54 protein-coding genes (1 of these 54 only partly in view) are annotated in these 55,551 nt (G+C 67.0%); 31 read left to right on the forward strand and 23 right to left on the reverse strand.

Going from position 1 to position 55,551, the window contains the following annotated elements:
* Window positions 1–156 precede the first annotated feature (156 nt).
* The 4 genes from ABH900_RS12210 to ABH900_RS12225 all read right to left on the reverse strand — a co-directional run bounded on the left by ABH900_RS12210 (window position 157) and on the right by ABH900_RS12225 (window position 7,001).
* Window positions 157–2,121 (reverse strand): M2 family metallopeptidase, encoded by a 1,965-nt coding sequence (locus ABH900_RS12210; protein ID WP_429623136.1) that lies wholly within the window; start codon window positions 2,119–2,121, stop codon window positions 157–159.
* 666 nt (window positions 2,122–2,787) lie between these two features.
* Complete coding sequence (locus ABH900_RS12215; protein ID WP_429623138.1) at window positions 2,788–4,437, reverse strand: phosphoethanolamine transferase; 1,650 nt, start codon at window positions 4,435–4,437, stop codon at window positions 2,788–2,790.
* The gene (locus tag ABH900_RS12220) at window positions 4,434–5,186 is read right to left on the reverse strand and encodes a phosphatase PAP2 family protein (protein WP_429623140.1); all 753 of its coding nucleotides are present in this window, start codon (window positions 5,184–5,186) and stop codon (window positions 4,434–4,436) included. The genes ABH900_RS12215 and ABH900_RS12220 overlap by 4 nt, the downstream gene beginning before the upstream one ends.
* Before the next feature lie 111 nt (window positions 5,187–5,297).
* A complete protein-coding gene (locus ABH900_RS12225) occupies window positions 5,298–7,001 on the reverse strand; it encodes an ArnT family glycosyltransferase (protein ID WP_429623141.1) in 1,704 nt (567 codons plus the stop codon).
* 131 nt (window positions 7,002–7,132) lie between these two features.
* Here ABH900_RS12225 and ABH900_RS12230 point away from each other — a divergent pair, with 131 nt between their 5' ends.
* The 3 genes from ABH900_RS12230 (at window position 7,133) to ABH900_RS12240 (ending at window position 10,490) form a co-directional block, all read left to right on the forward strand.
* Window positions 7,133–7,846: a response regulator transcription factor gene (locus ABH900_RS12230; RefSeq protein WP_429623142.1), complete on the forward strand. Its 714-nt coding sequence runs from the start codon at window positions 7,133–7,135 to the stop codon at window positions 7,844–7,846.
* Window positions 7,833–9,119 carry a sensor histidine kinase gene (locus tag ABH900_RS12235; RefSeq protein ID WP_429623143.1) on the forward strand — a complete coding sequence of 429 codons (1,287 nt, stop codon included), beginning with the start codon at window positions 7,833–7,835 and terminating at the stop codon, window positions 9,117–9,119. Before ABH900_RS12230 ends, ABH900_RS12235 begins: the two co-directional genes overlap by 14 nt.
* A gap of 120 nt (window positions 9,120–9,239) precedes the next feature.
* Window positions 9,240–10,490, forward strand: a complete 1,251-nt coding sequence (locus ABH900_RS12240) for a DUF819 domain-containing protein (protein ID WP_429623145.1) — start codon at window positions 9,240–9,242, stop codon at window positions 10,488–10,490.
* 236 nt (window positions 10,491–10,726) lie between these two features.
* Here the strand turns inward: ABH900_RS12240 and ABH900_RS12245 are convergent, their stop codons facing one another.
* Both ABH900_RS12245 and ABH900_RS12250 read right to left on the reverse strand, forming a co-directional pair.
* The gene (locus ABH900_RS12245; RefSeq protein ID WP_005410613.1) at window positions 10,727–10,951 is read right to left on the reverse strand and encodes a YbdD/YjiX family protein; all 225 of its coding nucleotides are present in this window, start codon (window positions 10,949–10,951) and stop codon (window positions 10,727–10,729) included.
* Window positions 10,951–13,032: a carbon starvation CstA family protein gene (locus ABH900_RS12250; protein ID WP_429623147.1), complete on the reverse strand. Its 2,082-nt coding sequence runs from the start codon at window positions 13,030–13,032 to the stop codon at window positions 10,951–10,953. Before ABH900_RS12250 ends, ABH900_RS12245 begins: the two co-directional genes overlap by 1 nt.
* A gap of 215 nt (window positions 13,033–13,247) precedes the next feature.
* Between ABH900_RS12250 and ABH900_RS12255 the strand changes: the two genes are divergently transcribed.
* Window positions 13,248–14,099 (forward strand): pirin family protein, encoded by an 852-nt coding sequence (locus ABH900_RS12255; protein WP_429623148.1) that lies wholly within the window; start codon window positions 13,248–13,250, stop codon window positions 14,097–14,099.
* A 119-nt stretch (window positions 14,100–14,218) separates the two neighbouring features.
* Here the strand turns inward: ABH900_RS12255 and ABH900_RS12260 are convergent, their stop codons facing one another.
* The 4 genes from ABH900_RS12260 to ABH900_RS12275 all read right to left on the reverse strand — a co-directional run bounded on the left by ABH900_RS12260 (window position 14,219) and on the right by ABH900_RS12275 (window position 19,006).
* Complete coding sequence (locus ABH900_RS12260) at window positions 14,219–14,677, reverse strand: hypothetical protein (RefSeq protein WP_429623149.1); 459 nt, start codon at window positions 14,675–14,677, stop codon at window positions 14,219–14,221.
* A 196-nt stretch (window positions 14,678–14,873) separates the two neighbouring features.
* A complete protein-coding gene (aqpZ, locus tag ABH900_RS12265) occupies window positions 14,874–15,593 on the reverse strand; it encodes an aquaporin Z (protein WP_049443042.1) in 720 nt (239 codons plus the stop codon).
* A 121-nt stretch (window positions 15,594–15,714) separates the two neighbouring features.
* Entirely contained in the window at window positions 15,715–16,578 is an 864-nt protein-coding gene (locus tag ABH900_RS12270) for a pirin family protein (RefSeq protein ID WP_429623150.1), read from the reverse strand.
* Between the two features lie 364 nt (window positions 16,579–16,942).
* Complete coding sequence (locus ABH900_RS12275) at window positions 16,943–19,006, reverse strand: 3-hydroxyacyl-CoA dehydrogenase NAD-binding domain-containing protein (protein WP_429623151.1); 2,064 nt, start codon at window positions 19,004–19,006, stop codon at window positions 16,943–16,945.
* A gap of 235 nt (window positions 19,007–19,241) precedes the next feature.
* Between ABH900_RS12275 and rpoE the strand changes: the two genes are divergently transcribed.
* The 9 genes from rpoE (at window position 19,242) to recO (ending at window position 27,908) form a co-directional block, all read left to right on the forward strand.
* Entirely contained in the window at window positions 19,242–19,862 is a 621-nt protein-coding gene (gene rpoE / locus ABH900_RS12280) for an RNA polymerase sigma factor RpoE (protein WP_429623152.1), read from the forward strand.
* Window positions 19,859–20,737 carry an RseA family anti-sigma factor gene (locus tag ABH900_RS12285; RefSeq protein WP_429623153.1) on the forward strand — a complete coding sequence of 293 codons (879 nt, stop codon included), beginning with the start codon at window positions 19,859–19,861 and terminating at the stop codon, window positions 20,735–20,737. The genes rpoE and ABH900_RS12285 overlap by 4 nt, the downstream gene beginning before the upstream one ends.
* A gap of 74 nt (window positions 20,738–20,811) precedes the next feature.
* Entirely contained in the window at window positions 20,812–22,347 is a 1,536-nt protein-coding gene (locus ABH900_RS12290; RefSeq protein ID WP_429623154.1) for a DegQ family serine endoprotease, read from the forward strand.
* A gap of 181 nt (window positions 22,348–22,528) precedes the next feature.
* Window positions 22,529–24,322 carry a translation elongation factor 4 gene (gene lepA, locus ABH900_RS12295; RefSeq protein WP_429623405.1) on the forward strand — a complete coding sequence of 598 codons (1,794 nt, stop codon included), beginning with the start codon at window positions 22,529–22,531 and terminating at the stop codon, window positions 24,320–24,322.
* Window positions 24,323–24,376: 54 nt separating this feature from the next.
* The gene (gene lepB / locus ABH900_RS12300) at window positions 24,377–25,171 is read left to right on the forward strand and encodes a signal peptidase I (protein ID WP_429623156.1); all 795 of its coding nucleotides are present in this window, start codon (window positions 24,377–24,379) and stop codon (window positions 25,169–25,171) included.
* A 52-nt stretch (window positions 25,172–25,223) separates the two neighbouring features.
* Window positions 25,224–25,607, forward strand: a complete 384-nt coding sequence (locus tag ABH900_RS12305; protein WP_014038086.1) for a DUF4845 domain-containing protein — start codon at window positions 25,224–25,226, stop codon at window positions 25,605–25,607.
* Window positions 25,597–26,277 (forward strand): ribonuclease III, encoded by a 681-nt coding sequence (rnc, locus tag ABH900_RS12310; RefSeq protein ID WP_429623158.1) that lies wholly within the window; start codon window positions 25,597–25,599, stop codon window positions 26,275–26,277. The genes ABH900_RS12305 and rnc overlap by 11 nt, the downstream gene beginning before the upstream one ends.
* Window positions 26,274–27,170 carry a GTPase Era gene (gene era / locus ABH900_RS12315; RefSeq protein ID WP_429623160.1) on the forward strand — a complete coding sequence of 299 codons (897 nt, stop codon included), beginning with the start codon at window positions 26,274–26,276 and terminating at the stop codon, window positions 27,168–27,170. Before rnc ends, era begins: the two co-directional genes overlap by 4 nt.
* Before the next feature lie 18 nt (window positions 27,171–27,188).
* Entirely contained in the window at window positions 27,189–27,908 is a 720-nt protein-coding gene (gene recO, locus ABH900_RS12320) for a DNA repair protein RecO (RefSeq protein ID WP_429623162.1), read from the forward strand.
* A 19-nt stretch (window positions 27,909–27,927) separates the two neighbouring features.
* Here the strand turns inward: recO and ABH900_RS12325 are convergent, their stop codons facing one another.
* Entirely contained in the window at window positions 27,928–28,656 is a 729-nt protein-coding gene (locus ABH900_RS12325) for an Hpt domain-containing response regulator (RefSeq protein WP_429623164.1), read from the reverse strand.
* 127 nt (window positions 28,657–28,783) lie between these two features.
* Between ABH900_RS12325 and rlmD the strand changes: the two genes are divergently transcribed.
* From rlmD to ABH900_RS12375, 10 genes are all read left to right on the forward strand, one after another.
* The gene (gene rlmD / locus ABH900_RS12330; protein ID WP_429623166.1) at window positions 28,784–30,118 is read left to right on the forward strand and encodes a 23S rRNA (uracil(1939)-C(5))-methyltransferase RlmD; all 1,335 of its coding nucleotides are present in this window, start codon (window positions 28,784–28,786) and stop codon (window positions 30,116–30,118) included.
* A 34-nt stretch (window positions 30,119–30,152) separates the two neighbouring features.
* Window positions 30,153–30,638 carry a CYTH domain-containing protein gene (locus ABH900_RS12335; RefSeq protein ID WP_429623167.1) on the forward strand — a complete coding sequence of 162 codons (486 nt, stop codon included), beginning with the start codon at window positions 30,153–30,155 and terminating at the stop codon, window positions 30,636–30,638.
* A gap of 113 nt (window positions 30,639–30,751) precedes the next feature.
* Window positions 30,752–31,447, forward strand: coding sequence for a DsbA family oxidoreductase (locus ABH900_RS12340; protein WP_429623168.1), 696 nt, complete (start codon window positions 30,752–30,754; stop codon window positions 31,445–31,447).
* 162 nt (window positions 31,448–31,609) lie between these two features.
* Complete coding sequence (gene nagZ, locus ABH900_RS12345; RefSeq protein ID WP_049447084.1) at window positions 31,610–32,617, forward strand: beta-N-acetylhexosaminidase; 1,008 nt, start codon at window positions 31,610–31,612, stop codon at window positions 32,615–32,617.
* Window positions 32,617–33,171: a hypoxanthine-guanine phosphoribosyltransferase gene (locus ABH900_RS12350; RefSeq protein WP_005410592.1), complete on the forward strand. Its 555-nt coding sequence runs from the start codon at window positions 32,617–32,619 to the stop codon at window positions 33,169–33,171. Before nagZ ends, ABH900_RS12350 begins: the two co-directional genes overlap by 1 nt.
* Window positions 33,172–33,252: 81 nt before the next feature.
* Window positions 33,253–33,999 carry an S-methyl-5'-thioinosine phosphorylase gene (locus tag ABH900_RS12355; protein ID WP_429623170.1) on the forward strand — a complete coding sequence of 249 codons (747 nt, stop codon included), beginning with the start codon at window positions 33,253–33,255 and terminating at the stop codon, window positions 33,997–33,999.
* Between the two features lie 88 nt (window positions 34,000–34,087).
* The gene (locus tag ABH900_RS12360) at window positions 34,088–34,294 is read left to right on the forward strand and encodes a cold-shock protein (protein ID WP_005410590.1); all 207 of its coding nucleotides are present in this window, start codon (window positions 34,088–34,090) and stop codon (window positions 34,292–34,294) included.
* 96 nt (window positions 34,295–34,390) lie between these two features.
* Window positions 34,391–35,659 (forward strand): FAD-dependent oxidoreductase, encoded by a 1,269-nt coding sequence (locus ABH900_RS12365; protein WP_429623172.1) that lies wholly within the window; start codon window positions 34,391–34,393, stop codon window positions 35,657–35,659.
* 181 nt (window positions 35,660–35,840) lie between these two features.
* On the forward strand, window positions 35,841–36,104 hold the full coding sequence (locus tag ABH900_RS12370; RefSeq protein ID WP_429623174.1) for a hypothetical protein: 264 nt from the start codon (window positions 35,841–35,843) through the stop codon (window positions 36,102–36,104).
* Window positions 36,105–36,164: 60 nt separating this feature from the next.
* Window positions 36,165–37,802, forward strand: coding sequence for an acyl-CoA dehydrogenase family protein (locus ABH900_RS12375; RefSeq protein ID WP_429623175.1), 1,638 nt, complete (start codon window positions 36,165–36,167; stop codon window positions 37,800–37,802).
* A gap of 309 nt (window positions 37,803–38,111) precedes the next feature.
* On the opposite strand, the gene ABH900_RS12380 is transcribed toward ABH900_RS12375, so the two are convergent.
* The 3 genes from ABH900_RS12380 to ABH900_RS12390 form a co-directional block, all read right to left on the reverse strand.
* Entirely contained in the window at window positions 38,112–38,522 is a 411-nt protein-coding gene (locus ABH900_RS12380; RefSeq protein ID WP_429623177.1) for a hypothetical protein, read from the reverse strand.
* A gap of 156 nt (window positions 38,523–38,678) precedes the next feature.
* Window positions 38,679–39,020, reverse strand: coding sequence for a hypothetical protein (locus ABH900_RS12385; protein ID WP_004153024.1), 342 nt, complete (start codon window positions 39,018–39,020; stop codon window positions 38,679–38,681).
* A gap of 124 nt (window positions 39,021–39,144) precedes the next feature.
* Window positions 39,145–40,320, reverse strand: a complete 1,176-nt coding sequence (locus ABH900_RS12390; RefSeq protein WP_429623178.1) for a thiolase family protein — start codon at window positions 40,318–40,320, stop codon at window positions 39,145–39,147.
* Between the two features lie 182 nt (window positions 40,321–40,502).
* On the opposite strand from ABH900_RS12390, the gene ABH900_RS12395 reads away from it, so the two are divergent.
* On the forward strand, window positions 40,503–43,346 hold the full coding sequence (locus ABH900_RS12395; protein ID WP_429623179.1) for a S8 family serine peptidase: 2,844 nt from the start codon (window positions 40,503–40,505) through the stop codon (window positions 43,344–43,346).
* Between the two features lie 44 nt (window positions 43,347–43,390).
* On the opposite strand, the gene ABH900_RS12400 is transcribed toward ABH900_RS12395, so the two are convergent.
* A complete protein-coding gene (locus ABH900_RS12400; RefSeq protein WP_429623180.1) occupies window positions 43,391–44,488 on the reverse strand; it encodes a Glu/Leu/Phe/Val dehydrogenase dimerization domain-containing protein in 1,098 nt (365 codons plus the stop codon).
* Window positions 44,489–44,766: 278 nt separating this feature from the next.
* On the opposite strand from ABH900_RS12400, the gene ABH900_RS12405 reads away from it, so the two are divergent.
* On the forward strand, window positions 44,767–45,843 hold the full coding sequence (locus ABH900_RS12405) for an HDOD domain-containing protein (protein WP_429623182.1): 1,077 nt from the start codon (window positions 44,767–44,769) through the stop codon (window positions 45,841–45,843).
* Window positions 45,844–45,846: 3 nt separating this feature from the next.
* On the opposite strand, the gene ABH900_RS12410 is transcribed toward ABH900_RS12405, so the two are convergent.
* The 3 genes from ABH900_RS12410 to ABH900_RS12420 all read right to left on the reverse strand — a co-directional run bounded on the left by ABH900_RS12410 (window position 45,847) and on the right by ABH900_RS12420 (window position 48,756).
* On the reverse strand, window positions 45,847–47,400 hold the full coding sequence (locus ABH900_RS12410) for a phospholipase D family protein (RefSeq protein ID WP_429623183.1): 1,554 nt from the start codon (window positions 47,398–47,400) through the stop codon (window positions 45,847–45,849).
* Window positions 47,401–47,510: 110 nt separating this feature from the next.
* On the reverse strand, window positions 47,511–48,209 hold the full coding sequence (locus tag ABH900_RS12415) for an RNA pseudouridine synthase (RefSeq protein WP_429623184.1): 699 nt from the start codon (window positions 48,207–48,209) through the stop codon (window positions 47,511–47,513).
* A gap of 46 nt (window positions 48,210–48,255) precedes the next feature.
* Window positions 48,256–48,756, reverse strand: a complete 501-nt coding sequence (locus ABH900_RS12420) for a M48 metallopeptidase family protein (RefSeq protein WP_429623186.1) — start codon at window positions 48,754–48,756, stop codon at window positions 48,256–48,258.
* Between the two features lie 62 nt (window positions 48,757–48,818).
* Here ABH900_RS12420 and ABH900_RS12425 point away from each other — a divergent pair, with 62 nt between their 5' ends.
* Window positions 48,819–49,376 (forward strand): DUF2058 domain-containing protein, encoded by a 558-nt coding sequence (locus tag ABH900_RS12425; RefSeq protein ID WP_429623187.1) that lies wholly within the window; start codon window positions 48,819–48,821, stop codon window positions 49,374–49,376.
* A 171-nt stretch (window positions 49,377–49,547) separates the two neighbouring features.
* Entirely contained in the window at window positions 49,548–49,814 is a 267-nt protein-coding gene (locus ABH900_RS12430; RefSeq protein WP_014038062.1) for a DksA/TraR family C4-type zinc finger protein, read from the forward strand.
* A 239-nt stretch (window positions 49,815–50,053) separates the two neighbouring features.
* Here the strand turns inward: ABH900_RS12430 and ABH900_RS12435 are convergent, their stop codons facing one another.
* Both ABH900_RS12435 and ABH900_RS12440 read right to left on the reverse strand, forming a co-directional pair.
* Window positions 50,054–50,647: a mechanosensitive ion channel domain-containing protein gene (locus ABH900_RS12435; RefSeq protein WP_429623189.1), complete on the reverse strand. Its 594-nt coding sequence runs from the start codon at window positions 50,645–50,647 to the stop codon at window positions 50,054–50,056.
* Window positions 50,648–50,682: 35 nt separating this feature from the next.
* Complete coding sequence (locus ABH900_RS12440) at window positions 50,683–50,862, reverse strand: hypothetical protein (RefSeq protein ID WP_429623191.1); 180 nt, start codon at window positions 50,860–50,862, stop codon at window positions 50,683–50,685.
* A gap of 126 nt (window positions 50,863–50,988) precedes the next feature.
* Here ABH900_RS12440 and ABH900_RS12445 point away from each other — a divergent pair, with 126 nt between their 5' ends.
* The 3 genes from ABH900_RS12445 to ABH900_RS12455 are packed head-to-tail and all read left to right on the forward strand — an operon-like array spanning window position 50,989 to window position 52,990.
* Window positions 50,989–51,567 (forward strand): RNA polymerase sigma factor, encoded by a 579-nt coding sequence (locus ABH900_RS12445; RefSeq protein WP_429623192.1) that lies wholly within the window; start codon window positions 50,989–50,991, stop codon window positions 51,565–51,567.
* Entirely contained in the window at window positions 51,564–52,097 is a 534-nt protein-coding gene (locus tag ABH900_RS12450; protein ID WP_429623194.1) for a hypothetical protein, read from the forward strand. The genes ABH900_RS12445 and ABH900_RS12450 overlap by 4 nt, the downstream gene beginning before the upstream one ends.
* An 11-nt stretch (window positions 52,098–52,108) precedes the next feature.
* A complete protein-coding gene (locus ABH900_RS12455) occupies window positions 52,109–52,990 on the forward strand; it encodes a DUF4097 family beta strand repeat-containing protein (RefSeq protein WP_429623195.1) in 882 nt (293 codons plus the stop codon).
* Between the two features lie 49 nt (window positions 52,991–53,039).
* Here ABH900_RS12455 and ABH900_RS12460 read toward each other — a convergent pair whose 3' ends face one another.
* The 3 genes from ABH900_RS12460 to ABH900_RS12470 all read right to left on the reverse strand — a co-directional run bounded on the left by ABH900_RS12460 (window position 53,040) and on the right by ABH900_RS12470 (window position 55,118).
* Window positions 53,040–53,222 carry a hypothetical protein gene (locus tag ABH900_RS12460; protein ID WP_005410566.1) on the reverse strand — a complete coding sequence of 61 codons (183 nt, stop codon included), beginning with the start codon at window positions 53,220–53,222 and terminating at the stop codon, window positions 53,040–53,042.
* Between the two features lie 11 nt (window positions 53,223–53,233).
* Complete coding sequence (locus ABH900_RS12465; protein ID WP_429623407.1) at window positions 53,234–53,527, reverse strand: YkgJ family cysteine cluster protein; 294 nt, start codon at window positions 53,525–53,527, stop codon at window positions 53,234–53,236.
* Between the two features lie 229 nt (window positions 53,528–53,756).
* The gene (locus ABH900_RS12470) at window positions 53,757–55,118 is read right to left on the reverse strand and encodes an Hsp70 family protein (RefSeq protein ID WP_429623196.1); all 1,362 of its coding nucleotides are present in this window, start codon (window positions 55,116–55,118) and stop codon (window positions 53,757–53,759) included.
* 181 nt (window positions 55,119–55,299) lie between these two features.
* Between ABH900_RS12470 and ABH900_RS12475 the strand changes: the two genes are divergently transcribed.
* Window positions 55,300–55,551, forward strand: the 5' portion of a protein-coding gene (locus tag ABH900_RS12475) for a zinc ribbon domain-containing protein YjdM (protein WP_429623197.1). Its footprint extends 84 nt past the window's final position; the window shows 252 of its 336 coding nt (coding positions 1–252); its start codon is at window positions 55,300–55,302; its stop codon lies beyond the right edge, outside the window.

Raw genomic sequence — 55,551 nt, forward strand, 5'->3', positions numbered from 1 at the left:
ATCCTATAAACACTCCGTTTTTTCGCTCCGCCGCGCCCCCCCCCCCCCCCCCCCCCCCCCCCCCCCGCCCCCCGCGCCCCCCCCCCCCCCCCCCCGCCCCCCCCCCCCCCCGGCTCTACCGGAAAGGGGCGGACCCTCGCGGATCCGCCCCTTTTTTCATTTCGCCGTCGGGGCCGCGTTGGCCTGCCAGCCGCACATCTGGCCTTCGTTCTGCTGCTTCAGCCATTCGTTGACCGGAGTGAAGTACTCGATCATCGGGCCGGCATCGAGCTTGTCGGTACCGGTCAGCTCCTTCAGCGTGGCCTGCCACGGCTGGCTGGCACCCTTGCTCAGCATCGCCCAGTACTTCTGGCCGGCTTCCTTGTTGCCATAGAAGGTGCACTCGTGCAGCGGGCCCTTGTAGCCGGCTGCATCGCACAGGCCCTTGTAGAACTGGAACTGCAGGATGCGCGCCAGGAAGTAGCGGGTGTACGGGGTGTTGCCCGGCACGTGGTACTTGGCGCCCGGATCGAAGAACTCTTCGCCACGGGTGCTGGCCGGGGCCACGCCCTGGTACTTGGCCTTCAGGTCCCACCACGCCTTGTTGTAGTTGTCGGCGGTGATCGAACCGTCGAACACACCCCAGCGCCAGCGGTCGATCATCAGCCCGAACGGCAGGAACGACACGCCCGACAGCGCCATGCGCATCTGGTTGTTGATCACCGCTTCGCGGCTTTCGGACGGGGCGTCGACCAGGCCGATCGAGCTGAGGTACTTGGGCGTCATCGCCAGCACGATGGTGTCGCCGATCGCTTCGTGGAAGCCATCGTTGGCACCGCCCTGGAACAGCGGCGGCAGCGGGTTGTAGGCCAGGTCGTAATAGATGTGGCCCAGCTCGTGGTAGATGGTGGTGAAGTTCTCTTCGTTCGGCTTGATGCACATCTTGGTGCGCACATCGCCTTCCATGTTCATGTCCCAGGCGCTGGCGTGGCAGACCACGTCACGGTCATCGGGCTTGATGAACTGGGTCTTGTCCCAGTACGACTGCGGCAGCGACGGCATGCCCAGCGACACGTAGAAGTCCTGTGCACGCTCGGTCATCTGCTTGGCGGTACGCAGTTCGGCCTCGCGCTGCGCCTTGTACTGCGCGGCGACGTTGGCGTCCTTGCCGGCCTTGGCCAGCGCGGCGCTCAGGTTGGTCTGGTACTGCTTTTCAAGCGCGGCGGTGATGTCCAGGCTGCCGGCACCCGGGTACGGTTCCAGCTGGTCCCACAGGTTCGACCAGTCCTGTTGCCACATGTTGCCCAGCAGGTGCGCGGCGATCAGGCCGTTGCCCACTTCGGCCTTGTCCTTGCCGTAGGTCTTGTCCAGCTTGCCGCGTGCGTAGCAGTGCAGCTGCTCGTACATCGGCTTGACCTGCTCCCACAGGCGGTCGGTCTCCGGGCCGATCTGCTCCGGCGGCATGTCGTAGCCACTGCGCCACATCTGCCCGGCATCGGTGAAGCCCATGCCCTTGGCGCCTTCGTTCACCAGCCCGACGAACGTCTGGTAGTCGCCGCGCATGCTCTTGGTGGTGCTGTGCCAGCCCTGCCAGGCATCAAGCTGCTTGTCGTAGTCGCGGCTGCGCGCCAGTACCTGTTCCAGTTCGCCCAGCTGGCGGCAGGAGTTCGGATCGTTGGCATCGGTGCAGTACTTGCCGGCACCGTAGCTGCCTTCCATGCGGGTGGCGATCTGGGTCAGCTGGGCCAGCTTGGCCGGGTCGCGCGGTGCCGGCATCGAGGACATCAGCTTCAGCAGGTGGATCGCGCGCTTGCTGTCCTCGCTCATCGGCTTGCCATCGAACTTGGCGGCCTGCTCGATCCAGCTGTTGAGCTGGGTCAGCGAGCGCTCGTTGGCCTTGGCCGCGATGCGTTCCGAATCACTGTTGATGTAGGTGGAGGACAGCCACTGTGCCGAGGTCATCTCCGGGTAGGCGGCCTTGAATTCGGCATTGATGCGGGCCACGAACTGGTCGGCGGTTTCGCCGGCCGGCGCGCTGCTGCTGGCGGTATCGGTGCCTGGGGCAGCTTCCTTCTTGCAGGCGGCCAGGGCCAGCGTGGCGACGGCGATTGCCGAGGCCAGCAGGAGATGACGATGTTTCACGGGCGGTCCTTGGGTGGTGAACGACGGCCGAAGGCTAGTGGGCAGTCGCTGTCACCGCAAGTGGCGGAAGTCGGCCGGGCGGCGCCCGGCACCCGCAGAAGCCGGAGCACAAGCAACAGCAACAGCGGGCTATCCGTGGGATGGCGGGGCGGTGCCGGAGTGCGGGGACGCCGCAAGTACGTCCCTGTAGGCTTGGCAGCCGCATCCATGCGGCTGACACCCCGCACTCCGACACCGCCCCACCTCTGACAGTTTCCCGCGATCTGCGGTAGATCCACGCCATGCGTGGATGAAATCTGCCAGGTATCGACAATCAAAATGGGGTCGGATCCGTTTTCCTGCGGAAAACGGATCCGACCCCAAGTTCGTTCCAACAGATCGCGGAGAACTATCGAAGGCGGGGTGGGTCCGGTGGCGGGAGTGTCCGCGGCATGGATGCCGCGGCCAAGCCCCCATGGGTGAGGGCGCTTTGCTTGCGAAGCACTGCTTCGCAAGCGCCCGAACGCACAGCCGCCAGCGGCTGGGCCGGACCGCGGAGCGGGGTTTACGGCGTCTCCCGCCACCGGACCCACCCCGCCTACCCACAGGAAACCCGCTTTTGCTGTTGCTTCGGCTGTTGCTGTTGCCTGCAGCAGGTGCAGGGCTGCAAGCCCTGCTGAACAACCCTCAACCCTCGCAGTTGGCGAACACGTCGCGGTCGCGCTCGTACAGCGCCGTCTTCACCTGCATCAGGCCCAGCACCGACGGGAACAGGTTGTCGTGGTCGGCATAAGCCGCCGAACGCTTGCGCACGCACTGCAGGTCCAGCCCACGATTGCTGGCGAAGCCCTGCGAGAACCACATCGTCATCGGCACCCGGGTCTGTTCGGCCGGGGCGATGGCGTAGGGCACGCCATGCAGGAACAGGCCCTTCTCGCCCAGCGACTCGCCGTGGTCGGACAGGTAGATCATCGCGGTGTCGTAATCCTGCATCCCCTGCAGCGCGCCGATGGTCTTGGTCAGGAAGTGATCGGTGTACAGCACGGCGTTGTCGTAGCTGTTGGTGATCTCCTCGCGCGTGCAGCGGCCGATGTCACGGGTGTCGCAGGTCGGGGTGAAGCGGCGGAAGGCGGGCGGATAGCGCTCGAAATAGGCGGGGCCATGGTTGCCCAGCTGGTGCAGCACCACCACCCGGTCGCCAGGCTTCGCACGCACCTGGGTGGCCAGGTCTTGCAGCAGGATCTCGTCCATGCAGCGGCCATCGGCACACAGCCCCGGCGTGGTCGCATCGGACAGCGACTGGAAGTCCAGGCCTTCGCACACGCCTTTGCAGCCGGACTGGTTGTCACGCCACAGCGGCGCGATGCCGGCGCGGTTCAGTACATGCAGCAACGACTGGTGCGCGCGGATCTTCTTCTCGTCGTAGTCGTGACGGCCCCACGGCGAGAACAGGCACGGCAGCGAAACCTCGGTGCTGGTGCCGCACGAATGCATGTCCGGGAAATTGATCACACTGGCCTGGGCCAGTTCCGGGGTGGTATTGCGGCCGCCGTTGAGACCCCAGTTCTGCGCACGCACGGTTTCACCCATGACGATCACCAGCAGGCGTGGCTTGCTGGTCGGCGCGCGCGGGGTGGCCTTGGCATCGGTACCGATCGGCAGCTTCGGCGCGCGCTGTACCGGGTTGTCACCACGCAGTGCACGAGGCAGGCCCAGCAGCACATTGGCCGGGGTGGCCAGGTAGCGCACTTCGCGCTGGTTGCGCATCAGTGCCGACACATCCTGGAACGAGATCAGCGCACCGCCGACCGCGGTCACCGCCGCCACCACCAGGAAACCCAAGCGCCACAGCAGGCTGCGGCCCCAGCTGCGGCGGCGCAGCTGCACGCGCCACAGCACCACCATCGGCAGCACCGCCAGCAGCAGTACCGGCCACAGCAGCGACACGGTCATCAGCTCGCGGCTTTCCTTGGGGTCGGTCGCCAGCACGTTGCGCAGCATGTCCGCATCCAGATAGATGTGGTAGCGGCTCATGTAATGCGCGGCGAACGCGGTCACCAGCAACAGCAGGCTGATCACCACCTTGGCGTTCCAGCGCCAGACCAGGATGCCCAGCAGTACGCCATGCGCACCCAGCAGCAACAGCAGCAGCGAAAGCGCGTAGCGCAGGCTGCCCGGATGGCTGGCCATCGCGTTGTGCCAGAACAGGCCATTGCCGGCCACCGCGAAGAACAGGCTGGTCAGCGCGATCAGTGCTTCGGTGGACAGCTGCGGCCGCCAGCGGCGAAGGCTCGCCAACGCGGGAAGGCGGGCGGGGCGTTGGACCGATGCACTCATGCGTTTGCCTCCTGGCGGTTGGGACGGTCCAGCTGACGGCGGATCAGGACATACAGGCCGAGCGAAAGCAACCAACATATCAACGCGGTCGCAATGTCATGCGAAACGAAGTGCGCGCCCCGCAGCTGTTGGCCGATGCCGAACACCAGGCCCGTGCCGAGGCCGATCCACAACCCGGCCCAGCGCCAGGACGGGCGCCACAGCAGGGCGAAGAAGTACAGGCACAGCCATGCATAACCTGCACTGGCATGGCCAGCCGGGAAGCAGGCCTGCGCGCGCATGCCGACAGGTCGCAGGGTGAACAGCCCGATGAAGGGTTGGTCGCCACCGTAGCGCAACAGGTCCCAGGGGCATTCCATCGGCACCAGCGCCTTCAGCAGTGAGATCACGCCGGTGCCCAGTGCCATGGCAATCACGACATACAGCAGCGCCCAGCGCAGTGTGCGGTCACGCCCTTTGCGCCAGTGATGGAAGCACAGCAGGATCACCATCAACGCCGCGGCCGTGCTCAGCCATTTGCCCGCCTTGTGCACCACGGTGCGGGTGATCCAGGCGTCCTGCAACGCCCAATGACCGCCTTCCAGGCGGAACAGATGGTCGGCAACCCATTGATCGCCGCCGAAACCCATCAGCAGCGTAAACAGGGGCAGACCGATTGCGACAGGCAGCCAGAGGTGAGTTACGGCAAATCTTGACGCCAATGGCGATGTCGCGAGCGGCGCTACCGAATCAATGGGACGGACGGGCATGCTGGAAGAGGGCGGTTCGGGAATCCGCAGTCATGCTCGTCACCTGTATGTCGGAGAAGGGTCGGACGCTCGTTCGCGTCCGGTTAATGATTGCCCGGAACGTGTCAACGTTCAGTCTTCTTCGGCGGTCGAGCCAGTCCGTTCGGCATGGCACTGCGGGTCCCAGGCAGTACCGGGAAGCAGTTGCCAACGATTGCGATTCGCAACACCGATGTCGATCACCTTGGCCGGATCCACGCACGGGCTCATCGCATCGTCCAGCACCAGCAGCCAGCGCTTTTCCGGCGCCTCTGCCAGCCACGGGCCGGCGTCATGCCATTGCTCGGCCCAGGGCCGCTTGAAGCCGAACTCGCGCACCGGGCGGTCGGCCTGCAGCAGGTTCTGTTCGCGCCAGGCGACCAACGCCAGCTCCGCATCCGGGCCGATCCGTGCCCCCACCCGGCGCATCAGCGCCGACGCCGACGCATAGGGGTCCAGTGCCGGGATCAGCACCAGGCCGTAGAGCATCCACAGCATGCCGTGGGTCAGCAGCACCAGCGTTGCGGCACGGCGTACCCGCAGCCACACGATCAGCGTGGCCAGGGCGATGGCAAAGGTCAACAGGCCATCGCCGAGCACCGGCAGCAGCGTATCGGGCATCGCCCGACGTTCCAGTTGTGCCACGGCCCACGGGTGCTCGGTCATCAGCATCACGCCGAGCACGCCGGTGGCCAGCATCAGCACCACGCTGTAGCCGAACAGGTAGCGGCGCACGCACAGGCGGCGCAGCAGGCCCGGCAACAGGGGGGCTACCGCCAGCGCCATCGCCGGCAGCATCGGCAGCACGTAGACCTCGCGCTTGCCCGGGCTGGCGCTGAAGAACACCAGCACCAGCACGGCCCAGCCCAGCAGCAGCCACTGGCGGCGGTCGCCACGGCGCAGGCGGCGCCACCACGGCTTGAACAGCATCGGCAGCAGCAGGCTGCCCGGCAGCCAGAGGGTCAGGATCACCTGCAGGTAGTACCAGACCGGTTGGCGGTGGTGCCAGGCATTGGCATAGCGGGTGCCGGTCTGCTTGAACAGCAGTTCGTGGGCGTAGGACTGCAGGGCGGCGCTGGGCTCGTGCAGCAGCGCCCAGCACAGCGGCGCCAGCCACACGGCCACGCCCAGCAGGAAGGCCGGGATCAGCCACAGCAGCGTAGCCGGGTGCGGACCGTCCACGGTGTACCCACGACGGCGCTGATAGAGCCACCAGCCGAACCACGGCACCACCATCAGCAGCGGCAGGAAGCCCACGCCCTTGGTCACCGTGCCGACGCCGGCGGCGAAGCCGGCCAGCCACAGGGCGGGCAGGTTGCGGCGCTCGCACAGATGGCGCATCAGCCCCCACAGGGCCACGGTGGTCATGCCCACCAGCACCATGTCGATCTGCGCGCGCTTGGCCATCAGGCCGAACTGCAGGGTGCAGAACAGCGCGGCCAGGGCGTACAGGGAATGCCGGGGCGACCACAGCCGCCGGGCCAGGTCCGAGATCAGCCACAGACTGAGCAGGGCGCCCAGCAGCGAGGGCAGCAGGAACGACCACTGCCAGCTGCCCACCACTTCATAGGCGGCAGCCTGCAGCCACATGAAGACCGGCGGCTTTTCCGCGTAGAGCTCGACGCCGCGGTGTGGCAGCAGCCATTCCCCGCTTTCGACCATGGTGCGTGCGGCCAGCACGAAGCGCGGCTCATCGGGCGGTTGCGGCTGGCGCAGGCCGATACCGGCCGCCAGCGCAGCGATGATCAACAGCCACAACAGGGGCAGGCGCCAGCGGTGGGGCAGGGCTACGGGCACGGCAGGCTCCGGGAGCAAAACGGCCACTCTGAGGCGGCAACGGTAGGAAAGGCGTCGGAGCGGCCGCAGGGCGACCGCATTCCGACATGGTCGGCGCTACCATGGTACGAACTTCCGTGGATCTTTCGTGCATGCGTCTGTTGGTGATCGAGGACAACCGCCAGCTGGTGGCCAACCTGTTCGACTATTTCGAGTCGCGTGGGCACGTGCTCGACGTGGCCCCGGATGGCATCACCGGCCTGCACCTGGCCGGCAGCCACCCCTACGATGCGGTGATCCTGGACTGGATGCTGCCGCGCATGGAGGGGCCGGAGGTACTGCGCCGCCTGCGTGCCGAGCACGCCTCCGAAGTGCCGGTGATCATGCTGACCGCGCGTGACGAGCTGCCGGACAAGATTGCAGGCTTCCGCGCCGGTGCCGACGACTACCTGACCAAGCCATTTGCCCTGCCCGAGCTGGAAGTGCGACTGGAGGCGCTGCTGCTGCGTGCGCAGGGGCGTAATCCGCGCAAGCGCCTGCAGGTCGGTGACCTGGTGCTGGACCTGGCGACCCTGGAGGCCCAGCGCGGCAGCCAGGTGCTGCATCTGTACCCGGCCTGCCGCAAGCTGCTGGAAGTACTGATGCGCGCCAGCCCCGGCGCGGTCACCCGCCAGCAGCTGGAATTCGCCCTGTGGGGCGACGAGCCGCCGGATGGCGACCTGCTGCGCTCGCATGTCTACGAGCTGCGGCGCAGCGTCGATGGCCCGTTCGCCGACAAATTGATCCACACGCTGCCACGGGTGGGCTACCGTCTGGCGGTGACCACGGCCAGCGACGCGGGCAAGCATGATGATGAAGGCGCGTAAGCCGGGGCCGCTGTACCGGCGCGTGGTGTGGTGGTTGCTGGGCTACCTGGCCCTGCTGTCGATAGCGGTGTTCAGCGTCGGCAACTACGTGCACGAGCACGCCGAGCATGCGGCCTGGCGTGCGCTGCTCAATTCCGAACTGGACAGCATCGTCGAACATACCGAGCACGAGCCGCACTACCGCTGGCAGGACTCGGACACGCTCAGCCTGTTCCGTTTCGACGAAGGAAACATGCCCGAGAGCGTGCGCGCGCTGCATCCGGGGCTGCACGACGGGATACCGATCAAAGATCGGCAGACGGCGGTGATGGTGCGCGATACCGGCTCGATGGGGCGGGTGGCGCTGGCGCTGGACATCTCCGATTTCCATGACCTGGAACAGTTCGCCACACGCTGGGTGATGCTGGCCGGGGTGATCATGATCTTCGTCACCGTGCTGATGGCCTCCTTCGGCATGGAGCGCATGGTGCGCCCGTTGAGTCTGCTGGCCCAGCATATCGGTGCCCTGCGGCCAGGCGTTCAGGGCCAGCGGATCGATGTCGACCCGCGTGGCAGTTCCGAGCTGCACACCATCGCCAATGCACTGAACGACTATCTGGACCGCAACGAGCAGTTCGTCGAGCGTGAGCGGGTGTTCATCAGCACCGCCAGCCACGAACTGCGCACGCCGATCGCGGTGATGACCGGTGCCGCCGAGCTGGCGCTGGAGCAGCCGGGTCTGCCCGATCGCGCGCGCCAGCAGATGCAGCGGGTGCTGCGCACGGCACAGAGCGTGGAACAGTTGATCGAACTGCTCCTGGTGCTGGCCCGTGATCCGGCGCGGCTGGCCGCCCGTGCCGAGCGCATCGCGCTGGATCAGCTGCTGCCCGAGATCGTCGACGACCATCGCCACCTGCTGGGCGACAAGGACCTGAGCATCGGTATCCAGGCCGCACCGGTGGACATAGTCGCGCCGTTGGCGGTGGTGCAGGCGGCGATCGGCAACCTGCTGCGCAACGCCATCGAGAACAGTGGGCGTGGCCATATCGAGCTGCAGCTGAGCGCGTCGGCGGTGTTGACCCTGCAGGATCCGGGGCACGGCATGAGTCCGGAGGAAATCGCGGCGATCCATGCGCGCATGGCTCGCGGCGAGCGCGCCGATCGCGGTGGCGGCATCGGCCTGGACCTGATCGCGCGGCTGTGCGAACACCTGGGCTGGACCCTGCAGCTGCAGCCCTGCGAACCCCGCGGAACGCGTGCCACCCTGGACTTCGGCGCCTCGCGGCCCGCTTGACCGGTATTCCGACCGGCTCCGCGCTGCGGCATGACCCGGCGTGAAGACAATGTTAATCTCGAACTGCGCCGCTTTATGCGGCGCTTTTTTTTCCCGTTCATTCGATCGACAGAGGATCCCATGCCGACCGAACCCGCTACTGCCCTGATCAGCAACGACATCGTTGGACTGGGCCTGATCGCCGCCACCCTGGCCCTGATTTTCTGGGCTGCCAGTGGTCCGACCCCGCTGCTGAAGAAGATCTTCGCCTGGGTACCGGCCCTGCTGCTGTGCTACTTCATCCCTGCCATCTACAACACCGCCGGCGTCATCGATGGCCACAACACCTCGCTGTACAACCCGGTCGCGCGCGATGTGCTGCTGCCGGCCGCGCTGGTCCTGCTGACCCTGTCGATCGACCTGAAAGGCATCGCCAAGCTCGGCCCAAAACTGTTGATCGTGTTCTGCGCCGGCACCGCCGGCATCATGCTCGGGGCCATCGTCTCGTTCCAGCTGATGAAGCTGATCCACCCGGAAACCGTGGCTGGTGATACCTGGGCCGGCATGGCCGCATTGGCCGGCAGCTGGATCGGCGGCGGCGCCAACATGGTCGCCATGCGCGAGGTGTTCGGCACCGATGCCACCACCTTCGGCCAGTTCGCGGTGGTCGACGTGGCCTGCGCCAGCCTGTGGATGGCGATCCTGCTGTTCCTGGCCAACCGCGCGCAGCAGATCGACACCCGCAACGGTGCCGATACCCGCGCCATCGACGAGATGAAGGCGCGCATCAGTGCCTACGAGGCACAGAACGCCCGTATCCCCAGCATGACCGACCTGATGGTGATTGTCGGCGTGGCACTGGGGGGCGTCGGCCTGGCCCACGCCATCGCCGCGCCGCTGTCGGGCTGGTTCAAGGCCAACGTCAGCTGGGCCAGCCAGTTCAGCCTCGACAGCCAGTTCGTGTGGGTGATCCTGCTGTCCACCGCAATGGGCCTGGGCCTGAGCTTCACCCGTGCACGCCGGCTGGAAGCGGCCGGCGCATCGCGGCTCGGTACGGTGTTCCTGTACTTCCTGATTGCCTGCATTGGCATGCAGATGAACCTGCTGTCGCTGCTGGATCGGCCGTGGCTGTTCCTGCTGGGGGCGATCTGGATGGCCACGCACGTGCTGGTGCTGTGGATCGTCGCCAAGCTGGTACGAGCGCCGCTGTTCTTCTTCGCGATCGGTTCGCAGGGCAACATCGGTGCAGCCGCTTCAGCACCGGTGGTGGCGGCGGCATTCCACCCGACGCTGGCGCCGGTGGGCGTGCTGCTGGGCACGGTGGGCTATGCCACCGGTACCGGGTTGGCCTATGTCACTGGCCTGATCCTGAAGTGGATGGCCACCGGGTAGATCCACGCCATGCGTGGATGAATTTCATCGGTGCCTGACAGATTTCATCCACGCATGGCGTGGATCTACTGAACGCCACCAGAAATCTGTCAAAGGTCGGATCGCGGCGTCCCCGCATTCCGACACCACCCCGCCAAGCAGACAGAAGGCCAGGGCCTAGGCTCTGGCCGTTGCGGTTGCGGTTGCGGTTGCTTCTGCGGGCGCCGGGCCGCAAGCCCGGCACCCGCACCATCGCCTCAACAGCAGCGACCGCCGTTGCGACCGCCATAGCGCGCTTCCTGCCGTTCGCGGAAGAACGTCTTGTAGTCCATCGGCTCCTGGTCCGGATGCTTCTCCAGCATGTGCCGGACGTAATTGTCGTAATCAGGAATGCCACAGCACAGCCGTGCGGTCTGCACCAGGCGCCGCCAGATGCGGCGATGTGCCTGGTACTGGCCGGCCGGAACGAGTTGCGTGCTCATCACAGGTCCACCATTTCATGCGGCTTCAGCGCCACGTAGGGGGTCTCGCGGTCGCTGCGCTGCGGATTGCGGCGTGCCGCCAGGATGGTCTTGATCGAATACACCAGTACCGCACCCACCACCAGCAGGAACAGCGTGGTCAGGCCGGTGTTGACGTAGGCATTGACCACGATCTGCTTCATCTGCGCCACCGACTTGGCCGGCGCGGTGATCGTGTCGCTGGCAAGGGCGGCCTGGAACTTGTGCGCCTGTGCCAGGAAGCCCTGAGCCGGATTGCTGTCGAAGATCTTGATGAAGCCGGCATAGGTGGTGCAGATCAGCAGCCACACGGCCGGTACGGCGGTCACCCATGCGTAGCGGTCACGCTTCATCTTGAACAGCACCACCGTGCCCAGCATCAGCGCGATGCCAGCCAGCATCTGGTTGGAGATGCCGAACAGCGGCCACAACGTCTGGATGCCGCCGAACGGATCGACCACGCCGGTGTACAGCAGGTAGCCCCACAACGCCACGCAGCCGGCGGTTGCGATGATGTTGGCGGTCCACGATTCGGTCTTCTTCAGCGCCGGCACGAAGTTGCCGAGCAGGTCCTGCAGCATGAAGCGGCCCGCGCGGGTGCCGGCGTCCACCGCGGTCAGGATGAACAGCGCTTCGAACAGGATTGCGAAGTGGTACCAGAACGCCATCATCGCGTCGCTGCCACTGGGAATCGCTTCATGCAGGATCTGTGCGATGCCCACCGCCAGCGTCGGCGCGCCACCTGCACGATGCAGGATGGTCGGTTCACCGATCGCCGCCGCAGTCGCAGTCAGCTGCTCGGGGGTGATGGTGAAGCCCCAGGTGTTGGTGATGTAGTGCGCTGCCGATGCGGCATCGGCACCGATCACGGCGGCCGGGCTGTTCATCGCGAAGTAGATGCCCGGATCGATGATCGAGGCCGCCACCAGCGCCATGACCGCCACGAACGATTCCATCAGCATGCCGCCGTAGCCGATGTAGCGCATGTGCGCTTCATTGGCCAGCAGCTTCGGCGTGGTGCCGGAGGAAATCAGCGCGTGGAAGCCGGATACCGCGCCGCAGGCGATGGTGATGAACAGGAACGGGAACATCCCGCCCTTCCACACCGGGCCATCACCGCTGGCGGCAAACTGGGTCAGCGCCGGCATCTTCAGTTCCGGCATCACCACCAGGATGCCGATCGCCAGCGCGATGATGGTGCCGATCTTGAGGAAGGTCGACAGGTAGTCACGGGGTGCCAGCAGCAGCCACACCGGCAGCACCGAAGCGACGAAGCCGTAGCCGATCAGCATCCAGGTGATCTGGGTGCCGGTGAAGGTGAATGCCGGGCCCCACACCGGATCGGCGGCGACCCTGCCGCCGTACCAGATCGCGGCCAGCAGCAGGATCAGGCCGACCACCGAGATCTCGCCGATCTTGCCGGGCCGGATGTAGCGCATGTACACGCCCATCAGGATCGCGATGGGCATCGTCGCGATCACCGTGAACATGCCCCACGGGCTTTCCGCCAGCGCCTTGACCACCACCATCGCCAGCACCGCCAGGATGATGATCATGATCAGGAACGCACCGAACAACGCGATGGTGCCGGGCACCTGGCCCATTTCCTCGCGCACCAGGTCACCCAGCGAACGGCCGTTGCGGCGGCTGGACAGGAACAGGACCACGAAGTCCTGTACCGCGCCGGCCAGCACCACGCCCACCACCAGCCACAGCAGGCCGGGCAGGTAACCCATCTGCGCGGCCAGCACCGGGCCGACCAGCGGGCCGGCGCCGGCGATGGCGGCGAAGTGGTGGCCGAACAGCACGTGCTTGTTGGTCGGCACGTAATCCAGACCATCGTTGTTGATCACCGCGGGGGTGGCCCGGGTCGGATCCAGCTGCATCACCTTGTTGGCGATGAACAGGCTGTAGAAACGGTAAGCGACCAGGTACAGCGAAACCGCAGCGACGACGATCCACAGCGCGTTGATGTGCTCGCCGCGGCGCAACGCCACGGTACCCAGACAGAACGCGCCGAGCAGGGCGAGTGCTGCCCAGCCTATTTTGGAAAACCCTTTCATGAGGTGCTCTCTCCCGGAAAGACAGTCAAAGAGTCCCGCGTGCCCTCGACAGGGTCAATTGGCACAGGACGAATCGGCGGTAGTACTTTGGTCGTACAGCCGTTGTGCTGACGTGCAGCGAACATCAGGGATGGAACAATCGGTTGCGACGCCGTCCATTGGCGTGCGGCCGTGTGGCGTCCATCTTCAGTGGCATCCATCCAACAGGAGTCGCCATGAGCTTTCCCGAACCGGTCCGCGTACTGCGGACCATCCGTGGCATGCCCACCTCCGACGGTGCCGGCGTGCGCCTGACCCGGGTCATCGGCGGCCCGACATTGCCCGACCTGGACCCGTTCCTGCTGCTCGATGAATTCGGTACCGACCGCGCCGAGGACTACATCGCCGGCTTCCCGGAGCATCCGCATCGCGGTTTCGAGACCGTCACCTACATGCTCGACGGCCGCATGAGGCATCGCGACAACCACGGCAACGAGGGCCTGCTGACCCCGGGCAGCGTGCAGTGGATGACCGCTGGCCGTGGCCTGGTGCATTCGGAGATGCCCGAGCAGGAAAGCGGGCAGATGCGTGGTTTCCAGCTGTGGGTGAACCTGCCGGCGAAGGAGAAGATGACCGACCCGAAATACCAGGAATTCGCGCCAGAGCGGATTCCGGTGGTGCAGCCCGAAGACGGTGTGCAGGTGAAGGTGATCGCCGGCACGGTGGACGGCACCCGCGGGCCGATCGTGCAACCAGCCACTGAGCCGCTCTACCTGGACATCACGCTGGCACCGGACCGCGCCTGGACCTACGCGTTGCCGGAAGGCCACAACGCCTTTGCCTACGTGTTCGAGGGAGCGCTGACGGTGGGCGAGCAGGATGCCGCGCGCGATGTGGCCCGCCAGGAACTGGCGGTGCTGGGAGGGGGCGGGCAGCTGCACGTCTCGGCCGGCAGCGAAGGCGCGCGGCTGATCCTGGTCGCGGGTCGCCCGTTGAACGAACCGGTGATGCGGCACGGCCCGTTCGTGATGAACACCCGCCAGGAACTGATGCAGGCCTTCGTCGATTTCCAGGAAGGCAGGTTCTGAGGGGGAGCGCCGGGCCATGCCCGGCGAAAGAAACCGGCAACGCCGCCGGGCCATGCCCGGCGTACGTCCCGCGCCTCGGATCCTGCGGGGATGCTGCCAGGCAGTCATCCCCATCATCGTCAGCGCCCGGCGGCCACGGCCGACGGCGTCAGGCTCATGCCCTGCGCCAGCTGCTGCAGCGAGCCCAGCTCCTGCGCGCTGTCCGGATACAGCGAAATCTGCGCGTAACGCCCTTTGTCGATCTTGACCACGCTGATGCGCCGTTCGGCGTAACCGGGCGGTTGCTGGCCGCCCAGGTCGGGCTGGTACCAGTACAGGGACTCACCACCGAAGCTGCCTTTTTCCTGGCGCAGCGACCGGCTCAACGGAATCGCCGGATCACGTGAACTGAGCAGCAGGCTCAGTACTTCGCGACCCTCTGCGGTGGCCGCGCGGCAGATCAGGAAGTCCGCCTGCACCTGTTGCTGCCACTGCAGGCCACTGCTGGCCGGCAACGAGGGGCATTCGGAAGGGGCCTGCGCGGCGGCCTGGGCCGCAGCAAACAGCAGGCTCGACAACAAAACAGGCGCGAACTTCATGCATCCCCCAAGGTGATGAGTGGTTTGGCTCCGCCAGCAGACCTGGCGACCACGGCATCCCATCCCCGGATGCCACCCCGTCAGGCATGTGCACGGACGGTCAACTCAACCTTAACGGAACGTGAGCAATCGCACAATTCGCGGTTACAGGCGTAACCATTGCGGCCGAGGGTCGACCGCAATGGTCACCGAGGGATCAGCGGTCGCTGCCGATCCACTTGTAGATGATGCCGCCGATCGCGCCGCCCAGCAGCGGGGCAACCCAGAACAACCACAGCTGGCTGACCGCACCACTGCCGGCGAAGAAGGCCACGGCGGTGGAGCGCGCCGGGTTCACCGAGGTGTTGGTGACCGGAATGCTGATCAGGTGGATCAGGGTCAGCGACAGGCCGATCGCCAGCGGAGCGAAGCCGGCCGGTGCCTTGCCGTGGGTGGAACCCATGATCACGATCAGGAACACCGCCGTCAGCACGACTTCGCACAGGAAGGCTGCCGCCACACTGTAGCCACCGGGCGACAGCGCGCCATAACCATTGCTGGCGAACGCACCGGCCTGGCTGCCATCGATGGCGAAGCCACTGGCACCTGAAGCGATCTGCAGCAGGATGAAGCCGGCTAGCAGGCCGCCAGCGACCTGCGCGATGATGTAAGGCACCAGATCCTTGGTCGGGAAACGGCCACCGGCCCACAGCCCAACGCTGACCGCCGGGTTGAAGTGCGCGCCGGAGATATGGCCGAACGCATAGGCGCCGGTCACCACGGTCAGGCCGAAGGCCAGGGCTACGCCAAGGAAACCGATACCCAGCGGATTGCCGTCGCCGCCGAACTTGGCGGCCAGCACCGCACTGCCACAGCCACCTAGAACCAGCCAGAACGTGCCGAGGAATTCGGCGGACAAGCGTTTACCCATGCTCATGTGTTGCACTCCTTTGACGGTCGAAAGTGTGATTTATGTCACATTTCAATGATCAGCGGGTGACAGTAGCGTCAACGCCGGGTGCAGGGATACACCTTCGGATGTGTGCAACACGCGATGTTCAGTACTGCGGCAGCGGGATGAATTCCTTGTCGTCGCCGGGAATGGTGCCGAAACGGCCGGCCTCCCAGTCATGCTTGGCCTGCTCAATGCGTTCCTTGGAGCTGGACACGAAGTTCCACCACAGGTGGCGCGGACCATCCAGCGGCTCACCGCCGAACAGCATCGCCTTTACCGGCGTCTTGGCCCGCAGGCGGCCCACTGCGCCGGCTTCGGGAATGATCAGATGCTGGGCGGGCACATCCACGCCATCCAGCTGTGCCTGGCCTTCGAGGATGTACAGCGCACGCTCGCGATGGCCGTCGTCGATATCGATCTCCGCATCCGGGTCCAGATCGATGGCCACGTTGAGCGTGTCGGCGAACACCTTCACCGGCGATTCCTCACCGTAGGCGCGGCCGGCGATCACCCGCAGCCACGCGCCGTTGCGGCGCTGTTCGGGCAGGGTAGCGGCGGCATGGTGGTAGAACGCCGGCTCGATTTCCTCATGCGACTTCGGCAGCGCCACCCAGGTCTGCATGCCGTGGATCGGGTTGTCATGATCGCGGTCCGGCTGCGGCGTCCGCTCGGAATGGGCAATGCCGCGGCCGGCGGTCATCCAGTTGACGTCACCGGGACGGATCACCTGGTCAGAACCCAGCGTGTCGCGGTGGCCGATGGCGCCCGACCACAGATAGGTGACCGTGGCCAGGCCGATATGCGGATGCGGTCGCACGTCGATGGCCGTGCCGGGGTGCATGAGTGCCGGGCCCATCTGGTCGACGAACACGAACGAACCGATGCTGCGCGCCTGCAGCGTAGGGACGGCGCGACGGACTTCGAGGCCGCCGATGTCGTGCACGCGCGGGGCGATGATGGTGGTCATGCGGGCGTTCTCGCTGGCAGGGATCAGGTGATCAGCATCGCATGCAGCTGTGACGGGGACATGCCCCGTATGGGTAACAGGTTGTTCCAGCCAACGGCGCAGCCCCTCGTGGCTGTGGGGTTGGTCGCTGAAGGCAGAAGCAAGATCAAAAGCCGCGCTTGGCCGGGCGGGTGGGTTGCGCAGGACACGCCGTAAACCCATCCATGGGGGCTCGTTGGCGCCATCCATGGCGCCAACGGTCCTGCGCAACCCGACACCGCCCCGCCCAACAAACAGAAAAGCCAGAGCCGCTTTGGCTCTGGCTTCTGCTGTGGAACTTGACGTTGCCTCTGCGCGTGCCGGGCCGCAGGCCCGGCCGATCAACTCACACCACCGGTTCGCGCAGAGCAGGGTTGTCCCAGCCCGGGCGCGGAGCGAAACGGTCGCCGTGGCGCTGCTGCAACGCCTTCAGCCGCTCGACGATTGCATCGGCGCCTACCGCACGGATGTGCTGGATCGGGCCACCGCGGAACGGCGCAAAACCGGTGCCGAAGATCACGCCCGCATCCAGCAGGTCGGCATCGGCCACTACGCCTTCGTGCAGGCAGGCCACCGCCTCGTTCAACAGCGGCAGGATCAGGCGGTCTTCCAGATCGGCCGGTGCCTGGTAGTTGCTGGCCACGTCCGGCTTCTTCGGCTTGCCGTTTTCCCAGGTGTAGATGCCCTGGCCATCCTTCTTGCCGCGCTTGTCCGGCTCCACCGTCTGCAGCGCGGCCGGAATCTGCAGGCCCAGGAACGGCGCCAGTTCACGTCCGACGCCGGCAGCCACGTCCAGACCGACCGTGTCGATCAGCTCGATCGGCCCCATCGGCATGCCGAACTTCACCGCCGCCTTGTCGATCACCGGGCCCGGGATGCCCTCGGCATACGCCGTGGCTGCTTCCAGCATGTATGGGAACAGCACGCGGTTGACCAGGAAGCCCGGGCTGCCGGCCACCGGCACCGGGAATTTGCCCAGCGCCTTGCAGAAGGCGGCGAGGCGACGCTCGGTCTCCGGCGCCATGCCGTCGTGATGGATGATCTCCACCAACGGCATCTGTGCCACCGGGTTGAAGTAATGCAGGCCCGCGAACTGCGCCGGGCGCTGGATATGGTCGCGCAGTTCCACCAGGGGAATCGACGAGGTGTTGGTGGTCAGCAACGCGTCGTGCTTCATCGTCGGCTCCAGCGTCTGGTACAGCGCACGCTTGGCTTCCGGGTTCTCGATGATGGCCTCGATCACCAGATCGGCCTGCGCCACGCCGTTGCCGTCCAGGTCGGCACGCAGGCGTGCGGCCACCGCAGGGCGTTTGCTCTCGTCGCGCACCTTCTTGGCGAACAGGGCCTGCGCACGTTCCATGGCCGGGTCGATGAAGCGCTGCTCGCGGTCCTGCAGGGTCACCTCGAAGCCCTTGTAGGCGGCCCATGCGGCGATGTCGCCGCCCATCACGCCGGCGCCGACCACGTGCACGTGGCGGATGCCGGAATCGCCGCCGCCCAGCCCCTTCAGGCGCTCGGTCAGGAAGAAGATGCGGATCAGGTTGCGCGCGGTCGGCGTGCTGGCCAGCTTGACCACTGCACGGCGTTCGGCGTCCAGGCGCGCCTGCACCGGCTTGCCGCCGCTGCGCTGCCAAGTGCTGATCAGCGCGTAGGGCGCCGGGTACTGGTCTTTCTTCGCCTTGCGTGCGACCTGCTTGACCATCTGCGGTGCCAGCAGCTGGCGCGCCGGCCAGGTGTTGGTGGCCCAGGCCAGCGCACGCTGCTTGAAGGGACGGGTGGTGCCGGACAGCGCCAGCGCCACGGCGGTGTCGAGCACCACCGCCGGTGCAACCACCTTGTCGACCAGGCCGATGCCACGCGCGGCCGAGGCCGACAGGGTGCGCCCGGTCAGCATCATGTCCATTGCCGCCGGCGCGCCCACCAGCTGTGGCAGGCGGGCGCTGCCACCCCAGCCCGGGAAGATGCCGAGCTGGGTTTCCGGCAGGCCGATGCGGGTGGAGCTGTCATTGGAGGCCACGCGATAGCGGCAGGCCAGCGCCAGCTCGGTGCCGCCGCCCAGGCAGTGGCCGTGGATCGCCGCCACGGTGGGGCAGGGCAGCTCGGCAAGCTTCTGATAGGTGGCCTGGCCACGGCGGATGGCATCGTTGACGGTGCCGCGACGGTCGAATTCCTGGAATTCCTTCAGATCGGCACCGGCGATGAAGCCGGCCTTCTTCACCGACTGGATCACCACGCCCTTGGGCGGATCCATGGCGATGCGTTCGAGCAGGTCGCCCAGTTCCAGCAGCACGTCCTGCGACATGGCATTGACGCTGCTGTCCTGGCGGTCCAGGGAGAGAACCACCACGCCGTCGTCGCGGATCTCGGGGTGCCAGTGGCGGAAGCGCAGACCATCGAAGCCTGAAAGCATGGACGTTCCATCCGGTTGTGTATGGAGAAGCGGCTATGATCCAGAGGTTGTTTCCCCCGCGTCAAATCCCAATAGCAGGGGAGTGGCGCACCTGGATCCATGGCCGTGGACCAGGACGCTAACGGAACGGTGGTTAAAAGCTGGTGCGGCGCCGGATGATCGGCGACTGAACTTTTCCCGGGATTGGCAGTCTCATTGCCCGACGTCGGTTGGGCTGACAGGAGTGCGGCCCCTCATGGCCGAGGTTGATACACCACAGGAGCTGGACCTGGAGCTGGTCCGGCGCGTGCAGCGCGGCGAGAGCGCGGCTTTCGATGTACTGGTGCGCAAGTACCAGCATCGGGTCGTGGCCCTGGTCGGTCGCTACATCGCCGACTGGAGCGAATGTCAGGACGTCGCCCAGGACACTTTCATCCGCGCCTATCGCGCGATCGGAAGTTTCCGTGGCGATGCCCAGTTCTCAACCTGGTTGCATCGAATCGCCGTGAATACCGCTAAAAACTACCTGGCTTCACACAATCGACGGCCACCGACCGATGACATCGACATCGGTGACGCCGAACAGTTCGACAGCGGTACGCGCCTGCGTGATACCGATACGCCCGAACGCGAGTTGATGCGCCAGGAACTGGAACAGACGGTGATGAAGGCCGTCAACGCGCTGCCGGAAGAGCTTCGGTCAGCGATCACCCTGCGCGAGGTGGAAGGCCTGAGTTACGAGGATATCGCGCAGAAAATGGGGTGCCCGATCGGCACCGTGCGTTCACGGATCTTCCGGGCGCGCGAGGCGATCGACACTGAACTCCGGCCGCTGTTGGACATCGGCAGTGCCACCCGTGAGAAGAGCCGCGTATGACCAGTAATCCGTTCAACGAATCGCAGAACCATCAATCACCGGCCGGGCAGCGCCTTGACCTGCGCCACCGTGAGCAGCTGTCGGCCCTGGTCGATGGTGAGCTCAGTGCCGATGAGGCGCGCTTCCTGTTGCGCCGCATGGAGCACGACCCCGAACTGGCCGGGTGCCAGGAGCGCTGGCAGCTGCTGGGCGACGTCATGCGCGGGCAGGCCCCGGCGCTGGCGCCGGCCGGTTTCAGTGCCGCCGTCGCTGCGGCCATCGCCGCTGAACCTGCGCCGCAGGCCGAACCGCGCCGGCAGGTGCGCCGCGGTGGCTGGCGGGCCTGGGGCGGCGGCGCCGCGCTGGCGGCCTCGGTCGCTGCGGTGGCCCTGTTCATGGGCGGCGAGAAGCTCAACGAGGCCACCCCGGGTGAGCCGTTGGCACCGCAGGTCATTGCCAGCCAGGCCGAACTGCCACCAGCACCCACCCAGCCGGCCCCTGTGACCGAAGCGTCGGTGGACACCGCCGCGATGGCCGTGGCCGGTGTACCGGCGGTGGCGATGGCTGCCGCCAGCCGGCGCCAGGACAGCCGGCGTGCCAGTGCCACCCGCAGCCAGCAGGCCGCGCGTGCGGCCCAGCGGGATGATGCGCCGCAGCGGGCGATCGCCGCCGCACAGGCGCCGCTGACCCCGACCGTTCCAGCCAATGCCAACCGCAACCTGCCGTTCGGCGAGGTAGGCAGCCTGCAGGCCCGGCCGTGGCCGCGCTCCAGCCTGGCACCCGCCGCCGGCGCGCTCAACGCCAGTTTCCCGGCCCAGGCGGGAGGCGCTGCGTTCTATCCGTTCGAGCCGCGCCTGCAGGATGACCTGCCGGTGCCGCCGCGCCCGCGCAACTGAGCCGGACGCTTTCACGCCCCGCCGTCGGCGGGGCCCGTATTCCTCTTTCCATCCGATCCGGAGGTTGCCGTCCGATGACTCCCCGATTCCGCATGCATGCCGTCGGCCTGCTGGCCCTGACCCTTCCGCTGATGGCCTGCGCCCAGGCCCCGGCTCCCACCGCCCAGACGTCTGCGGCGCCTGCCGCCGCGCCGCGGGTGCCGGCGCAGCCGCTGGTCAGTGGGCTGCCCGACTTCACCAACCTTGTCGAACAGGTCGGGCCGGGCGTGGTCAACGTCGATACCACCATCGTCCGCAGCAACCGCCAGGCCTCGCGCGGCCCGATGGGTGGCGACGATGACATGCCTGAATTCTTCCGCCGCTTCTTCGGTCCCGACTTCCCGATGCCGGGGCAGGGGCCGGGCGGGCAGGATGGCGGCCCCAGCATCAAGGGCCGTGGCATGGGCTCGGGCTTCATCATCTCGCCCGACGGCTATGTGCTGACCAATTACCACGTGGTGGCCGATGCCAGCGAAGTGAAGGTCAAGCTGGGTGACAGCCGTGAATTCAAGGCCAAGGTCGTGGGCAGTGACCAGCAGTACGACGTGGCCCTGCTGAAGATCGACGGCAAGAACCTGCCGACCGTCCGCGTGGGCGATTCCAACACCCTCAAGCCGGGCCAGTGGGTGGTGGCGATCGGTTCGCCGTTCGGTCTCGACCACTCGGTCACCGCCGGCATCGTCAGCGCGTTGGGCCGCAGCACCGGTGGCGCCGATCAGCGCTACGTACCGTTCATCCAGACCGACGTGGCGATCAACCAGGGCAACTCCGGCGGCCCGCTGCTGAACACCCGTGGCGAAGTGGTCGGCATCAACTCGCAGATCTTCTCCGCCTCCGGCGGCTACATGGGCATCAGCTTCGCGATCCCGATCGATCTGGCGATGAGCGCGGTCGAGCAGATCAAGAAGAGCGGCAAGGTCACCCGTGGCCAGTTGGGCGCGGTGGTCGAGCCGATCGATTCGCTGAAGGCTCAGGGCCTGGGCCTGCCGGACAGCCGTGGCGCACTGGTCAACCAGATCGTGGCCGGCAGCGCCGCCGCCAAGGCCGGCGTGCAGATCGGCGATGTCATCCGTTCGGTCAACGGCAGCCCGGTCAACAGCTGGTCCGACCTGCCGCCGCTTATCGGTGCGATGGCACCGGGCAGCAAGGTAAACCTGGGGGTGTACCGCGACGGCAAGCCGCATGACCTCAGTGCCACGCTGACCGCGTTGAGCGAAGACGGCCAGGGCTCGACCCGCGGGCCGGCGGCCGGCGCCACCGACGCGGCGCCGCAGACCGGTGCCAATGCCCTGCTGGGGCTGGACGTCAGCGATCTGAATGCAGCCCAGCGCAAGCAGTTCGGGCTCACTGGCAACGAGGGCGTGCGCATCACTGGAGTCAAGGGCGAGGCGGCGCGTGATGCCGGCCTGTCGCCGGGCATGGTGATCCTGCAGGTCGGCCGCACCGCGGTCGGCAGCGTGGAGGCCCTGAACCGGGCGCTGTCCGGCTACAAGAAGGACGATGTGGTGATGCTGCTGGTCCGCACCGCCAACGGCAACAGCGCCTTCGTGGCGGTCAAGGCCGGCCAGTAAGGCCGGCCGGGGTCGCTTCGGCGGCCCTCGCTTCTCCCCCCGAAGCCCCGCCCCGGCGGGGCTTCGGCCGTTCCGGGCCGGCCCGATGAGGCCGCTTTCGCGGCGAGGCGCCGGGCATGCGATAATCCACCGTTACCCTGACGACGCCGCGCCGCCGCCGCCACCTATGTCTTCTGATTCGATGCGGAACATCCGCAACTTCTCCATCATCGCCCATGTCGACCACGGCAAGTCCACGCTGGCCGACCGCATCATCCAGCTTTGTGGTGGCCTGCAGGCCCGCGAGATGGAAGCGCAGGTGCTCGACTCCAACCCCATCGAACGCGAGCGTGGCATCACGATCAAGGCGCAGTCGGTGTCGCTGCCGTATGTAGCCAAGGACGGGCAGACCTACCATCTGAATTTCATCGATACCCCCGGCCACGTCGACTTCTCCTATGAAGTCAGCCGCTCGCTGGCCGCCTGCGAAGGCGCGCTGCTGGTGGTCGATGCGGCCCAGGGCGTAGAAGCCCAGTCGGTGGCCAACTGCTACACCGCCGTGGAGCAGGGCCTGGAAGTGGTGCCGGTGATCAACAAGATCGACCTGCCCACCGCCGACATCGAGCGTGCCAAGGCCGAGATCGAGGCCGTGATCGGCATCGATGCGACCGACGCCGTTCCGGTCAGCGCCAAGACCGGCCTGAACGTGCAGGATGTGCTGGAAGCAATCGTGCATCGCATCCCGGCGCCGGTGCCGCGTGATACCGACAAGCTGCAGGCGCTGATCATCGACTCCTGGTTCGACAACTACCTGGGCGTGGTCTCGCTGGTGCGCGTGATGCAGGGCGAGATCAAGGCCGGTGACAAGCTGCAGGTGATGTCCACCGGCCGCAACCACCAGGTCGACAACGTCGGCGTGTTCACGCCCAAGCGCAAGGTGCTGCCGGTGCTGCGTGCCGGTGAAGTGGGCTGGGTCACTGCCAGCATCAAGGACGTGCACGGCGCGCCGGTCGGCGACACCCTGACCCTGGCGGGTGATCCTGCCCCGAAGCCGCTGCCGGGCTTCCAGGAAATGCAGCCGCGCGTGTTCGCGGGCCTGTTCCCGGTCGATGCCGAGGACTACCCGGACCTGCGCGAGGCGCTGGACAAGCTTCGCCTGAACGATGCCGCGCTGCGCTTCGAGCCGGAAAGCTCCGAGGCGATGGGCTTCGGCTTCCGCTGTGGCTTCCTCGGCATGCTGCACATGGAAATCGTGCAGGAGCGCCTGGAGCGCGAATACAACCTGGACCTGATCAGCACCGCGCCGACGGTGGTGTACGAGGTCCTGAAGACCGACGGCACCATCATCAACATGGACAACCCGGCCAAGCTGCCGCCGGTGAACCATGTCGAAGAGATCCGTGAGCCGATCATCCGTGCCAACGTGCTCACCCCCGAGGAGTACATCGGCAACATCATCAAGCTGTGCGAAGAGAAGCGCGGCAGCCAGATCGGCATCAACTACCTGGGCAGCCAGGTACAGATCAGCTACGAGCTGCCGATGGCCGAAGTGGTGCTGGACTTCTTCGACAAGCTGAAGTCGGTCAGCCGCGGCTATGCCTCGCTGGACTACCACTTCGTGCGCTTCGATGCCGGCCCGTTCGTACGCGTGGACGTGCTGATCAACGGCGACAAGGTCGACGCGCTGTCGCTGATCGTGCACCGCAGCCACGCCGATCGCCGTGGCCGCGAGCTGTGCGAGAAGATGAAGGACCTGATCCCGCGCCAGCAGTTCGACGTCGCCATCCAGGCCGCGGTCGGCTCGCAGATCATCTCGCGTACCACGGTCAAGGCCATGCGCAAGAACGTGCTGGCCAAGTGCTATGGTGGCGACGTTTCGCGCAAGAAGAAGCTTCTGGAAAAGCAGAAGGAAGGCAAGAAGCGCATGAAGCAGGTCGGACGCGTGGAGATTCCGCAGGAAGCGTTCCTGGCCGTGCTGCAGATGGACAACAAGTAAACCCGCACCGGCCCGGCGTGGCCGGTCGTCTGGTGACGTTGCAAAGGACCCTGAATGAAACTGTTTGAGATCCTCCTGGTCGTGCTGACCCTGGCCTCGGGCCTGATCCTGCTCGCCGACAAGCTGTACCTTGCCAAACGCCGCGCCCAGCGCGCGGGGCTGCTCGACTCCGAACCGGTGCTGGTGGATTACTCGCGTGCGTTCTTCCCGGTGCTGGCGATCGTGCTGATCGTGCGCAGCTTCATCGCAGAGCCGTACAAGATCCCGTCCAGCTCGATGATGCCGAACCTGCTGATCGGCGATTTCATTCTGGTCAACAAGTTCTCCTACGGCCTGCGCCTGCCGATCAGCAATACCAAGCTGGTGCCGTTCGGCGAGCCGTCGCGTGGCGACGTGGTGGTGTTCCACTTCCCCGGCCACAGCGACAACGACCCGGCCAAGGGCGAGAACTTCATCAAGCGCGTGATCGGCGTACCGGGCGACACCGTGGTCTTCGAAGGCGACGGCGTGATCCTCAACGGTGAGCCGCTGAAGTACGACAACAAGGGCATCTATGCCGGCCACCAGGGCCAGGGCGAGGGCAGCAATCTGCTGGTCGAGCACCTGCCGGGCCGCACCCATACCGTGCTGGAGACCGACTATCCGCGTGGCCAGGGTCAGTGGACCGTGCCGGCTGGCAAGTACCTGGTGATGGGCGACAATCGCGACAACAGTGACGATGGCCGATTCTGGGGTCTGCTGCCGGAAGAAAACCTGCGCGGCAAGGCCTTCCTGATCTGGCTGAACTGCCAGGGCTGGTTCTGCAAGGATGGCTTCGAGCCGTCCCGGATCGGCTCGAGCATCAACTGATCGGGCATCAACTGAGTATTTTCACATCCAACGCGTATCTGGGGAGAACGCAATGAAGACGATGAACACGCAGCGTGGCATGACCCTGACCTCGTTCCTGGCGGTCCTGATCGTGGTCGGTTTCTTCCTCTACATCGGCATGAAGCTGTTCCCGATGTACCAGGAGTACTACGCGGTACGCTCAGCGATGAAGAGCCTGGCCAAGGAACCGGGCGTGGGCAGCATGGAACCGGCCCGGATCCAGGACCTGTTCTTCAAGCGCCTGTACATCAACTACTCGGAAAATGTGAAGCCGGCCAACGTGAAGTTCGATCGTCGCGACAATGGCTGGACCCTCAAGGTCAACTACGAAGTGCGCCGTCCGCTGGTCGGCAATCTGGATGTGGTTGGCAAATTCGATTCATCCCAGGACCTGACCCGAAGCGGTGCCGAATAAACCTTTCCAACGTGGCGACCTGATCGGTCACTCCTTCAGCGATGAGGCCCTGCTCAAGCAGGCGCTGACCCATCGCAGTGCCGGCGCGCCCCACAACGAACGTCTGGAGTTCCTGGGCGACAGCATCGTCAACATGATGGCGGCCGAGGCGCTGTACCAGCGCTGGCCCAAGGCCGACGAGGGCGCGATGACCCGTGCCCGCGCCGAGCTGGTGCGTGAAGGCGCGCTGGCGGTGATCGCAAGGACCCTGGAGCTGGGCGAGCGCCTGACCCTGGGTCCGGGTGAAATGAAGTCCGGCGGCCATCGCCGCGACTCGATCCTGGCCGACGCCATGGAAGCGGTGGTCGCCGCGATCTACCTGGATGCGGGCTTCGAGGCCTGCCGGGCGGTGGTGCTGCCCTGGTTCAGCGCTTCGATCGAGGCGCTGCCCGCCTCCGGCCGCCCCGAGAAGGACCCCAAGACCCGCCTGCAGGAATGGCTGCAGGCCCGACAGAAGGCGTTGCCGCAGTACGAACTGGTGTCAGAATCCGGTGACGACCACGCCAAACACTTCCGGGTACGCTGCAACGTAGCTGACCCGGCCGCCAGCACCGAGGGCGAAGGCGCCTCGCGGCGGCTTGCCGAACAACAGGCGGCTGCGGCCGTCCTAGAACAACTGGATTCCAAGTGAGCGAACAAACTCCCCATCATTGCGGCAGCGTGGCCGTCATTGGCCGCCCGAACGTGGGCAAGTCGACCCTGACCAATGCCCTGGTTGGCGCCAAGGTCAGCATCGTTTCCAACCGCCCCCAGACCACGCGTCATCGCCTGCTGGGCATCGCCACCTACCCGGAAGGCCAGCTGGTGCTGGTCGACACGCCCGGCCTGCACAAGGTGCAGAAGCGGGCAATGAACCGGGTGATGAACCGCGCCGCGCGCGGCTCGCTGGAAGGCGTCGATGCCGGTCTGCTGGTGATCGAGGCCGGCCGCTGGGACGAAGAGGACAGCCTGGCTTTCAACGTGCTGCGTGATGCCGGTATCCCGGTGGTGCTGGTGGTCAACAAGATCGACCGGCTGAAGGACAAGGGCGCCCTGCTGCCGTTCCTGCAGGAAGTCACCGCCGGTCGCGATTTCTCATCCGTGCACCCGATCTCGGCGCAGAAGCGCAACGGCCTGGAAGCACTGGTGCGCGACGTGCTGGCCCTGCTGCCGGAAGCGCCGCCGATGTTCGGCGAGGACGAGATCACCGACCGTAGCCAGCGCTTCCTGGCCGGTGAGCTGGTGCGTGAGCAGTTGATGCGCCAGCTCGGCGAGGAACTGCCGTACGCCACCACCGTGGAGATCGAGCGCTTCACCGAAGACGGCAACCTGCTGCGCATCGGCGCGGTGATCTGGGTCGAGCGCGAAGGCCAGAAGGCCATTGTGATCGGCAAGGGCGGTGCCCGTCTGAAGGAGATCGGGGCCAAGTCGCGCCTGCAGATGGAACGCCTGTTTGGTGCCAAGGTGTTCCTGGAAACCTGGGTGCGCGTGCGTGAAGGCTGGTCCGACGACGAGGCCGCACTGAAGGCCTTCGGTTACGAGTAAGCGGGTGCGGTCGCTTCGATGATCATCGAGGACGACACCGGCTTCGTGCTGCATGCACGGGCCTATCGCGAGACCAGCCTGCTGGTCGAGGTGTTGAGCGCGCAGCATGGCCGTATCGGCCTGCTCGCGCGTGGCGTGTCCACCGCCAAGGGCCAGGTGCTGCGCGCTGCGCTGCAACCATTGCAATGGATCCGCTTCAGTGCGCAGCAACGCGGTGAACTGGCCCAGCTGCGCGGTGCCGAGGCACTGGATGCCGCGCCGCGGCTGGTGGGCCAGGCAATGCTGGCCGGCTTCTACCTGAGTGAACTGACCCTGCGCCTGGCACCACGCCAGGACCCGCTGCCGGAGCTGTACCTGGCCTATGGCGAGGCGCGCGCACGTTTGGCCGTGGGCGCAGGCCTGGCCTGGACCCTGCGCCGTTTCGAGCGCGAACTGCTGTCCGCGCTGGGCCTGGGTTTCGAGCTGGACAATGCCAGCGATGGCCAGCCGATCGACCCGGCCGCACGCTACGAACTGGACCCGCAGGACGGCGCGCAGCGCCTGCTCAGCGAGCGCGGGGGAGAGCGCAGGGCGGCGGCCACCGGTTCTGCGCTGCTGGCCCTGGCGGCGGACGAAGAGCCGGAGGCGGCCGATCTGGCCAGCCTGCGCCTGCCGATGCGGCGGGTGCTGGCCCATCACCTGGGCCCGCGTGGGCTGAAGTCCTGGGAACTGCTCGAGCAGCTGGCCCCCCGACGGTAGCGGGAAGCAGGCGCAACCCTCAATGCAGCAGGGCAGCCACCGCTGCGCGGAAACCGGCCTGGGCCGGACCGGATTCGGGCGCGTAATGCAGCTGGCGTACCGCACGGGCCAGCCGGGCCGCGCCAACGAAGCCGCAGCTGGCCTGCAACCGGTGCAGCTGGTTGCGCAGCTGGCGCTCGTCGTGCTGGTCAACCGCCTGCTCGACCGCATCGCGGACACCCGGCAGCTCGGCCAGGAACAGCTCACGCAGGGCGATCAGGTGGTTGCGCTGGCCATTGAGCGCGGCCAGCGCCGCCGTCTCGTCCCAATCCTGCACGTCCAGCTCGACGGCCGCTGGCGCCGGCGCCACGACGATGCCGGCCGGGCTGTTGACCAGCGCGCGGCGCACCGCCTTCAGCAGCTGGTCGCGGCCCAGTGGCTTGACCAGGGTGTCGCTGAAGCCGGCTTCGCGCAGGCGGGCGTGAATGGAGGTATCACCGTCGGCGGTATGCGCCAGCGCCGGAGTGTCCGGGTGCGAACGACGCAGTTCGCGCAGCAGTTGCGCGCCATTGCCATCGGGCAGATTGACGTCGATCAGCCAAAGGTCGTGTGCGCCGGGTTCGGCACTGGCCAGCGCACTGGCCAGGGAATCTGCGGTGTCCACATCCGCCGGTAACGTTTCCAACGCCGCTTTGAAAAAACCGCGGCTGATGATGTCGTCCTCGACAAGCAGGAAGCGGGGCCGTGCGGCCCGCGGGGTCATCTGCATCAGGGCTGCCTCCATGTCAGCTGACCCAATCATCAAGCACGGCGGCCATGGGCGCAAGCGGGTCCGGACCCCGCCGCTCAGGATCTGCGACAATACGCCCCCATTTTTGCCCGCAGCCTGTTGCCACGTGGCCCGATCCCGCTCCCGCATCGACCGTACCCCGTTCCAGACCGAAATCCTCGACCTCAGCCATGATGGTCGCGGCGTCGCCCGCCGTGAAGGCGAGGGCGGCAAGGTCACCTTCGTCAGCGGCGCCCTGCCGGGCGAAGTGGTGAAGGCTGAACAGACCGCCTGCAGCCGCCACTTCGACGAGGCGCGCACGGTGGAAGTGCTGCAGGCCTCGCCGCAGCGGGTCACGCCGAAATGCCCGCATTTCGGCACCTGCGCCGGCTGCGTGCTGCAGCACCTGGACGAAGACCAGCAGATCGTCGCCAAGCAGCGCGTGCTGATGGACAACCTGGAGCGGATCGGCCATGTGAAGCCGGGCGCGGTGCTGCCGCCGCTGGTGGGTGAAAGCTGGGGCTACCGCCGAAAGGGCCGGTTCTCGGTGCGCCGGGTCGAGAAGAAGGACAAGACCCTGGTCGGCTTCCGTGAACAGGACCCGCGTTTCGTCGCTGATCTGCGTCAGTGCCTGACCGTGATCCCGGAAATCGGCACCAAGGTCGAGGTGCTGTCCCTGTTCATCGAGTCGCTCGATGGCAAGCGCGACATTCCGCAGATCGAGTTCATCGCCGGCGATCAGGCCGTGGTGCTGACCGTGCGCCATCTGCAGCCGCTCAGCGATGCCGACCGCGCTGCCTGGGCCGCCTTTGGCCAGCAGCATGGTTTTGTGATCTACCTGCAGTCCGGCGGCGTGGATACCGTACAGCCGCTGGACGGGCAGGGCGTGCCGCTGTCGTTCCGGCTGGCGCCGTGGGATGTGGAGTTGGCGTTCCGCCCACTGGACTTCATCCAGGTCAACGCCAAGCTCAACGAGAAGATGATCGCCCATGCCCTGGACCTGCTGGAGCCGGGTGAGGACGAGCGTGTGCTGGACCTGTTCTGCGGCCTCGGCAATTTCACCCTGCCGCTGGCCCGTCGTGTGCGCGAAGTGGTCGGCGTGGAAGGCGATGCCGGGCTGGTTGCCCGTGCCCGTGAGAACGCCGAGCGCAACGGCCTGGCCAACGCGCAGTTCTTCAGTGCCGACCTGACCCAGGACCAGCGCAGCACCCCGTGGATGCGCCAGGGCTTCGACAAGCTGCTGCTGGACCCGCCGCGCTCGGGTGCGATCGAAGTGCTGCAGCAGCTGCCGCTGAAGCAGTTCAAGCGCATCGTCTACGTCAGCTGCCACCCGGGCTCGCTGGCACGCGATGCCGGCTACCTGGTCAATGAGCAGGGCTTCACCCTGGTCAGTGCCGGTGCCATGGACATGTTCCCGCACACCGCGCACGTGGAAAGCATCGCGGTGTTCGAGAAGCGCTGACCGCCTGTCATCACCCATCGCGCATAATGGCGCGATGGGCATCGAAATCGAACGCAAATTCCTCGTCAGCAGTGATGACTGGCGTGCCGCCGCGCATCGGGTTGTCCCGATGGCGCAGGGTTACATCAACGATATGGGGGCGCTCGACCGCGGCAGCCAGAACGCGTCGGTGCGGGTCCGCATCGAAGGCGAGCATGCTGCGCTGAACCTGAAGTCGCGCACCATCGGGCATACCCGGCAGGAATTCGACTACCCGATCCCGGTGGAAGATGCGCGTGCGCTGCTGGCGTTGTGCGTGGGCGGGCTGATCGACAAGCGCCGGCATCTGGTCGAGCACGCTGGCCTGACCTGGGAAGTGGACGAATTCCTCGGCGACAACGCCGGGCTGGTGGTGGCCGAGGTCGAGCTGGACAGCGCGGACCAGGTCATCGACCTGCCGGCCTGGGTCGGTTCCGAAGTGACCGACGACGCCCGCTACTACAACGTCGCCTTGGCCAGCACCCCCTATTCACAGTGGTGAACCCCGAAAAAGGGGACGGAGGGGATTAAGTCGTCTTTACCCCGCCTGTGCGGAAAGCGACTTAATCCCCTCCGTCCCCTTTTATCGAGGGTGGCGGGCCCCATGTCGGGGGGATGAGAATCGATATCTATTCCGACGTGGTCTGCCCCTGGTGCTGGATCGGCAAGCATCGTTTCCAGCAGGGCGTGCAGTTGCTGGGTGCCAACGCGCCCGAACTCGACATTCATTGGCAACCGTTCCAGCTGGACCCGGATGCGGACGCGACCCCGGTGCCGCTGCGCGAGGCTTACGTGCGCAAGTTCGGCGGCGCCGAGCGCACCGAACAGATCCTCGGTCAGACCCAGACCACCGCGCGCGCGGAAGGCCTGCCGATGGATTTCAGTCAGGGCCAGGTGCGGGTGACTACCCTGCCGGCACACCGGGTGCTGTGGCTGGCCGGGGAGCATGGCTTGCAGGACGCGGTGGGTGAGGCGCTGTTCCGCGCCCACTTCGAGCAGGGCCAGAACCTGGCCGACCCGCAGGTATTGATCAAGGCCGGCGTCGCTGGTGGCCTCGATGCGGGCGAGATCGCGCAGATGCTGGCCTCCGACCGCGGGTTGGCTGAAGTCGACGCCAAGCTGGCGCAGGCTCACGCGCTGGGCATTTCCTCGGTGCCGACCTTCGTCATCGACGGCCGCTGGGCCATTTCCGGCGCGCAGCCACCGGAAGCGTTCGCCAACGCCCTGCGCCAGATCGCCGCCGAGCAGGGCACACTGGAGCCCCCGGCCGATGGCGACGAGGCCTGCGGCCCGGACGGCTGCAAGGTCTGAGCAGATCGGGGTCAGGTCTCCTGTGGGGATCCGACCCCGGGGTCGGACCCATACAGGGGCTCTGACCCCACACTTCCCTTTTGCCTTGGCCACTGCGCCTGTCGGCCGGTTCTGCGACAATGCGGCACTGCGCCATGCGGGCGCGCGTTGTGGAGATCGACCATGCTGCTGATCGGCGTTGCCGGCACCGAACTGACCGCCCAGGAACGTGACTGGCTTCAGCACGATGCCGTGGCCGGGGTGGTGCTGTTCAAGCGCAACTTCGCCTCGCGCCAGCAGGTGACCGATCTGAGCGCGGCCATCCGTGCCGCCGCCCCGCGCCCGCAGCTGATCTGCGTGGACCAGGAAGGCGGCCGCGTGCAGCGCTTCCGCGAGGGTTACAGCGAGCTGCCGCCGCTGCAGGACATTGGCGCGTTGTATGCGACCGACCCGCAGCAGGCGCTGGCCCTGGCTGAGCAGCATGCCTGGCTGATGGCCAGCGAAGTGCGGGCCAGCGGGCTGGACCTGAGCTTCGCGCCGGTGGTCGACCTCGGCCGCGGCAACCGCGCCATCGGCAACCGTGCCTTCAGCGAGGATCCGCAGGTGGTGGCGGCGTTCACGGCGGCCTACGTGCGTGGCATGCACGCGGTCGGCATGGCCGCCACGCTCAAGCATTTCCCCGGCCACGGCACCGTGCTGGAAGACACCCATGTCGATACCGCAATCGACCCGCGGGCGCTGGACGAACTGCGCGCGCAGGATCTGGTGCCATTCCAGGCCGGGATCGCCGCCGGTGCCGACGCCGTGATGATGGCGCATGTGATCTACCCGCAGGTGGCACCCGAGCCGGCAGGCTACTCACCGCGCTGGATCCAGGACATTCTGCGCGGCGAGCTCGGCTTCCGCGGTGTGGTGTTCTCCGATGACATCGGCATGGCCGCCTCGCACAGTGCCGGCGGCGTGCCGGCGCGCGTGCACGCCCACCTCGACGCCGGCTGCGACGTGGTGCTGGTCTGCCACCCGGAGCTGGTCGATGAAGCCCTGCACGCGGTGCAGGGACGCTCCCTCAATACTGCTGCGCTGCTGGGCCTGCTTGGCCGCGGCGCGCTTGGCTGGGACGGCCTGTTGGCCGATGCCCGCCATGGCGACACCCAATCCCGTCTGCTTGAAACCCTTGGAAGAACCGTCTGATGCCCAACCTCACCATTTCCCAGGCCCTGGCCCAGGCTGACCTGCTGGTCGACCGTCCCACCATCGACAAGGCCATCGCCGGTATCGCCGACGCCATCGCGCGCGATTACAAGGGCGAGGTGCCGTTGTTCCTGTCGATCATGCACGGTGCGCTGCCGTTCGCCGGCCAGCTGGCGCTGGAGCTGGGCGCGCGCGGTCAGGACGTGCAGTTCGATTACCTGCATGCCACCCGCTACCGCGGTGAAACCACCGGCGGCGATCTGGTCTGGAAGCACAAGCCGGCCACCTCGCTGTTCGGTCGCCGCGTGCTGCTGGTCGACGACATCCTCGATGAGGGTTACACCCTGCAGGGCGTGCGCACCTGGTGCCTGGAGCAGGGTGCAACCGATGTGCGCATCGCTGCGATGACCGTGAAGAAGCACGACCGCGCGCTGCCGGACGTGACCGCTGATTACGCCGGCATCGAGCTGCCGGACCGCTACGTGTTCGGCTTCGGCATGGACGTCAACGAAACCCTGCGCTGCGTGCCGGCCATCTACGCGATGAAGGAATAACGGCGCAGCCGCCTGCGGCGCGTCCTTCCCATCGCCGGCATCCTCGGGTGCCGGCGTTCGTCTTTTCATGGAGTGCTTCGAATGCAACAGATCGCCCTGGCCGTGATCGGCGGTACCGGTGTCTACAACCTGGCCAAGCTCGACGACGTGCAGACCTACGAGGTCGACACCCGCTTCGGTCGCCCGTCCGGCCCGGTGCGCGTGGGCATGCTGCTCGGCCACCGCGTGGCCTTCCTGGCGCGCCATGGCGAAGGTCATTCGCTGCCGCCGCACAAGGTCAACTACCGCGCCAACCTGGCCGCGCTGCAGCAGTTGGGCGCGCAGCGGGTGCTGGCGTTGAACACCGTCGGCGGCATCACCGAGAACTTCGGTCCGCGCGTGCTGGCCTGCCCGGACCAGATCATCGACTACACCTGGGGCCGCATCAGCACGATCTGTGAAGAAGAGGGCACCGACGTGGTCCACGTCGATTTCGGTCATCCTTACACGCCGATGCTGCGCAGCAAGATCCTGGCGGCGGCGAAGGTGACGGGTGTCGCGGTGCATGACGGGGGCTGCTACGGCGCCACGCAGGGCCCGCGGCTGGAAACCATCGCCGAAATCGCCCGCATGCGCCGCGACGGCTGCGACCTGGTGGGCATGACCGGCATGCCCGAAGCCGCGCTGGCGCGGGAGCTGGGGCTGGATTACGCCTGCCTGGCGATCATCGCCAACTGGGCGGCCGGCTGCGGCGATGGCGAGGAGATTACGATGGCCGAAGTGCTGGCCAACGTGCAGGCGGCCAGTAACGGACTTCCGGAACTGGTGGGCGAATTGGCACGGGGGTGATTGTCTTCCCCGAGCAAGCTTTGCATACTCAGCTTGTGCGCGGGTTCAGCGTACACCACCCATTCATTGCATAAGGTCTCGCATCACCATGCCGAACGGTACCGTCAAGTGGTTCAACGACGCCAAGGGATTTGGCTTCATCTCGCCGGAGGATGGCAGCGCCGACGTGTTCGCGCACTTCTCCGCCATCAACTCCAAGGGCTTCCGCAGCCTGCAGGAAGGCCAGCGTGTCACCTATGACGTGACCCAGGGCCCGAAGGGTGCCCAGGCTTCGAACATCACGCCGGCCGAGTGATCGACTCGACAGTGCGTTGAAAACCCCGCTCCGGCGGGGTTTTTTTTTGCGCCGCCACCGCGGCCATTCGCTTTCCGGCTCGGGCACAATGCGTGGATGACGGAACGACTGCGCATCGCCGTGATCGGCTACGGCACCGCTGGCCAGGCAACGGCCATCCTGCTCGCCCGCGACGGCCACGAGGTGGAGATCTTCGAACGCGTGCCTACGCCAGGGCCGGTGGGGGCGGGTTTCCTGCCGCAGCCCAGTGGCCTGCAGGTGCTGTGGCAGATGGGCCTGCTCGGCGCCGTGCGTGCGCATGCCGCGCCGGTACACCGGCTGTATGGCGATACGCCCTGCGAGCGGGCGGTGATGGACATGCGCTACGACGGTCTGGATGCGCGCCTGCACGGGCTGGGCATGCAGCGCGGAGCGCTGTTCTCGCTGCTGGACGAGGCGCGCGCCGGCGCCGGCCAGCTGCACGCCGGTACCACCATCACCGAGGTGGACACCACGCAGGGGCGTCTGCGCGACAGCGACGGGCGCATGCACGGCCCGTTCGACCTGGTGGTGGCCGCCGATGGCGCGGCGTCGACGCTGCGCGGCACGATCGAAGGCGGGGCCGGCCTGGACCGGGTCTATCCGTGGGGTGCGCTGTGGTGCCTGCTGCCGGCCGAAGACTGGCCACACCTGCAGGAACTGCGGCAGCGCTACGTTGCTGCGCGCAAGATGATCGGGCTGCTGCCGGTGGGCACCCGCCCGGGCGATGACACGCCGCGGCTGAGCTTCTTCTGGAGCCTGCCGCGTGCCGATTTCGAACGTTGGCAGCGCGATGGCATGGCGCCCTGGCTGGAAGAACTGCACACGCTGTGGCCGCAGGCCGGCACGCGTTTCGCGCACCTGCAGGACGCGGGCCAGCTGGCACGCGCGGTCTACCGCGATGCGGTGATGACACGCTGGCATCGTGGTCGCATGGTGCTGGCCGGTGATGCCGCGCATGCGATGAGTCCGCAGCTGGGGCAGGGCGTGAACATGGCGCTGCTGGATGCGCTGGCGCTGCGCGATGCCGTGCGCATGCATGGCAGTGCGCCTGCTGCATTGCAGACCTACCAGGCGCAGCGGCGGGCACATGTGGCCGTGTACCAGCGCTGGAGCCGTTGGCTGACGCCGCTGTTCCAGTCCGAGCGCGATGCATGGGCGAAGGCGCGTGATGTGCTGCTGGGGCCGATGGGGCGCCTGCCTGGCGGGCGCGGCCACATGCTGCGCGTGCTCAGTGGCACCCAACACGGCTGGTTCGGCTCGATGGCGCTGGAACCGGCCTTCATCGACGCATTGGCCACTACCACCGAACCGGCTCGCGTGACTGCATCCGCGGCGGCGGCGTGAAGCAGGTCGTCACGTGAATTAACGGTTGCCTCACTGCGTGTATGCGAGAAGAGGGAAGCACGCGACAGTCGCGTCGCCCGTTTTCCTTTCCGTGATCAACATCGCGCGTGGCCCGGGCGGCGCTGCCGTTGCGGCCTGTTGCGGCCCGGATGTGCCGCCGGATGTTGAAGAGGAGGACGCCATGTTGTTCGCGGTCGAGGAGCTGGAATCGGAAATCTGCAAGCTGCGCGGTCTGCTGCAGATGTTGCACGAGGACCAGCCCGACGTACTGGAGGACGTGTTCGAGTTCCATGTCGGCAGCCTGATCAGTCATGCGGCCGATGAGCATCATGGCTACATCCGTCGGTGTGCGGTGCAGATGCTGCGGGAGCTGCCGGTGGCAGCGGCACCGGCCAGCAACATCGGCTTCTGCCAGCTGCCGGTGGCGTTGGCCCGCGGCGGCTGAACACGGCTTCGTCGTGGCCTGCGGCAGAATCGGCGACATACCTCCGTGCAGGATGCGCCGATGACCGCAGCAGGCAACGCGATGAACGCCCCGTTTGAAACCCATGTGGTGTTGAACCAGCCGCCGCCCTTCGCCGGCCACCAGCTGTGGACCGACGACGTGGCGTTGATGGAGGCGGTGCAGCGCGAGGGTGCGGGCGGCCTGGCGCCGCGGCTGGCGGTGTATGGCGCACTGGCCGGCGATGAGCTCTACCGCCTTGGCTTTGATGCCAACCGCGATCGCCCGCGGCTGCGCACGCATGATGCGCAGGGCCATCGCATCGATACGGTGGAATTCCATCCGGCCTATCACCAGTTGTTGGGTACGGCGAAATCGCATGGCGTCGCCGGGCTGTCCTGGCACGAGCCGCAGCCGGGCGCACACGTCGCACGTGCTGCATTGAGCTACCTGCATCACCAGGCCGAGGCCGGTACCAGCTGCCCGCTGACCATGACCCATGCGGCGGTGGCGGTGTTGCAGTCGCAGTCGCACCTGGCCGAGTGGGCGCGCAAGGCGGCCGCACCGGTCTATGACCCGCGTGATGTGCCGGTATCGGACAAGGCCGGCATCACCCTGGGCATGGGCATGACCGAGAAGCAGGGCGGCTCGGATGTGCGCGCCAACAGCACGCGTGCTGAACCGATCGATGGCGAGCGCTATCGACTGGTCGGCCACAAGTGGTTCTTTTCCGCACCGATGTGCGATGGCTTCCTGGTGCTGGCGCAGGCGCCCGGTGGCTTGACCTGCCTGCTGATGCCACGCCGGCTCGCAGATGGCGACCGCAATGCATTCCGCTTGATGCGGCTGAAGGACAAGCTCGGCGATTGGGCCAACGCCTCCAGCGAGGTCGAGTTCTGCGGCGCGCAGGCGTGGCGGGTGGGCGACGAGGGACGTGGCGTGGCCACCATCATCGGCATGGTGATGATGACCCGCCTGGACTGCATGCTGGGTGCGGCAGCGGAAATGCGCATGGCGCTGGCGCAGGCGCTGCACCATGCGCGCCATCGGCGCACCTTCGGCAAGCTGCTGGTGGAGCACCCGTTGATGGCCAACGTGCTGGCCGATCTGGCCCTGGAGTCGGAAGCGGCCACGGTGCTGTCGATGCGCATCGCACGCGCGGTGGATCGCGCGGGTGTGGATGACAACGAAGCGGCATTGGCTCGGCTGGGCACGGCGTTGGGCAAGTACTGGGTGTGCAAGCGCGCGGCTGCGTTCGTCAATGAGGCACAGGAGTGCCTGGGCGGGGCTGGCTATGTGGAAGAGTCGATGCTGCCGCGCTTGTACCGGCAAGCACCGTTGAATTCGATCTGGGAAGGCAGCGGCAACATCCAGTGCCTGGACGTGCTGCGTACGCTGTCTCGCGAGCCGGAGGCGCTGGCGGCGTTGCGCGGCGAGCTGGCGGCGGTGGCGGATCGGGATGCGCGCTATGCAGCGGCATTGCAGCGTTGGGCAGCGGCGCCGCCCCCGGAGGAATCGCAGGCGCGGATGTTCTGCGAGCGCACGGCGCTGTTGCTGCAGGCGGCATTGCTGCTGCGCGCGCGCAGTCCGATGGCTGAGGTGTTCGTGCGCAGCCGCCTGCAGGGCGAGCACGGGTTGGCGTTCGGGACGCTGCCGGTGGGAGTGGATCTGTCGGCGATGCTGGTGCGCGCGCTGCCGTAGGTGACGGCCAACGGCGGAGCCCCTCGTGGTGGGCGCTGATACTGATGGGAGGGCCGCGCGGGTAGGTCGCGCAGGGGGCGCCGTGAATACGTCCTTGTAGGCTCGGTCGCCGCATCCATGCGGCTCACGCCCCTGCGCAACCCACCCGCGCGGCCTTGGACGGTTTCCGTGCGCGTCCACTGCGGAATCAACGGAAAAGCGGAGAGCAGAAGCAGAAAAGCCGCGGCACTGCCGCGGCTTTTCCAGTGGCGCCGAGCCCATGCTCGGCTGGCCGGTAGCGCCGGGCCATGCCCGGCGAACGGGAGGTCCTCAGTGCTTGGCTTCTTCCTTGGCCGCGTTCGCCTTCGCGTCGTTGGCGACATCACGAGCCTTGTCGGCCACCTTCTGCGCGGCGTTGGCGGTGGCGTCGCTGGCGTGCGCCGCTGCATCGGTCGCTGCGTCCTTGGCCTTGTCGGCGGCGTTGGAGGTGGCATCCGCTGCCTTGTCCAGCGCCTTCTGGGTATCAGCAGCGGCCTGTTCGGAAGCGGCAGCGGTCTTGTCGGCGGCTTCGCGGGTGGCGTCAGCGGCCTTGTCGACGGCGTCACGGGCGGCAGCGCCGGCACTGTCGGCAGCCTGCTGCGCGTCCTGCTTGGCCTGTTCCGCTTCCGGGCCCTTGCAGGCGGCCAGGGCCAGCAGCAGGGAGGCGGCCAGCACGGTGGTGGTGATCGGGCGAATCTTCATGGCGGTCTCTACTGCTGCAATGGATGGGGACGCCAGCCTATTCATGCCGATGTGAAGACGGGGTCGCGATCTTTGCCGGGCGTAGCGACACCGGCGCAAAGAAAAAGCCGCTGGCGAACCAGCGGCTTTCTCAGAACAGCTTGAAGAAAGAAGTTATTACTTCTTGGCTTCTTCAGCAGCGTCCTTGGCCTTCTCGGCGGTGCCTTCGGCAGCCTTGGCAGCGTCGGCAGCAGCGCCGGCAGCAGCGTCGGTGGCAGCAGCGCCAGCCTGGGCAGCGGCGTCGACCGAAGCGTCAGCAGCGGTGGCGGCGGTGTCAGCGGCCTGCTGGGCAGCGTCGGCGGTCTGGGCGCCAGCAGCGGCGGCCTGGTCGGCAGCAGCCTGGGCTTCGGTGGCGGCTTCGTTGGCCGAAGCAGCGGCGTCCTGGGCAGCTTCCTGCTTCGAGCAGGCGGCCAGGGCCAGAGCCAGGGACATCGCGACCAGCAGCTTGTTGATGCTCATTGTGTAAATCCTCGTCGTTAGAATTAGGCAACGCGCATGCTGCGCGCCGACAACATGATGACAAGCCAAGATTGGGTGTCAAGCGATCCCGCATTCATTTTTGCGAAATCATCGTTAAATCTTTTTAAATCAATTCGATGGCGATTGCCGTCGCTTCGCCACCACCGATGCACAGGGTGGCAATGCCGCGCTTGCCACCGCGCGTGCGCAGGGCGTTGACCAGGGTCACCACCAGGCGGGCGCCAGAGGCACCGATCGGATGGCCCAGGGCGCAGGCGCCACCATTCACGTTGAGCTTGTCGTGCGGGATGCCCAGCTCGCGCATCGGCGCCATCGCGACCACGGCGAACGCTTCGTTGATCTCGAACAGGTCGATCTGATCCAGCGACCAGCCGGTCTTGGCCAGCAGCGTGTGGATCGCGCCGATCGGGGCGGTGGTGAACCACTCCGGCTCCTGCGAATGGGTGGCATGTCCGACGATGCGGGCCAACGGTGTCACACCGCGCGCGGCGGCGTCCTCTTCGGTTAGCAGGACCACGGCGGCGGCGCCGTCGGAGATGCTGGAGGAACTGGCGGCGGTCACGCTGCCGTCCTTCTTGAAGGCCGGTCGCAGCGTCGGGATCTTGGCGATGTCGGAACGGCCCGGCTGTTCGTCGGTGCTGACCTCGACCTCGCCCTTGCGGGTGGCGACCTTCACCGCGACGATCTCGTCAGCGAACGCGCCGTTGGCCTGTGCGGCCTGGGCGCGCTTGACCGACTCGATGGCATAGGCGTCCTGCTCTTCGCGGCTGAACTGGTACTTGTCCACGGCGCATTCGGCGAATTCACCCATGGCCTTGCCGTCGTAGGCGTTGACCAGGCCGTCGTGGGCCATGTGGTCGACTGCCTGGAAGTTGCCGAAGCGGTTGCCGGTCCGCGAGTTGGGCAGCATGTGCGGGGCATTGGACATCGACTCCATGCCGCCGGCGACCACGATGCTGGCCGAACCGGCCTTGATCAGGTCATGGCCGAGCATGATGGTCTTCATGCCCGAGCCGCACACCTTGTTGAGCGTGGTGGCACCGGTCGACAGCGGAATACCGGCGGCGATTGCGGCCTGGCGGGCGGGCGCCTGGCCGAGGTTGGCCGGCAGCACGCAGCCCATGAGGACTTCAGAGACGTCGCTGGCCGGTACGCCTGACTGTTCCAGGGCAGCGGCGATGGCGGCCGCGCCGAGGGTCGGGGTCGGCACGCCGGTGAACTGGCCGAGGAAGGAGCCGATGGCAGTGCGCTTGGCGGCGGCGATGACGATGTTGGACATGGCAATCTCGTTGATGCGTGAGCAATGTTCGGAAAGGAGACTGTGGGCGTTGGAAGCGCCCCGGTTTCCCGGCAGACTGCGTGGGGGTCGGCCCAAGTATAGAGGGTCGGGGAGGGCCGTCGCTGGGCGGCACCGCACGCCTGCCGGGATGTAGGCAGGCCAACGTTCATGGGAAGGAATCGATGGAACGCACGACGATGGTGAGGACTGCGCTGGCAACCGCGCTGGCGATGGCGCTGACGGCATGTGGCGGCGGTGGAGGCGGCGGCAACGTCCGCATCGACCCGCCCCCGACCACGCCGACACCTCCGACCACGCCGACACCGACGCCGCCGCCCCCGGCCAAGCCGCAGGAGCCGGCCTTCGACGCGCACCTGTCAGTGACCAATGCGCGTCCGGCACAGGCTGCCGGCCTGACCGGGCAGGGCGTGCGCATCGGCATCGTCGATTCCGGCGTGCAGCGCACCGCCGTTGCCCTGAACGGGCGGGTGATCGGCAATCTCAACTATATCGACCCGGCCAGGAACAACCTGGGCGTTGACGACGTGGTCGGCCACGGCACCGCAGTGGCCAGCCTCGCCGCGGGCGCCTCGGTGGGTTCCTGGCCAGGTGGCATCGCAGCGGGCGCCCAGATCGTGTCCGCACGGATCATTTCCGACAAGCCGCCGGTGGATGATGGCAGCGGCAAGGGCAATGCGTTCAGCGGCCCGCTGGGCGTTGCCCAGGTCCACCAGGACCTGATCAGCTACAACGTCAAGGTGATGAACAACTCGTGGGGCGGCCTGTACTGGACCGACCTGCCGACCACCGCGCAGGTGGCCGCCGAGTACCGTCCATTCGTTATCAACCACGGTGGGCTGGTGGTGTTCGCGGCCGGCAACGATGGCCGCACCGAGCCGAGCAGCCTGGCCGCCCTGCCCAGCCAGCAGGGCGTTGCCGGCTCGCTGCCGGCGGCCGACCTGGAGCGGGGCTGGCTGGTGGCGACTGCGGTGGACCCTTATGCGCCGGGTACGCTGGCCAGCTACGCCAATGCCTGTGGCCAGGCGGCGCGCTACTGCCTGGCGGCACCGGGCAGCGCGGTCTATCCCGATGCCAACGGCGGCAGCTACTACTGGAATTACGGCACGTCGTTCGCCGCGCCGCTGGTGTCCGGCGCCGCCGCGCTGGTCTGGCAGCGCTATCCGTACTTCGACAACAACCTGGTGCGGCAGACCCTGCTGGGCACTGCCAAGGACATCGGTGCGCCTGGCGTGGACGCGGTGTTCGGCTACGGCCTGCTCGACATCGGCCGCGCGGTCAACGGTCCTGGCCGCTTCGACTGGGGCGACGTGGTCGTCAATGTCGATGCGGCCTCCAGCGGTTCGCTGTGGAGCAACAGCATTGTCGGCAGCGGCGGCCTGGTCAAACAGGGGGCTGGCGTACTGGCGCTGAGCGGCAACAACAGCTACAGCGGCGCCACCCGTATCGAGCGCGGCATCCTGTCGCTGCGCGACAGCGGTGTGATCCGCTCCAACGTGACCATCCTGGCGCAGCCCGATCCGGATTCGAGCGGGCTGCAGTTCAACGGCAGCACGCCGCGCGTGATCGGCAACGTGGTCAATGGCAGCAGCGTGTTCCTGACCACCGGCAACACCACCGGCACCATCGAAGGCGACTACACCCAGCAGGCCGGTGCGCAGCTGATGATCGCGCTCGGAGCCAAGGCGCTGCAGGTCACCGGCAACGCAAGGATCGATGGCGGTGTGCGCGTGCATGGCTTCGTGGCCGGTTACGTGCCGCAGGATGGCAGCCGGCAGGACCTGATCCACGCTGCCGGCAGCCTGAGCGGCACCTTCAGCAGCGCGGCCACGTCCAGCGGCCTGCAGGGCCTGGCGCTGCTGCAGACCAGCTATGGCTACGACAGCAACAACGCCTGGTTGAACCTGACCCGGGTCAGCGTTACCGCGGCGGCCTCCGGACTCAACGCCTCGGCGCAGGCCGCGGCGCAGCGCCTGGACGGTGCGTTCAACGCACTCGATGGCGATGGCGGCCTGCAGGGGTCGGCCTTCGGCAAGGCGGCCGGCGCGCTGCAGTGGACCGACGGTGGCAGCGAGGGGCTGGCGGCCAGCCTGCAGAGCCTGTCCGGGCAGGCGCATCTCCGCGCCGAGTCGGCCACCTTCGACAGCATCGACATGTCGCGGCGCGCGATTGCAGAGCGCTTCGATCGTGTGCAGGCCGCACCGCGCCTGCGCGGGACCTGGCAGAGTGCGCTGGGCGAGGCCGGGCAGGGCAGCTTCGCCGGCAATGCAGCCGACAGCCGTGGCTGGATGGCCGGCCAGGACCTTCCGATGGGCAGCAATGGTCTGGTGGGCGTGGCCTTCGGCGAGACCCGCAGCAACGGTGGCAGCAGCTTCGGTGGCGATCGCGGGCGTGATCGCCAGGCGCAGGCGCAGCTGTACGCCGGCTGGAATCTCGGCCGTGGTTACGCGTTGGCCCAGGTCGGCAGTGGCCAGTTCACCCGCGCACTGGATCGCCAGCTGCTGCTGGGGGCGGGGGCGTACGGCGTCTCCGCACGCTATGGCGGTCGCTTCAGCAGTGCCAGTGTCGAAGGTGGTTACCGCTTTGGCCGTGCGGGTGCGTCGCTGACGCCGTACCTGGGGGCCAGCACCACCCGTGTCGATACCGATGCCTTCAATGAACTGGGCGGTTTCGGCTTCGGGCTGCGGGGCGATGCCAATCGCACACAGCGCAGCCAGATGCTGGCCGGCCTGCGTGGCGAGCGTGGGTGGGGGCGTTGGACCCTGCGCGGGCATGCCGAGTGGCAGCAGCGGCTGGATGGCGGTGACGCGGACTGGCAGGCCAGTTTTGCCGGCGTCGATGCCTGGGCGCCGTTGGCGGGCTGGAAGGCGCCGCGCGGCAGTGCGCTGTTCGGGCTGGCGCTGGAATCGTGGTGGGGCCGCAATGGCCGCCTGAGCCTGGGCTTCGACCAGCGTGTCGGTGGTGACGGCGCGCGTCAGGCGGCGCTGCGTTACAGCACCGGCTTCTGAGGAATCGGTCGCGCCGGGCCAGGCCTGGCGCGACCTTGGCAGGCTCAGCCGCCGCGCAGGTTGCCCAGGCGCGGCGTGCTGCGGCCCAACGGCATCTTCAGCTTGCCGATCGACAGGATGCGGCTTTCAGCCATGCGGTCGGCGGCCCGCTGCGGCGCGATGTTCTCGCGCTGCGACAGCTCGAAGATACGGGTGAGGTTGTGATAGATGCTGCGGATCAGGCGCATCGCACGTTCGCGGTTGTAGCCGTCGATCTCCAGCGACACGTTCATCACGCCACCGGCGTTGACCGCATAGTCCGGCGCATACAGGATGCCGCGCGCATGCAGTTCGTCGCCGATTTCCGGGGTCGACAGCTGGTTGTTGGCGGTGCCGCAGATGATCTTCGCCTTGATCCGCGGCAGGGTATCGGCATTGATCGCGCCTTCCAGCGCGCAGGGGGCGAACACGTCGGCGTTCACTTCGTGGATCTCGTCTGGCTTGACCGCCTCGGCGCCGTAGTCGCTGACCGCACGATCGACCAGTGCACTGTCCAGATCGGTGACATACAGCTTGGCGCCGCGGTCACGCAGCAGCTTCACCAGTTCCATGCCGATGTGGCCCAGACCCTGCACGGCAATGCTGGTCTTGCCCACTTCTTCATGGCCGAACTTGAAGCGCATCGCCGCCATCAGCGCCTGCAGTGCACCGTAGGCGGTGAACGGGGCCGGATCGCCGGAGCCGCCATGGACCTGGTGCACGCCGGTCACGAACTGGCTTTCCAGGTAGATGTTCTCCATGTCATTGACATCGGTGCCGACGTCCTCGGCGGTGATGTAGCGCCCGCCCAGCGAATCGACGTAGCGGCCGAAGGCACGGAACAGCACCTCGGTCTTGTCGATCTTGGGGTCGCCGATGATCACTGCCTTGCCACCACCGACATTGAGGCCGGCCAGCGCATTCTTGTAGGTCATCGTCCGGCTCAGGCGCAGCACGTCGGCCAGCGCATCGTCGGTGCTGGCGTAGGGGCGCATGCGCACGCCGCCCAGGGCCGGGCCCAAGGTGGTGTTGTGGATGGCGATGATCGCCTTCAGGCCGGCATCGTGGTTGTGGCAGAACACCACTTGTTCGTGGCCGGTGGTGGCGAGGGTTTCGAATAGCATGGCGTCTCCGATGGCGCGAACAGCGGCGAACTGCAGCGAACGGCCAGTGAACGGTAGGGTCCCAAAACAAAAAAAGCGACGTCGTCGGTGCAGGGGGACGGGTCGCGCGGCGCCATTCTAGTCCATTCGCCCGGCCGGTGCCGTCGACGTCGGTGGTCATCCGGTTAAAGAAGATGAAAGTGCGGCCGATGCTGCGACGACGGCGGGTAGCCGGATTCGCGTGAAGAGGCAGGGCGGTCAGTGACGGCAAGGGCACCACAACGACAGGACAGGCGGCGATGACGCTGGCCTGGTGGCGATCGCTGCGCGGCTGGCTGGCGCGTTCGACCGGAACGGCACCGTCCCGCCTGGCGGCTGTTTCGCGACAGGCGGTGGCGGCAGCCGCGGCCAGCCTGCAGGGGGAGGCGCTGCCCTCGGCGGAAATTGCCGCGCACCTGCAGCGCGGGTTGCATGCGCTGGCCCTTTACCCGCGGCTGGCCGGCGAGCAGGCAGCGGCGCCGCCGTCGGCGCTGGGCGAGGCGGTGGCGCGCGCGCTGCAGGACCGCGACTGGGCGGCCCGGCAGCTGCCCCGCCGCCCGCAACTGCTGCCGCAGCTGATCCAGACCGTCAACGATGACGCAGCATCGGCACGGGTGATGGCCGCGATCATCGGCCAGGACCCGGTGTTGACCGGCAACCTGCTGCGCATCGCCAACAGCCCGGCCTACAAGGTGCATGAACGCCCGGTGGAAAGCCTGCAGCGGGCCGTGACTCTGGTCGGCACCGAAGGCGTGCGCCAGATCATCAGCGCGGTGCTGGTACAGCCGGTGATGCAGGTTCAGTGCGACGTGTTTCCGCAGTTCAGCGCGATCATCTGGGAGCACGCGCTGCTGGCCTCGCGCGCCGCTGCCGACCACGCACGCACCGTCACCTTCGGCGATGCCTTCGCTGCGCAGTGGCTGGGCCTGGTGCAGGGGTTGGGTGCGGCACTGGTGATGCGCCAGCTGCTGTTGGAGGCCCAGGCCCGCGACGAATCGGTGGAGCCGGCGGTGGCGCTGCAGCTGCTGCAGCAGTGGTCGTTGCCGCTGGCACAGCGGGTAGCGGCAGCATGGGAACTTCCCGAGCCGGTGCATCAGGCACTGGCGGTGGACGCGCAGGGGCCGTTGGCCGACAGCCTGCGTCTGGCCAGTGCGGCCGCCGCAGCCAGCCTGCTGTGCCGGCATGGTCATGCCAGCCAGAGCCGCATGCTGGCCCTGCTTGAACAGTTGCCCTCGGCGCCGCCGCATGCACTGCGCTGGATCTGGCGGCGCCTGCATGGGCGCAGCGTGGAAACGCTGGATGAAGCGGCGCAGGACGATGCCGCACCGGCGGGTTGAGCGCTACAGCTGTGATTCCACCGGCAGCCAACTGATCACCCGCGCGGTCCAGCGCTTGCCCAGGCTGGCGCCAGGCTCGGCGTCCACCCAGTGCGGCGGTGGTTGCCGTTCCAGCCACCGCAGTTCACCGTTGCCGCCCAATGCCAGCCACCAGCTGTGTTCCGGGCTGGCCAGGCGCAGGTATTCATCGCGCAGCTGCGCACCCAGCACCGGGTCGTCGAACAACACGCCCATCTCGGTGTTGAGGTAGGCCGAGCGCGGATCAAGGTTGAACGAGCCGACGAAGCCGCGGCGGTCATCGACGACGAATGCCTTGGTATGCAGGCTGGCGCCGCTGCTGCCGAACAGACTGGTGTCTGGCCGGCCATGTGCCTTCAGCTCGTACAGCTGCACACCGGCCTGCAGCAGCGGCACGCGGTAACCCATGTAGCCACCGTGCACCGCGGCCACATCATTGGCGGCCAGCGAATTGGTCACCACGCCCACCTGTGCGCCACCAGTCGCCATTGCCGACAACCCTTGCACGCCATCTTCGCCCGGAACGAAGTACGGCGAGATCAGCAGCGCGCTGTGGCGGGTGCTGCCCAGCGTGTCGCTGAGCGTGCTGACCAGCCAGGTGTGGCGATCATCGTCGCGGTGCTTCATCGGCGGGTCCGAGGCGATGCGCACGTTGTGGCTCCAGTGCAGTGGCTCCGGGCTCGGCCGCTGCAGCTGGCGCGATGCTGCCACGCGCTGCAGGTAGGGCTGTGCCTTGGCCTGCATCGCGTCCAGGTCCGATTGCCGCACCAGCTGTTGCAGCTGTGCATCGGTGTATGACGCCAGCGCGGAAATCGGGATCGCCGCGCTGCTGTTCCAGTAGTCGTCGAAGATCTGGTTGGCCTGCTGCACGGCGGGCCCGGCCACTACCAGGTCCAGGTCCTGGAAGTTCACGTCGTTGCGTGCGCTGAAGTATTCCTCGCCGATGTTGCGGCCACCGACGATCGCGATGCGGCCGTCGGCGATCCAGCTCTTGTTGTGCATGCGGTGGTTCACGCTGAAGGCGCGCTGCACCAGCTCCAGCGTGCGTGCGATGCCGCTGCGGTTGCGGAACGGGTTGTACAGGCGCAGCTCGATGTTCGGGTGTGCATCGAGCGCCATCATCAGCGCGTCCTTGTCCTTGGCGTTCATGTCGTCGAGCAGGATGCGCACGCGCACCCCGCGCTCGGCCGCGTCATACAGCGCCTTGGCCATCAGGTGGCCGATCAGGTCGTCGTGCCAGATGTAGTACTGCAGGTCCAGGCTGCGGCCGGCATGCGCGGTGATCAACGCGCGCGCGGCGAATGCATCCATGCCATCGCTGAGGAAGGCCACGCCGGATTTGCCGGGATGGGCATCCTGCAGTGGCACGATCTGCTGGTCGATGCGGGTCTGTGCCGGCTGCAGCGGCAGCACATGCGAGACCGTGCCACGCGCCTGTGGTGTGAGGTGGTCGGCCAGCAGCAGGCCGGACAGGACCAGCAGCACCAGGGCGGCGAGGATGATCGCAGCGACGCGTAGCAGGCGTCGCCACAGGGGCATGGGCAGGCTCATGCCACCGATGGTAGATCCACGCCATGCGTGGACGAAAGCCAGCGGCCCACGTTTCATCCAATGTGGGGTCAGATCCCTAAGGGATCCGACCCTGGGGGTTAGAACCGCTCGTCGCTGCTCAGGTAACGCCACTGCCCCGGCGGCAGCGGTCCCAGCGCCACGCTGCCCACGCGCAGGCGGCGCACGGCCAGGACCTGCAGTCCGGCAGCAGTCACTGCCACGCGCAGGCCCTTGGCGGTCAGGCCCTTGCCGGCGAAACGCAGGCGCTGTTCGCTCTGCCAGCTGACCTTGGCGCCGCCGGATTCCTGCTGCAGCCGTGCCATCAGCCATGGCCCGCGCTCCGGGCCACCTTCGGCCACCTCGATCAGATACTCCTGCTCGGTGCGGCCGAGGTTGCGCTGCAGGTGGGCCAGCATCGCAGGGTCCTGGCTGACCACCACCAGGCCGCTGTCGCTGGCCGGAAGCGCGGCGGCCAGCTGCAGGCCATGGAAGTGACGCTGCAGCGGCCGGATGTTGCTGGCATCGAGTTCGCTGCGGCTGTCACTGCTGACCAGCGCACAGAGGGCTTCGGCGGCAACACCGGCCGGCTTGTGCAGCAGCATGCTGACCCGCTCGGCCTTTTCGTCGCTGGCCTGCTCGGCCACCACGATCGTCGCGGTCTCATCGACCGGGCGCTGCGGCTGTTCGACCACCTCGCCATTGACGGTGACCCAGCCACCTTCGATGTAGCGCCGCGCTTCGCCGCGCGGGATGCCGAGCAGGGCGGACAGGCGTTTGTCGAGACGGATCGGTTCCATGGCAGGCAGTCGGGCAGGGGGCGCGCAGTGTAGCTGCTGCGCGCGGTCAGCGCTGGCCGCGGTGGGTCAGCTCGGTCAGGTACAGGCGGGTATCGAACTCCAGCTGCAGGTAATCCGGTTCCATGTGCTGGCACAGCTGGTAGAAGGCCTTGTTGTGGTCGGCCTCCTTCAGGTGCGCCAGCTCATGCACCACGATCATGCGCAGGAACGCCGCCGGGGCCTGGCGGAACACGGTGGCGATGCGGATCTCGCGGCTGGCCTTGAGGCGGCCGCCGTGAACGCGGGAGATTGCAGTGTGGGTGCCCAGGGCGTGCTTGATCACTTCCAGCGTATTGTCGTAGCAGACCTTGTTGAGCGGCACCGACTTGCGCAGGTAGCGGTCCTTCAGCGCCTGGGTGTAGTCATACAGCTGGCGGTCGCTGCGTACCTCATGCGGGTCGGGGTAGCGCTGCTGCAGCCAGGGCCCAAGCTTGCCCTGGGCCAGCAGTTCGCTGACCTGGGCGACCAGGGGTTCGGGATAGCCGGTGAGGTACTTCAGGACTGCCATGCAGGGGCGGCGGGGCGTCGGTAGAATGGGGCATCCAAGATTACACGCGGTACGCATCGACCATGGCAAAGCCCAACGCGCTGCAGGAACAATTGCTCAAGGCCGGTCTGGCCAAGAAGTCGCAGGCCAGCGCCGCCGCGCGCGAGCAGGCCAAGGCCCGCCAGGGCAAGGCGGAATCCACGTCGGGCGGGGTCCAGCGTGAAGCTGAACGTGTCCGCGCCGAAAAGGTCGAGCGTGATCGCGCGCTGGCCGCGGAGCGCAACGCCCAGGCCAAGCAGGCTGAACAGAAGGCGCAGGCCAAACAGATCATCAGTGCCCATGCCGTGCCGCACAAAGGTGATGACGAGTATCGGTTCAGTGATGGTGCGGCGATCCGCACCCTGTTGATCGACCCCAAGCTGCGCAAGGCGCTGTCGGTGGGCGTACTGGTTGTTGTCGCCAACGGCGATGGCTATGCCCTGTTGCCGCGCGCCGCCGCCGAGAAAGTGCGTGAACGCGCCCCGGAGGCCATCATCGTCGACCACGCCCAGCCGGGCTCGACCGCCGAGATCTCTACCGGCAACGCTGAAGACGACGCCTACTACGCCCAGTTCCAGGTGCCCGACGACCTGGTCTGGTAAGCAAAAAGGGGACGGAGGGGATTAAGTCGTAATAGACCTGATTGAAGCCGTCCACGTTCTGCTCAGCTTGCTGAAGAGCAGCCGAGCATCGTTCGGCTCTACGGGAAGGGGTCTCCTTTTTGCCTGGGTGTATCGTCCCCATATCGGGCGACACACCTGCGGAGGATGGCCATGGCCACCGGTTGGGCGGGAGATGGCGCGGTCCAGGACCAGATCGACGCCACCGTTGATGATGCGATTGCTCGCGCGCGGCGCCAGCTGCGCGAGGGACCGGGTCTGGAACACTGTGAAGAATGCGACGCGCCGATTCCGTTGGCGCGGCGCCAGGCCGTGCCCGGGGTTCGACTCTGCGTGGCGTGCCAGCAGGCGCTGGATGACGAAGCGCAGGCACATGCCGGCTACAACCGGCGCGGCAGCAAGGACAGCCAGCTGCGGTAAAGGGGTTCGCCAGGGCTGCGCCCCGCACCCGCCGAGGCAACGTCAACGTCAGAAGCGGGCATTCCGTGGGACACCGCCCCACCTCTGACAGATTCCCGCGATCGGGTAGATCCACGCCATGCGTGGATGAATCTCTGTCGGAATCGACAATTTCGAATTGAACTCGAAAAGCATCCACGCATGGCGTGGATCTACCGGCCTCTGCAGGTGCAGGACGCAGTCCTGCAAAGAAAACCCCTTCAGCCGTCGCCTTGGATGCCGCCCGGTGCCTGCGCCGGATCGCGCCAGCGGCGCACGGTGCGCTGGAAGAACAGGTTGTTCGGCAGCTGCAGCACCGTGCCCTCGTGGCCATCGCCGGTTTCCTGCAGCGTGGTGTAGATCAGGTTCACGTCGATCACCCGGCCTTTCAGGCCAGGCTTCTCGCCGTTCTCCAGTACCTCGATGTAGTCATGCAGGCGGAAGGGGCGGGTGGTGAAGATCAGCAGCGTGCAGAAGATGTTGGACAACACACTCCACGCGGCGAAGAACGCTACCGCGCCCACGGCGGCGAAGCCGGTGAAGGCGGTCCACAATACCGATGGTTTCGCGCCGAGCAGGCTGAGGATGTACAGCAGGGAGCTGAAATAGACCACGAAACTGGTGATCCGGCGCGCGCCCATCACCATTTCCGGCGGCAGCGTGTAGTGCTCGGCGAAGCGGCGGATCAGGCGCCGCGCCAGCAACCGCAGCAGCCAGGCTGCCAGCAGGGTCAGCAGGATCTTCACGGCAACACCCGCGTCATTCAGCCAGGGGTAGGTCCAGGGCGGCAGGTGATCCTTCAGCGACAACATCATGGGGCGACAACAGGTGGCGAATACGGCCCTTGATGTTACCCGGCACGTGCCGGGGTTTCGACCTGTGGCGACCAGGCCACGCAGACCAGCGCCTGGCGGTGCTGCTGCAGGCAGGCCCGGCCACTGTCGGCCCTCAGCTGCAGCGACAGGCCCAGCGCCTGCAACAGGACGCAGGCGGCGATCACCAGCAGGGCAGCGCAGGTGGGGCTGGACATGGCGGGGCTCCCGGGGGATGTTTTTGCGAAGGACCTCCCATGGATGCAGTGGCCGCCGAAAAGGTTGCATCGCATTGGCCGGGGATGGCCTCTAAACCTTTTCGCGGGTCGCCGCATCCAAGCGATATGCTCGACATCACCATGCCCGCTGCGCCTGCCGCCAACGACGCCATCGACGAGCCCGCCCTGGTGCGGGCAGCGGCGGCCGGCGATACCGCGGCCTATGAACAGTTATACCGGCGCCATGCACCACGCGTGTTCGCCGTGCTGTGGCGGTTGTGCGGTGGTCAGCAGGCGCGCGCCGAAGACGCACTGCAGGAGGCCTTCCTGCAGGCCTGGAAGGCACTGCCTGGGTTCCGTTTTGAAAGCAGCCTGTCGACCTGGCTGCATCGGCTGGGGGTGAACGCAGCGCTGATGGAGCTGCGTGGGCGCGCTGCCGGCCATGACCACGACAGCCTCGAGGATGTCGATGGCGGGTTGCAGGAACTGGCGGTGCATGATCGCTGCGCCGGTACCGAGCGCGATCTGGAACGAGCGCTTTCGACCCTGCCGCCGCGGGCACGCGCGGTGCTGGTGCTGCACGACATCGAAGGCTGGAAACACCAGGAAATCGCCGAGCAGCTGCAGATGGCTGTCGGTAGTTCCAAGGCACAGTTGCATCGTGCGCGTGGCTTGCTGCGCGCACGGCTGGGAGACATGACATGAGTACACACGAACACGATTCCGACCATGACCTGCAGGCGCGCCTGCGCGCGTTGCCGAACGAACGCGCTGTCCCCGACGATGGCTGGGCACGCCTGTCGGCCCGGTTGCCGCCACGCGAGCCGCAGGCCGTGCCAGCCCCCATGGACACGGTGGTGGCCCTGCCATTGCGCCGACGTGGCCGCTGGTGGCTGCCAGTGGGCGCGGCGTTGGCGGCCAGCCTGGCGGTCTATGCTGTGGCGCCGTGGCGCCATGCCCAGCCCGAGGCACCCGCTCCCTCTGCCTTGCAGCTGCAGGCAGCGGCGATGACCCAGCAGTACCAGCAGGCCGTGGCGTCGCTGCCCGATGGCAGGGCGCCGGAGTGGCAGCCGGCCCTGCACGAACTGGATGAAAGTGCGGCACAGATCCGCGCCGCGCTGGCGCAGGATCCACGCGCGCCGCACCTGCTTGGACAGCTCAGGCGGACCTATGCGCTGCGGCTGGAATTGACCCGGCAGGCGGCCTATGCCGCCGAGTCCGGCCTGACGACCTGAGGAGACCCCCCATGACCCGAACCCTGATTTCCTGCTGTGTCGCGCTGCTGCTGGTCCCCGCTGTGGCGCTGGCCGATACCCGCATCGACGAACGCCACACCTTGGCGGCGGGCGGTCGCATTGAACTGAGCAACATCGCCGGCAAGGTGACCGTGCGTGGCTGGGACCGCAGCGATGTGCAGCTCAGCGGCACGCTCAGCGACGGCCTGCAGCTGCGCCAGGAGAAGAGCGCCAACCGCGTGCGCTGGGAGATCGAATACCCGCGTCGCAGCAACAACGGCGGCGCCACCCTGGTGCTGAACGTGCCGCGTTCGGTGGAGCTGCTGCTGAGCACGGTCAGTGCCAGCCAGGACATCAGCGGTATCGACGTGCGTCGCCTGCAGGCCGACACGGTCAGCGGCAGCCTGAGCGCGGCCGGGCGCAGTGGCGATGCCAAGCTCAACACGGTCAGCGGCAGCGTCAGTGCGCGGCTGCAGACACCGAAGCTGGACGTGAATACGGTCAGTGGCAGGATCGAGGCCGGTGGCGGCGCATCCGGCGACATCGGCGCGCAGACGGTGTCCGGCCGGGTCGAGGTCGATGCCGGACGGGTGCAGCGCCTGGCGGTGGAAACCGTATCGGGCAGCATCGACCTGGCGGCGGCCGGGCTGGCGCCGGGCGGGCGCATCAACGTTGAATCGGTGAGTGCGTCGGTCAACCTGCGCTTGCCGCGCACGGTATCGGCGCAGCTGTCGGTGAACAGTTTCAGTGGTTCGATCAACAGCGATGCCGGTGACGTGGAGCGTCCGCGCTACGGGCCGGGCAGCCATCTGGATACGCGGCTGGGCAGTGGCGACGGTGACATCCGCATCCAGTCGCACTCGGGCAGTGTGCGGGTTCGCCTGGATCGCTGAGCGCGATCCGGCAGGCCGCGGCGGCAGCGCCGCCGCGGTCGGAGGTGGGTCAGCTGGCTTTCTTCAGCGCCCAGGTGGTACCGAGGACTTCGATCTTGCCACCGGCCTTGCGGAACGCAGCCAGGTCCGAAGCGATCGAATCACTGCTGACCACGGTGCTGGCGGCCGCGCCCTTGCGTTCGCTGCGGATGCTGTTGCTGGCCTTCGCGGGGGTCTTTGCCTTGCGGGGCATGGTTGCTCCTGTCAGGTGGAAGGGGAGGAAAGCGCCCAGGCATCAGCCTGGCGCAGGTAGTCCTGCCGCTCGCGGCGGCAGTCATCGCCGCCCATCGCAAACTGGCGGCAGATCGCCGGGCGCTGCGAATAGATCGTGCAGCGCAGGTGATAGGGATCGATCGCCGCGCACCAGCCTTCTTCGTTGCGCGCCATCACGGCACGGCCGTGGGTGTCGCGCGCGAGGAACTGGCCGGGCACCTGGTCGCCGGATTGCAGCAGCACGGGCAGCCGGCAACAGACCGCGTCACAACGGCGGCAGTCGATGGGTGCAGGTGCTGCGTCAGGTTGTAAGGCCTCAGGGGCCTGGCGGGTGCCCAAAGCGGGTCTCGGTGGCGGCTCAGGTGGTACGCGGACCATGAACGAGCCAGGAAGGCATGGCCGCTAGGCCCGCAGTGCGGGCCGGGCTGCACGGCAGACACACACCGGCGTGGCCGGTGGAAGGTGCAGCAGGGTTCTAGCCGACCAAGGGTAACTTAGACCGCGTAACGTTTTGTTAATCCTGGCTGGCCGCCGCCAGTGCCAGGCCCTGGACCACGCCCAGCGAGGGCTCGCCGTGGACCATGCGGGCCCCCGGGAAGGCCTCGGCCACGGCCTGGCGCAGGTAGCCGGCGCGGGACATGCCGCCGGTCAGGAACACCGCATCCGGGTCGCCACCGATGTCGCTGCGGACCTGGGCCAGCAGTTCGCGGATCTGATCCAGATAGCCATGGGCGGCGGCGGCCAGACCGTCGGCACTGCTGTCGGCGTGCAGGTCGCGCGCGATGTAGTCCAGGTGGCTGCGGTGCTCATGGGTGGCGCTGAGGGCGATCTTGGCGCGTTCGACGTCGCGGTACAGGCGGGCGGTATTGCCGGTGTCCTGCAGGGCCTGCAGGCGCGCGCCCCACGGTTCGTCGACGTGGTCGTACTTGTGCTGGCGGAAGTCGCGCTGGCGGGTCATGTCCTGCACGGTGGCCGCTTCCACGTAGTGATGGGCCGGCACGCGGGTGATGCCGCGGCCGAACAGCGGCATGTAGCTGGACAGGCTCAGCGCCAGGTCGATGTCGGTGCCGCCACGGGCGATGCCCCAGGCGCGGTGGATGCGCGGGGCCGCCTCGCCGCCAACCTCGGCGTGGGCGATGTCGGTGGTGCCGCCGCCGATGTCGACGATCACCGCCTGGTGCCGTTCACGGCTCTCGGCGTGGTAGTGCATCGCGGCGGCGGCCGGTTCTTCGAGGAAGTCGATGTGGTCGAAGCCAGCCTGGGTGGCGGCCTCGCGCAGGATGTCCAGCGCCTGCGCGTTGCCGGCCTCGCCGATCGAGCTGCGGAACTGCACCGGGCGGCCGAGCAGGGCGGCGCGCAGCGGCTGGCCGAGCTGGGCGCTGGCGGTCAGCCGGATGTGTTCGAGGATGTGCGCGGCGATACCGGTGATGGTCTGCTTCGCGCGCGGGTGCAGGTTGTAGCCGAGCATCGATTTCGGGCTCTGCACCAGGTTGCCTTCGTGTTCCTCGAAGTAGGCTTCCAGCGCATCGTCACCGTAGACCGCGTTCTGCAGCAGGTCGCTGGCGCTGCGCTCCTTGCCGGCGCGGGCTTCCATCCATTCGCGGCGCAGCGCGCGCAGGGCTTCGCGGCGCAGGGCCTGCGGCGTGCGTTCCTGGCCGGCGGCGCGGGCCGCGCGCGCCGCGCTGTCGACCATCTGCTGCAGCTGGTGCTCCTGCCCGTCATCGAGCTGGAAGTCGTCCGGGTCGGGCACCACGCCTGGGAAATACACGCTGGTGCGGAACTGCTCGGCGTCGCCGAAGCGGATCGGCAGCAGTTTCCCTTCATGCACGATGGCGGCGGCGGAATTGCTGGTACCGAAGTCGATGCCGAGGCGCATGGGAAGTTCCGGGGGCGATCAGGGGCCGCGCACTCTGCTGCAGTTCGCTGCCGACTGCAAGTTCCAGCGGTGTCCTGCTCCGGATCGGATCAGGCCGGCAGCCGGGTGCCGGCCCGGGAAAGGGGCGGGGTGGCCGGGCGGTTACAATGGCCGCTGTTGATTCACTTTGAGGTACTTGCTGATGTCTTCTGTCCCCGCCTGCCCGCAGTGCACCCTGGAAAACACCTATGCCGATGGCGCGCTGTGGATCTGCGCCGACTGCGGTTTCGAATGGACCGCCGAGGACGGTGCCGGTTCGACCCTGGTGGTGCGTGACAGCAACGGCAACACGCTGCAGGCCGGTGACACCGTCACCGTGATCAAGGACCTGAAGGTGAAGGGCTCTTCGATTCCACTCAAGCAGGGCACCGTGATCCGCAACATCCGCCTGGTC

The sequence above is a fragment of the Stenotrophomonas sp. AN71 genome (genome assembly GCF_050435725.1).
Taxonomy (GTDB): domain Bacteria; phylum Pseudomonadota; class Gammaproteobacteria; order Xanthomonadales; family Xanthomonadaceae; genus Stenotrophomonas.

Coding starts and splice junctions, on each gene's coding strand:
- ABH900_RS12360 (WP_005410590.1), top strand. CDS start 34,088: ATGCCGAACGGTACCGTCAAGTGGTTCAACGACGCCAAGGGATTTGGC.
- ABH900_RS12420 (WP_429623186.1), bottom strand. CDS start 48,756: ATGGCAGTCCTGAAGTACCTCACCGGCTATCCCGAACCCCTGGTCGCC.
- ABH900_RS12350 (WP_005410592.1), top strand. CDS start 32,617: ATGCCCAACCTCACCATTTCCCAGGCCCTGGCCCAGGCTGACCTGCTG.
- ABH900_RS12395 (WP_429623179.1), top strand. CDS start 40,503: ATGGAACGCACGACGATGGTGAGGACTGCGCTGGCAACCGCGCTGGCG.
- ABH900_RS12375 (WP_429623175.1), top strand. CDS start 36,165: ATGACCGCAGCAGGCAACGCGATGAACGCCCCGTTTGAAACCCATGTG.
- ABH900_RS12355 (WP_429623170.1), top strand. CDS start 33,253: ATGCAACAGATCGCCCTGGCCGTGATCGGCGGTACCGGTGTCTACAAC.
- ABH900_RS12370 (WP_429623174.1), top strand. CDS start 35,841: ATGTTGTTCGCGGTCGAGGAGCTGGAATCGGAAATCTGCAAGCTGCGC.
- ABH900_RS12415 (WP_429623184.1), bottom strand. CDS start 48,209: ATGGAACCGATCCGTCTCGACAAACGCCTGTCCGCCCTGCTCGGCATC.
- ABH900_RS12460 (WP_005410566.1), bottom strand. CDS start 53,222: ATGCCCCGCAAGGCAAAGACCCCCGCGAAGGCCAGCAACAGCATCCGC.
- ABH900_RS12390 (WP_429623178.1), bottom strand. CDS start 40,320: ATGTCCAACATCGTCATCGCCGCCGCCAAGCGCACTGCCATCGGCTCC.
- ABH900_RS12260 (WP_429623149.1), bottom strand. CDS start 14,677: ATGAAGTTCGCGCCTGTTTTGTTGTCGAGCCTGCTGTTTGCTGCGGCC.
- ABH900_RS12305 (WP_014038086.1), top strand. CDS start 25,224: ATGAAGACGATGAACACGCAGCGTGGCATGACCCTGACCTCGTTCCTG.
- ABH900_RS12240 (WP_429623145.1), top strand. CDS start 9,240: ATGCCGACCGAACCCGCTACTGCCCTGATCAGCAACGACATCGTTGGA.
- rpoE (WP_429623152.1), top strand. CDS start 19,242: ATGGCCGAGGTTGATACACCACAGGAGCTGGACCTGGAGCTGGTCCGG.
- ABH900_RS12445 (WP_429623192.1), top strand. CDS start 50,989: ATGCTCGACATCACCATGCCCGCTGCGCCTGCCGCCAACGACGCCATC.
- aqpZ (WP_049443042.1), bottom strand. CDS start 15,593: ATGAGCATGGGTAAACGCTTGTCCGCCGAATTCCTCGGCACGTTCTGG.
- ABH900_RS12450 (WP_429623194.1), top strand. CDS start 51,564: ATGAGTACACACGAACACGATTCCGACCATGACCTGCAGGCGCGCCTG.
- lepA (WP_429623405.1), top strand. CDS start 22,529: ATGCGGAACATCCGCAACTTCTCCATCATCGCCCATGTCGACCACGGC.
- ABH900_RS12430 (WP_014038062.1), top strand. CDS start 49,548: ATGGCCACCGGTTGGGCGGGAGATGGCGCGGTCCAGGACCAGATCGAC.
- ABH900_RS12325 (WP_429623164.1), bottom strand. CDS start 28,656: ATGCAGATGACCCCGCGGGCCGCACGGCCCCGCTTCCTGCTTGTCGAG.
- ABH900_RS12275 (WP_429623151.1), bottom strand. CDS start 19,006: ATGCTTTCAGGCTTCGATGGTCTGCGCTTCCGCCACTGGCACCCCGAG.
- ABH900_RS12250 (WP_429623147.1), bottom strand. CDS start 13,032: ATGAAAGGGTTTTCCAAAATAGGCTGGGCAGCACTCGCCCTGCTCGGC.
- ABH900_RS12440 (WP_429623191.1), bottom strand. CDS start 50,862: ATGTCCAGCCCCACCTGCGCTGCCCTGCTGGTGATCGCCGCCTGCGTC.
- ABH900_RS12245 (WP_005410613.1), bottom strand. CDS start 10,951: ATGAGCACGCAACTCGTTCCGGCCGGCCAGTACCAGGCACATCGCCGC.
- ABH900_RS12235 (WP_429623143.1), top strand. CDS start 7,833: ATGAAGGCGCGTAAGCCGGGGCCGCTGTACCGGCGCGTGGTGTGGTGG.
- ABH900_RS12285 (WP_429623153.1), top strand. CDS start 19,859: ATGACCAGTAATCCGTTCAACGAATCGCAGAACCATCAATCACCGGCC.
- lepB (WP_429623156.1), top strand. CDS start 24,377: ATGAAACTGTTTGAGATCCTCCTGGTCGTGCTGACCCTGGCCTCGGGC.
- ABH900_RS12470 (WP_429623196.1), bottom strand. CDS start 55,118: ATGCGCCTCGGCATCGACTTCGGTACCAGCAATTCCGCCGCCGCCATC.
- ABH900_RS12335 (WP_429623167.1), top strand. CDS start 30,153: ATGGGCATCGAAATCGAACGCAAATTCCTCGTCAGCAGTGATGACTGG.
- ABH900_RS12405 (WP_429623182.1), top strand. CDS start 44,767: ATGACGCTGGCCTGGTGGCGATCGCTGCGCGGCTGGCTGGCGCGTTCG.
- ABH900_RS12230 (WP_429623142.1), top strand. CDS start 7,133: ATGCGTCTGTTGGTGATCGAGGACAACCGCCAGCTGGTGGCCAACCTG.
- ABH900_RS12215 (WP_429623138.1), bottom strand. CDS start 4,437: ATGAGTGCATCGGTCCAACGCCCCGCCCGCCTTCCCGCGTTGGCGAGC.
- ABH900_RS12290 (WP_429623154.1), top strand. CDS start 20,812: ATGACTCCCCGATTCCGCATGCATGCCGTCGGCCTGCTGGCCCTGACC.
- ABH900_RS12255 (WP_429623148.1), top strand. CDS start 13,248: ATGAGCTTTCCCGAACCGGTCCGCGTACTGCGGACCATCCGTGGCATG.
- ABH900_RS12410 (WP_429623183.1), bottom strand. CDS start 47,400: ATGCCCCTGTGGCGACGCCTGCTACGCGTCGCTGCGATCATCCTCGCC.
- ABH900_RS12220 (WP_429623140.1), bottom strand. CDS start 5,186: ATGCCCGTCCGTCCCATTGATTCGGTAGCGCCGCTCGCGACATCGCCA.
- ABH900_RS12340 (WP_429623168.1), top strand. CDS start 30,752: ATGAGAATCGATATCTATTCCGACGTGGTCTGCCCCTGGTGCTGGATC.
- ABH900_RS12365 (WP_429623172.1), top strand. CDS start 34,391: ATGACGGAACGACTGCGCATCGCCGTGATCGGCTACGGCACCGCTGGC.
- ABH900_RS12385 (WP_004153024.1), bottom strand. CDS start 39,020: ATGAGCATCAACAAGCTGCTGGTCGCGATGTCCCTGGCTCTGGCCCTG.
- ABH900_RS12400 (WP_429623180.1), bottom strand. CDS start 44,488: ATGCTATTCGAAACCCTCGCCACCACCGGCCACGAACAAGTGGTGTTC.
- ABH900_RS12455 (WP_429623195.1), top strand. CDS start 52,109: ATGACCCGAACCCTGATTTCCTGCTGTGTCGCGCTGCTGCTGGTCCCC.
- nagZ (WP_049447084.1), top strand. CDS start 31,610: ATGCTGCTGATCGGCGTTGCCGGCACCGAACTGACCGCCCAGGAACGT.
- recO (WP_429623162.1), top strand. CDS start 27,189: ATGATCATCGAGGACGACACCGGCTTCGTGCTGCATGCACGGGCCTAT.
- ABH900_RS12425 (WP_429623187.1), top strand. CDS start 48,819: ATGGCAAAGCCCAACGCGCTGCAGGAACAATTGCTCAAGGCCGGTCTG.
- ABH900_RS12380 (WP_429623177.1), bottom strand. CDS start 38,522: ATGAAGATTCGCCCGATCACCACCACCGTGCTGGCCGCCTCCCTGCTG.
- ABH900_RS12435 (WP_429623189.1), bottom strand. CDS start 50,647: ATGATGTTGTCGCTGAAGGATCACCTGCCGCCCTGGACCTACCCCTGG.
- ABH900_RS12270 (WP_429623150.1), bottom strand. CDS start 16,578: ATGACCACCATCATCGCCCCGCGCGTGCACGACATCGGCGGCCTCGAA.